Origin of the sequence: Marinobacter sp. S6332 (assembly GCF_023016045.1) — a bacterium.
Taxonomy (GTDB): domain Bacteria; phylum Pseudomonadota; class Gammaproteobacteria; order Pseudomonadales; family Oleiphilaceae; genus Marinobacter.
This window is the reverse complement of sequence record NZ_JALKAP010000001.1, coordinates 300,893-358,158: the sequence shown is the minus strand read 5'-3', so window position 1 is coordinate 358,158 and position 57,266 is coordinate 300,893. Positions and strand designations below refer to the sequence as shown.

The window sequence follows — 57,266 nt, the reverse complement described above, 5'->3', positions numbered from 1 at the left end:
CGGTAAAAAGACAACGGTAGAGGTCGAATGCCAACCTCCAAGTCCGCCTCGATCAGCGTGTGTGGCTCGCCGTCTTTGGATATTCCCAAACCCGCATCTGGCCCCAAATAAAGAACCGCGTGAGACCAGGTGGATTGGGTTAGGTACTTTATTGCCACGCTGATGCGTGTATCACCTTCTACGAGTAAAACATCCCCGGGCCTGAGTGCCTTTTCCAGAGCCTCATAGGTTGAGGTGGGCACAGAATGTTGCGCCACCTGTTTGGAAAGATAAGCGGCGAGATGTTTCGCCAGCCAGTTCAGGAACATGGTTTACTCCGGTTGTTTCTATTTATTTTTCCCTTCAGGGGTAAGTTTCGCAAATTCATTTCCTGTCCGCTGTAACATTTGGGCCGTGATCCTGTCACAGCGATACACGTATTGATGTATACATTTCTAACAGGCTTAAACATGAATCGAAGTAAGCTGATACTGATTTTGGTCATTGTGGCCGTGATTGCCATTTTTATTGGTCTGGACGGCCATAAACTGCTGACGCTGACAAACTTGCAGTCTCATCAAGCGGGTTTGTCCCAATGGATCGAAGCCAATTTACTGCTCGCGGTTGCAAGTTATACGGCAATTTATGTGGTGGTGACTGCGTTGTCCCTACCCGGCGCGGTGATAATGACTCTCGCAGGTGGTGCGTTTTTTGGCAATATATACGGGCTGCTGGCGGTTTCCTTGGCGTCTACTGTGGGTGCTTCCCTTGCCTTTCTCGTTGCACGATTCTTGATGCGCGATACCTTGCGTTCCCGCTATCGGGAAACTGTGGCAAAGATGGACAGAGGCGTGGAAAAAGACGGCGCCTTCTATCTGGCAACGCTGAGACTGGTTCCGGTTTTTCCTTTCTTCTTAATTAACTTGGCCATGGGCCTAACGTCCATGAAGCTGCGCACATACGCATTAGTGAGCTGGGTGGCCATGCTGCCGGGCACATTCATCTATGTGAACGCGGGCACTCAGTTGGGCCAGATACAATCCACCTCTGATATTGTTTCTGCAGATCTCCTGCTCTCCTTTGCTCTGCTGGGTATTTTCCCGCTGATTGCCAAGTTTGTGGTGGGCTTTATTCGCCGCCGTCGTGTCTATGCGAACTGGCAAAAGCCGGAATCCTTTGATTACAACTTGCTAGTGATTGGTGGTGGTTCGGCTGGTCTGGTGTCGGCCTATATCGCCGCTGCTGTAAAAGCCAAGGTGGCACTGATTGAGAAGCACAAGCTGGGTGGCGATTGCCTGAACACTGGCTGTGTTCCCTCCAAGGCGCTGATTCGTAGTGCCAAAGCCGCAGACACCATGCGCCATGCTAATCGTTACGGGCTGGAATCTGTACCGGTGAAAGGTTCTTTCAAGAACATCATGAACCGGGTGAAGGATGTGGTGGCAAAAATAGAGCCCCACGATTCCCCTGAGCGTTACCAAAAACTGGGCGTGGACTGCATCTTTGGCGAAGCCAGCTTTGTTTCCCCATGGGAGCTGGAGATAAAACACAACGATGGCCGCACTGAGCGCCTCACCGCCCGCAGCATTGTAGTCGCAACTGGCGGCAAACCGGCTATGCCCCCGATACCGGGGCTGGCGGACATGAACCCGCTCACGTCAGATAACCTATGGGATCTGGAGGAACAACCGGAGCGATTGCTGGTGCTGGGCGGCGGCCCCATAGGCTCGGAACTGGCCCACGCCTTTGCGCGTCTGGGCACTCAGGTGACTCAAGTAGAGCGTGATGATCGCTTGCTTGCAAAAGAAGACCTTGATGTGTCCGAGGTGGTAAAGAAACAGTTTGAGGCAGATGGTATTGATCTGCGCTTGAACCATGCTGCTACAAAGTTTTGCATGGAAGACGGCGAGAAAGTGGTCTACTGCGATCACAAGGGCCAGCAGGTGCGTATTCCCTTTGATCAGGTACTGGTGGCCGTGGGCCGCTCAGCAAACACGGCGGGGCTGAACCTCAACCGGATTGGTATTGAGCCCTTACCGAACGGCACAGTGCAGGTTGAAGACGACATGAGCCTGCGCTACCCCAACGTATTTGCCTGTGGCGATGTGGCAGGGCCTTACCAGTTTACCCATGCGGCTTCACATCAGGCGTGGTATGCGGCGGTAAACGGCCTGTTCGGCCAGTTCAAGCGCTTCAAGGTGGATTACCGGGTGATGCCCTGGGTAACCTTCACCTCGCCGGAAGTGGCCCGTGTGGGCCTGAGCGAGGCGGAAGCCAAGGAACAAGGCGTTGCCTACGAACTCACGCGCTACGGTTTGGATGATCTTGACCGGGCGATTGCCGACAGCGATGACTATGGTTTTATCAAGGTTCTCACGCCGCCGGGCAAGGATAAAATCCTTGGCGCCGTGGTAGTGGGTGCGCACGCTGCTGAAATCTTGGCGGAATTTACCCTGGCTATGAAGCACGGTCTGGGGCTCAACAAGATCTTGGGAACCATTCACCCGTATCCTACCTGGAACGAATCCGCAAAATACGCGGCCGGTGAATGGAAGCGAGCCAATGCGCCTGAAACCATTCTTAGGTTGCTGCAAAAACTGCACGGCTGGCGACGGGGCAAAAACCAGCGCCGTCAGCCCGACACAACAAACGTGACACCCTGATGTCACCAAACCAAGGAGCATCCATGCCCCTGACGGAAACCCGACCTTCACGAAAACGTATCCCGGCTGTGGACGTGCTGGAGCCCAGAGCTAACGACAGCTGGACTCACACCCGTAGTGGCGACCCGCGAGGCTACATTGACGCGGATAAGCTCAAAGAGTTGTGGATACACACGGGCACAGCTTGCAATCTGGCCTGCCCCTTTTGTCTGGAGGGCAGCCACCCTGGCGATGGCCGCATCCCCGGCATGAAGTTGAGCGATGTGAAACCGTTTATTCACGAAGCCATTGATATGGGTGTGGAGCAGTTTTCGTTCACTGGCGGCGAGCCGTTCGTGATTCGCGATTTCGTGAACATTCTGGATTATGCCAGTCAGAACCGGCCTTGTTTTGTGCTGACCAACGCCACCGAGCCGCTATTGAAGCGCCGGCATCAGGTGTTGCCGTTGTTGGATAACCCCTACCCGATTCACTTCCGCGTGAGTCTGGACTTCCCCGACCGCGCCCGCCACGACAAAGACCGCGGAGAAGGGAGTTTTGATCAGGCGCTGGAAGGTATTCGCTGGCTGGTTGAGCAGGGTTTCAAGGTTTCAATCGCCCGCCAGACGGACGCGAATGAGATACCTGCTGATGTAGAGGCGGCGTTTAGAGAGATATTTCGCGAGTGGCATATTCCAGAGAACCTGGCGTTTACGGCGTTTCCCGATCTGGGCACGCCGGGTTCGGAGGACGGCAGCCCGGAGATTACCGAGAGCTGTATGGAGAAGTACCCGACGGTGGATAGCCGTGCGCATTTCATGTGTACCTATACGCGGATGCTGGTGAAGAAAGGCGATTCGGTGCGGGTTTATGCCTGCACGCTGGTGGATGATGATCCGCAATACGATCTGGGTGGGTCGCTGGCCGAGAGCATGAGTGAGCGCATTATGTTGCGGCACCATCGGTGTTTTTCCTGTTACCGCTATGGGGCTAGTTGTTCGGCGCCTGTTTAGTTTTTTCAGGATTGGTTGATTGGAGTCACCCCCCCCATGCCGCGGCGGAATCTTGCAGGCCTCCCGATCAAACAAAACGTAGGCGTGTCAGGCGCCTGTTTGTCGGGGAACGAATGAGCAATGCTTGGCCAAGGTGCTGGTGGGGTTGGGGGTCAAAAAATGTGGAGCGCCATGGACGGCGCGACCAAGCCCCCCATGGATGGGTTCACGGGCGTTTTTTTGACCCCCAACCCCACCAGCACCGATACCTCCAAAGCTGGAAAACGAATAACAATCCCGGAATACAACGAGGAAGTAAGCAACAGTGAACATCACAGAAGCCACCTTGTTTTGGGGGTTCTTGCTGGTTTATGGCGTGCTTATGTATGTGCAGTCGGCCAGTCACTTGGGTTGGCGGCGCTGTTTTTTATGAGTGTGGTGATGATGACTTCTGCAGGCTCTACTCTGGATTCAACCTTTACCTCTCTCGCTAAATCTCTGGCGGTGGATCTGCCACGTCTGGCGAAGCGCGCGTCAGACCGGCTGCCCAGTATGCGGGTGGGTGCGGCTGTGCCTACCCTGAGTTTGTAGGCCAAGATGTGGTTGAGCGTTCCAATCAGATTATGTTGAGGCTACAAAAAACAGCCGGAACGCACCCGGATATTCAGCAGCAGTTGGCTACACTTCCAAGATATCAATGCTTGATGTTTGGAGGACTAAAGGTTTTGGTCTTGCATGGTGATCCGGAGTCTTTGGCTGGTTGGGGATTGGCCCATGAATCTGTTGCTGCTGGCAATGAACGCCGCCTAGAAGATTGGTTTCGGGAATCCGGCGCAGATGTGATGGTCTCTACCCATACATGCCTTCCTGTGCTTTGGTCTGGATGTGTTCAGGGAAGGCCTTGTGTGCTGGCTAATAACGGCTCATCTGGAATGGGCAATTTGAATGAAGACACAAGAGGGTTGATTGCTCGCATAAGCCGCACCGCATCCACTTTTGAGCCTGTGGCAGGACTGGTTTCGGCAGCTGGGTTGCACCTGGATCTGATGCCTGTAGATTATGATGTCAGTGCGTGGCTGGAGCAGTTCGACCAACTCTGGCCTGCGGGTTCGTCGGCCGCAATCTCATATAGGCAACGTCTCCTTGAAGGTACTTCATTAAGCCCCTGCGATCTTATTTTCCCCTCGTCGCCACAATCTTTCCTGCACTGGCGAAAGCGGTAATTTAGGCTATCCTACGGGTAGGTATAAGGGTTTTCCGGGGTGTAACTCCCCGGCTCGACTTGAAATATATTTTGTGGTCTATATAATTTAACGCTTAATTTTAAGAGCGAACCACTTAAGTTATGACTTCTGAAGGATCGAATACCACCGCCATCACCCTTCGTAAACCAACAAAGGATGATGGCTTCAGGCTCCACCAGTTGGTAGCAGAGTGCCCTCCACTGGACGCCAATTCCATTTACTGCAACCTCCTGCAGTGCAGCGATTTTGCCGACACCGGCGTAGCTGCTGAGAAAGACGGCGATTTGGTTGGCTTTATCTCCGGTTACATTCCCCCCAAAAAGCCCGAAACAGTATTTGTGTGGCAGGTGGCCGTTCACGAAAAAGGTCGTGGGCAAGGCTTGGCCAAGCGTATGTTGAAAGAGATTGTGGCTCGGGATGCGTGTAAAAACGTGACCCACATGGAAACCACGATAACCGCTGATAACGAAGCCTCCTGGGCGCTGTTCCGCTCGTTTGCGCGGGATATGGGCGCCGAGATTGTCGACCACGAGCACTTTGAGAAAGAAGCTCATTTTGGTGGCAATGCTGATTCTGAATTTCTGCTGCGTATTGGGCCGTTTACCAATAAGACCTGAGGCCGTGAAATCCTGATGTCTGCCGCCGGGGTTTGGCGGTAGCGTTCGGTCAGGCGGGTCATTCAGGGATACGCGGTGAATACGTCCCTGTACGCTCGTCAAAAACATCCCTGTTTTTGACGAGCCCTGAATGCCCCGCCTGACCAAACGCCTCAGACACCGTTGCGGGCCGCGCAGAACCTTTACCAAAGAATTCAATTGATATGGCCAGAAGGCCAAGAGGAAACACCATGGAAATTTTCAAGTCTACTGAATCCGAAGTACGTGTATACAGCCGTGCCTTTCCAGTGATTTTTAACCGCGCCAAGAATGCGCATCTTTACACTGAAGACGGTAAGCAGTATCTGGATTTTCTGGCCGGTGCCGGTTCACTGAACTACGGCCATAACAACGACACGCTGAAAAAAGCTCTGCTTGAGTACATCGAGTCCGACGGCGTGAGCCAAGGTCTGGATATGTTCACCACCGCCAAGCAGGGCTTCATGGAATCGTACAAAAAGTACATTCTTGATCCCCGCGGGTTGGATTACAAAATGCAGTTCACCGGCCCCACAGGTACTAACTGTGTGGAAGCCGCTCTGAAGCTGGCCCGCAAGGTAAAAGGCCGAACTGGCATTATTTCGTTCACCAATGGCTTCCACGGTGTAACCATGGGTGCCGTTGCGGCAACCGGTAACAAGCACCACCGTGGTGGTGTGGGCGCACCGCTGAGCAATGTGGACTTCATGTTCTATGATGGCTACTTGGGTGAAGACGTAGACAGCTTGGCTATTATGGACAAGCTGCTGTCGGATGGTTCTTCGGGTGTTGAGGTTCCGGCTGCTGTTATTGTTGAAGCAGTGCAGGGTGAAGGTGGCTTGAACGCCGCACGTGCCGAGTGGCTGAAAGGTCTGGAAGCTCTGTGTAAGAAGCATGACATGCTGCTGATTCTTGACGACATTCAGGCGGGCAATGGCCGCACCGGTGAGTTCTTCAGCTTTGAATTTGCTGGCATCAAGCCGGATATCGTTACCGTATCCAAGTCCCTGAGTGGCTATGGCCTGCCTATGGCACTGGTCCTGTTTAAACCGGAGTTGGATATTTGGAGTTCCGGTGAGCACAACGGTACCTTCCGTGGCAACAACATGGCGTTTGTTACAGCCCGCGCTGCCATTGAGACCTATTGGAAGGACGACAGCTTTACGAATGAAGTTAAAGAGAAAACTCAGGTTCTCGGTGATGCGCTGAAGGCTATTTGCGATAAGTACCCGGGTCAGTTCAAAATGAAGGGACGCGGTTTGATGCGGGGCATTGAAGCCACTCATGCTGATGTCACCGGCCCGATCACCAAACGTGCCTTTGAGCATGGGTTGATTATCGAGACCAGTGGTCCGAATGATGAAGTTATTAAATGCCTGATGCCGCTTACAACCAGCAAGGAAGACCTGAAACTGGGTGCAGAGCTGCTGGCAAAGAGTGTGGATGAAATTATGCAGGAAGGAATCAGCGAGGCGTCGTAAGACGCCGCAATATTCAGGACATTCATTCTGCAGGGTAGCCAAGGTAGAACTATGACGAGTCAATTACATACCGTCGAGAAAATCGGCGGTACTTCAATGAGTAACTACGAAGCCGTGCGCGACAACATTATTGTTGCGGATCGTAGTAAGGAAGATCTCTACCAGCGAATTTTCGTGGTTTCCGCTTACGGTGGCGTAACGAACGAGTTGCTGGAGCACAAAAAAACCGGTGAACCCGGTGTATACGCGCTGTTCGCCGATGCGGAATCTGACTGGGCATGGGGTGACGACCTCACGCAGCTGATCAAATTTATCACGGATATCAACGGTGAACTGTTTGAAGACCCTATGCTGAAGCAGCAGGCGGATCAGTTCATTACCGACCGTATTGAAGGCGTTCGCGGTTGCCTGATTGATCTTCAGCGTCTGTGCTCTTACGGCCAGTTCCAGCTTGAAGAACACTTGCTGACGGTTCGTGAAATGCTTGCCGGTATTGGGGAGGCGCACAGTGCGTTCAATACCACCCTGAAGCTTCAGCAGGAAGGTATTAATGCACGTTTTGTGGACCTTACCGGTTGGCGCGATACAGAGCTGCTGCCTTTGGATGAAAAGCTTAAGCAGGCATTCGATGCTGTGGATTTAAGCCGTGAATTGCCCATCGTGACCGGCTACGCCCAGTGCAAAGAAGGCTTGATGCGCACCTTCGACCGTGGCTACAGCGAGATGACGTTCAGCCGTGTAGCGGTTATGACCGACGCCCGCGAAGCGATTATTCACAAGGAGTATCACCTGAGTTCGGCTGATCCCAACATTGTGGGTGCCGATAAAGTGGTTCCGCTGGGTCGCACCAATTACGACGTGGCAGACCAACTGGCAAACTTGGGTATGGAAGCCATCCATCCCCGTGCTGGTAAAGGCTTGCGTCAGGCTGAGATTCCTCTGCGCGTAATGAACACGTTCGAGCCGGAACACACCGGAACCCTGATTACTGGCGATTATGTGAGTGAAAAACCACAGGTCGAGATTATTGCCGGTTCTAAGGGCGTGTTTGCTATTGAGGTGTTTGATCAGGACATGCAGGGAGAGCCTGGCTCTGACCGTCGTATTCTGGATATTCTGAGCCGTTTTAAAGTACGTTTTATGGCAAAGGATACCAACGCCAATACCATTACTCATTATGTGGACAGCACTCTCAAACACGTTAAGCGTGTGGTGAATGCGTTAAAAGATGAGTTTCCCAATGGCGAAATCAGTACCCGTAAAGTGGCCGTGGTTTCAGCCATTGGCAGCGATATAAAAATGCCGGGTATTCTTGCGCGCTCTGTGAAAGTTCTGGCGGATGAGAAAATCAACGTTCTGGCCCTGCATCAGTGTATGCGTCAGGTTGATATCCAATTCGTGGTTGATGAAGATAACTACGAGAAAGCGATTATTGCTTTGCACGGTGTTCTTGTTGAGCCTCACAACCATGGCTATGCGATTGTTGCAGCCTAAGTGAAAGAGTGACTGAGAGACGCAATCCCGAGCAGATTCACTCGCCAGCTAGGGCGGCTGGCGATGAATCCATCCATGGTATGAGGACGTATCCTTTGTAAATTCCAACGGGTACCGAGCCATGGTAAATACTGACAGGCTGGGGCCGTCTCCTAAAATGCCCAATGATGGTGAAAGAGATTCTCTGGTTGGGCTGTATTTCAGGGATGCGTCCCGGTACGAAATGCTTACTGAGGCGTCTGAACGTCGCCTTTCCCGCAAACTGACGCGATGCTTCCGTGTGATCAGTGCAGAGCTAGCATTGCCTGTTCACACATCCCAAACCTTCCGCGTTGTTATTGGCAGCCTTGGCGACGCTTGCGCCTTTTCTCCCAAATGCCGCCGCGCCTTTCATCTTGCCAATGCGTGCCGTCGCAAGCTCATTCAGAGCAACTTGCGTCTGGCCGTGCACATTGCCCGCCGCTACAACCAGCAGGGCATCCCCATGTCGGATTTGATTCAGGATGCCAATGTAGGCCTCATCAAAGCGGTTGAGCGATTCGACCCGACAAAGGGGTTCCGCTTTTCTACCTATGCTTATTGGTGGATCAGTGAAGAAGTAAAACGCTGCTTGCAGCGCGGCATGCGTCTGGTTCACACGCCTGAGAACGTGGTGGAAGAAATTCGCACTCTTCACAAAGTGTCTTTGCGAATGCATCAGGAACTCGGGCGCACACCGTCCCAAACCGAGCTGGCGCGGGCTATGGAAGCGTCACCTTCGCGAATAGGCGAGCTGAGAGCGCTGGCGTGGCGTGAAGTTTCAACGGATGTCCCCATGGTTGCGGATGGGGCTATCACTCTGGGTGACAGCCTTGATGCCGGTGATCAGGCTATCCCGGAAAACAGGATGTCTAGCCGGGATCATCATCGGGCTCTGAAATCCATGTTCAGTGAACTCACGGACAGGGAGCAGGCAATTTTGTCCCGTCGCTACGGGCTTGGATTACCGGAGCCGGAAACCTTGCAGGTTATCTCTGACGATATGGGCATTAGCCGAGAGCGAGTGCGGCAAATCGAGAAGTTGGCGTTACGCAAATTGCAGGCATTGGTCGACGGGCCGGAAGACGCATTCCGGCCTTAATGCTGCAGGAAGAACCAAGCGCCAACGGTGAGTTGGCAAGTTACCGCTACCACTGTTAAAACCAAGCGCAGGCGTAGATACCAAGCAGGCCAATACACCCGCATCCAGCGTGCATCGGTAATATAAAGGGCAAGGTAGGCTAGGGTATAGAGCACTATCTGCGCTGGTGTACTCAACAGCAGTCCAACGCCAGCGGTGACGAAAAACACTTGGCTGAGCAACATAGTTACCAGCGGCGATAGAGGGTAGCACCGGTTGTCCAACTGCATTGCGATGGGCCAGTAAACACCTGCCATAAACGCCAGAATGCCTGCACTATAGAGATAGAAATAACCCAACATGGCGACGCTGTACTGCGGCATCGCGATAAGAACAACCACGCAGGTAATAAAGGGAATCAACCCTGCTATGCCTACAAAAATGGCAAGTCTCGCTACGGAGATCATGGCTTTTGTACCTGAACACGTTGAGTTTGAACGCGGATCCGCAAGGGCTCTATGGCTGCAGGCTCCATACCAATCATTTCGTGGTAAGCAGATGGGTGAACGACTTGAGATTCCTTGATGCTGAGGTCGCTGAGGGCCTCTTGAAGCTGCCAAGCGCTTCGGAAAAGGCAGGTAACGCCCTTTTGGTCAGACAGCAAAAACTGCTGATTTCCGACGCTTAGCCGAGCCATATACTGCTGGCCTTCAATGGAAATAATTTCAAGCAGATCTATGACCTGCTTTGGCTGGCTAGTCAGTTGTTCTAGCGTAATTCTCACGGCTAAACTCCGGGAAACCTGATTCTCCAGAACTTACGAGCCGGTGGGCATTTAAGATCATTGGGCGAGTGAGCGGCATTGTGCGTGCTGTGGGCAGTAAACCATGTGATCGTTAACCATGCCGGTTGCCTGCATAAACGCATAAACAATGGTGGGGCCAACAAAGGTAAAGCCAGCGCGTTTGAGCGCCTTGGACATGGCCTCGGATTCCGGTGTCGTCACTGGTACTTCATCAAAACTGCGCCAACTGTTTTGGATAGGACTGCTTCCAACAAACGACCACAGAAACTGGGAGAATTCTATGCCTTTTTCCTGAAGGTCCAAAAACCCCCTCGCGTTTTTAATGATCGATTGCACTTTGAGTTTGTTACGCACAATGCCGGGGTTTGCTAAAAGTTCAGCGACTTTGGCATCGCTGTACTGAACGATTTTCTCCGGATTGAAGTGATCATAAGCGGCACGATAAGTCTCTTGCTTGCGCAGTATGGTAATCCAGCTCAGGCCCGCCTGTTGGCCATCCAAACATAGCTTTTCGAACAGGGCTAGGCTGTTGCACTCGGGGCGGCCCCAAACAGTATCGTGGTAGTGCACATACAGTGGATCATCGCCGCACCAAGGGCAACGTTCAGCGGTATCCACCGCAGAGGACATTTCGTTCGTGGTGGAAGAAGCGGGCATGCGTGGCTCCCAGCCGTGGGGTTAGCGCTTAGCGCGGATTCGGTGGCGAAACATGGGCTCCCAGTGTGTGTCCAGTGCTTGTGCCGCACAAAGACTGTAGTTCTCAGGGGGCGGTTCCAGCAGAGAAATAGCCGGCCATGTGGTGTCCTGGACGGCGCTGGTTTGTCGGTAAACCAGTGTGCACATAAAACCTTCTGTGTAAAAGGCACACGCCTGCCAGTGATCGTCTGGCTGATCACCGTAAAGCTCGAAGTTTCTGCGCACTTCCAAAGTTTGCAGGTTGCCTGCAATGCCCCGCCCGGTGGCCTTCAGCCACGCTTCTTTCAACGTCCAAGCCTGTAGGAATGCATGGGGGTCGTCCTCCTGAAACAGCCATTCCTGCTCAATGGGGGAGAACCAGCGTTTAACCACTTTCTGCCATTGCGGGTGGCGTTTGCTGGGCTCAATATCTATGCCCAGTGCTGAGCCATATTGCGCACTGCAGGCTGCTAACCCATGGCTATGGCTGAGCGAGAGATGCCAGCCTACCGGGCTGGCTGAAGCTATTGCGCGCCCTTCTACTGGCCAGCAGTGTTCAGGATTAGCCGAGCAGGCTTTGCTTAACGTTTGGCGTATCAACCAACGGCTAGTGAGAAACTCCGCCGCACGGTCGCCCCCCAGCTCGGCAAACCTCTCGTTCTCATGGGCAGTTAGCCAGTCCGGAGCGAGCTTGGGCGCTTGCCCGGTTTGGTGGCACAGTTTAATAATCGGGTTGTGTAGCACGCCGCCGGAATCAGGGTTGGAGTCGTTGAATAAGCCAGCCATCGCCTTCCCTCACGTACTCAAACCGGTCGTGAAGGCGGCTGGGTCGGCCCTGCCAGAATTCAATACGCTCAGGCACAACGCGGTAACCACCCCAAAAACCTGGTAGTGGCACCTCACCTTCGCTGAATTTGCGCTTCATTTCTGCCACTTTCTGCTCCAGCAGTCCTCTAGACGTGATGGCTTTACTCTGCTCTGAAACCCAGGCGCCTATCTGGCTACCCCTAGGCCGCGAGGCGAAATACTTGAGCGATTCGGTTTTACTCACCTTCTCAACCTGGCCTTGAATACGAACTTGACGGTTCAGGCCAATCCAAGGGAACAGCAATGCTGCCCGTGGGTTTTCGGAAATTTCGTGGGCCTTGCGGCTTTCATAATTGGTATAGAACACAAACCCGCGATCGTCGAAGTACTTCAGCAGAACCGTGCGCAAATCGGGCATGCTGTCGGCACCCGAGGTGGCTAGTGACATGGCATTGGGCTCAAGAATACCGGCCTCTCGGGCGTCCCCGAACCAAATTTCGAACTGCTGAACCGGGTCGTTGCTCAAAGCATCGCGATCCAGCCCTTCACTTTCAAAGTCGCGACGCATATCGCCAATGTCCATAAACGCCTATCCTCGTGTGCTGACAATTAAAAAGCCGTGGAAGAAAGAGATTATTAATCGCATTTGATACGAGCACTCAGGATATAGGGTTCAGTTTCCCGTGTCAGCGGTTGCTACACAGTGGCTGACAAACCCGTACCGCCCCGACTATCCTTGTGGGAGTGTTTTGCTTAGATTTCACTATCCGAAAGGAGAAAACAGTGGCTGAAAGCCGTCAGCGTAGTCGTCTTCCCAGAAATCTGGCTATCGGCATGCTCGTACTCATCCTGTTTTACAGTCTGGCGGGTTTTCTGTTGCTGCCTTGGTGGTTAAAGCGTGCCTTGCCCGACCAACTGGAGCAGCAGATGGGGTGGCAGGCCAATGTTGACTCCATTCGCAGCAATCCATTTGCGCTCAGTATCGAAGCACTGAACCTGTCGGCACAAGATAGCGGCAATGAACGAGTTGTAGGTTTTGATCGTTTGTACCTAAACCTGAATTTCTTCGACCTGATTCGCGGCGTTGTCGGGTTTGAGGCTATCGAGTTAGATGAACCGTTCATTCGGCTGGATTTACTCGAAGACTACAGCGTGAATTTTGCGCGAGACGTTCAAGCAGCCAGCACAGGACAAACTGACCAAACGGCCGAGCTTGAGGAGGCTCAGACACCGCCGCCTTTGTACCTTCAGCGGTTCACCATAAACGGTGGCGAACTGTTGTTTCGGGATTTCACGCAGCCAAACATGGCTGAGTTCGAGATTACGCCGCTGGATCTAACCCTGACCGATTTGGCCACCTGGCAACGCGAGGGTCGCAGTAGTGACTACCATCTGCTGGCGGCTATGGGTGATCAAACCATTGAATGGCAGGGCAATCTCAGCATTACACCGTTTTATTCCAGCGGAAATCTCGCTATATCCGGCGTCGATCACGAAACACTTGGTCACTTTCTTGCCCCCTACCTACCCTACGGTTTGCTGGGAGGTCAGGTATCCGTAAGCTCCAACTATGAACTTCAGGCAAGCGATACACTCCACCTCACCACTAACAGCGGCAGGCTTTTGGTTGAGGACCTGGCCGTTGCGCTAGATAAACAAAGCGAACAGGCCAGATTGAACACAGCCTCGATAGCCATCGAGGATATAGGGTTTGATCTCCGCGCCCGTGAAGCCACCGTTGGCCCGATTACCCTGAAACAACCTGATATCGCCCTTGCCCGCAGCAAATCTGGAGAGATTGACTGGATCGCTGCCTTGGCCGACGTTGCCAAAAATCAGGAGACGAACAGCGAGGACAATGGCGCGAGCTCCGAGGTGCCGGTACAGGCAGAAGCTCAACAGCCTTTTCGTTGGTCTTTTGCGAGCATCGATATGTCTGATGGCCGTGTGGTTTGGCAGGATCAGCAGCCGAGCTCGCCAGCAGAGCTGGTGCTGGAGCAGCTATCATTTTCGGTCGGCAGTGTTAATAGTGAAATGGAAGATCAGGTGCCCTACCAGATGCAGGCAGTTCTGGCCCGCGGTGGCAGGCTTTCAGTCAACGGCCAGCTAACACCCCAGCCATTTGCCTTGGAAGCCGCGATCTCCGGCTCAGACATACTTTTGGCAACGTTTGAACCCTATTTGCAGGAGTCTGCCAACCTCGCAATTGCAGGCGGCACGCTGGGGTTGGATGGGAATCTGGACTTGGATGGCCAGCAGGAACCCTTAACCGGAACGTTTAGCGGGACGGCGGAGGTTTCCGGGTTGAACCTGCAACTACCGGGCAGTAACGAGCGCTTGGTATCATGGCAAACGTTGCGACTTTCCCCCATCGAGTACAATGTGCACCCGGCTAGGTTGGAGATAGGCACGGTTACGCTGGCTCAGCCGGGTATCAATTTGGTGCGCAACACAAAGGGTGTGCACAACTTGGAGCAGGTTGTGTTGCCGCCTTCGGGTGATGGGGCTAATACCGCGACGCAAGAAAGCTCTGATGAGGAGGCTCAGTTCATCCTGCGCATCGGCCAGTTAATGATTGAGCAAGGCGAGCTCGATTATACAGACAGGACACTAGAACCAGCCTTCACAACCTCGCTCGATCAGCTCAATGGCTCGGTGATAGGCTTGAGTAACGTATCGCCGCAACAAGGCAAAGTCTCCCTGAACGGACGTATCGGTGGCAGTGCCAGCGTTGAGTTTGACGGCACAATCGGAGCTCTGGGCACGGACGAAACCAGCAACCTCAAGTTGACGATGAAAGACCTCTCATTACCCGCGCTCTCGCCCTATTTGGGTCGCTATCTGGGGTATGGCATCGACAGCGGCAAGCTGGGTTTGGATCTTGATTATGAGATTACCGGCAGCCAGATAAACGCATCAAACCGAGTAGTTATGGATCGCCTCGGCTTAGGGCAAGCCATTGCAAGCGAAGAAGCCGTTGATGCACCTGTAAAGCTCGGGTTGGCATTGCTCAGGGATGGTAATGGCGTGATTGAAGTAAACCTACCCGTCAGCGGCGACATGGCCAGCCCGGAATTCAACGTTGGCCAAGTGGTTATGCGAACGTTTGTTAACCTGTTGGCCAAGGCGGCCACCTCCCCGTTCAGTATGCTTGGCTCCATTGCCGACCTTGCGGGCTTAAGTGGCGAAGAACTCGGGCAGATGCGTTTTGAGCCGGGCACCACTAAGCTTGCTCCGGGCGAAGCGGAGAAGTTGACGGCTTTGGCTAAAGCGCTGCTTGATCGCCCCGACCTGTTGCTTAACATTCGCGGTGGCGTCTCACCGTCCGCAGACGGGCTGGTACTTTTGCGTGATGAGTTGGCAGCGAGCCAAGATACAGAGCTAACCGATGCGACCTGGCAAGAGGCCAAGGAAGCCTATTTGGCTGGAGAACGAGCATTGGCGCCGGAGTTGCTGAACAACCTAGCCAATGCCCGGGCCTCGGCGCTTGAGGCACTGCTGCGAGATACCCACGGAGTGCCAGCGAACCAGCTATTTCTGCTCGACCCCTCCCGAAATGCGGCGGTGTCGGATACTGGCACTATAATCGTCGTATTTACATTGGACGCCCGTTAAGGCGTCCAAAACTCATCCATTGCTATGCAAAAGGAACAAGGCGTGTCCAAGGCCAGTAGTCACTTTTTTGCTTACGTATCTCGCCTGCGCTGGATCAAGCGTTGGGGGTTGATGCGCAACGCCATTGAAGAAAACGTAGCTACTCACTCCTGGGAAGTGGCCACGCTGGCCCACGCGCTAGCGCTCATCCGAAATCGCCACTTCGGTGGAAAGGTGAATGCCGACAGGATTGCCGCCGCCGCGCTCTACCACGACGCAACGGAAGTGATAACGGGCGATATGCCTACCCCTGTGAAGTACCACTCCAAGGTTATGCGCGAGGCATTTGGCGATATTGAACACAAAGCGGAGGCTGAACTACTGGCACTGCTACCGGGCGACCTGCGCGAGGATTTTGCGCCTTACCTTCAGGAATCCCAACTGCCTGCAGAGGATCGAGAACTGATCAAAGCAGCGGACCGCTTATCGGCCTGGTTAAAATGCCAAGCAGAAGTACGCGCGGGAAACCGGGAGTTTGAGCCAGCTGAGAAACAGATCCGGCAAAGGCTTACACAAGAAGGTTTACCTGAGGTGACTTACTTTATGAAGGTGTTTGCACCGAGTTATGAAGAACCGCTGGATAATCTGTTGGGTTGATGTCCATTGAAGGAATAAGTCAGCAGGCCAAACGTGATGCAAAAGAACGCCTATTTCGCGCCCGGTATGGCGATCGCCTACGGTCACTCGATTGATACCGAACCGCATAAGCATGCCTTATGGCAGGTCTGCCTACCGAGTGCGGACAGTGTGGTGAATGGGGAGCCGCTAAAAGGTGGGGCTGTAATCAAGCCCAATGAAATACATCAACTGAGCATGCCAAATGGATGGGTAATACTGGCCGAACCAGAAAGCCTGTTGGGTGAGGCTATAAGTGAGTTACCCATGCGGCTGCCGTTTGTAAACGCAGATGCCCGACTAGAGATACTTTTCGAGCAACTTGGGGAATTTCCCGAACTAGTTCGCGCAATGAAGAATAACCCATACCGTTGCCGAGATGAGCGGCTCGCTAGATTGCTTGAGCGTCTGGATCGGTGTTTTGGTGTTGATTGTATGAAGCCTGAGGCATGGCGAGCAAAAGAGGTCGCTGAATGGTTGGCAATGTCTGAGAGCCGGTTTTTACACGTGGTGAAAGCGGAGTTGGGCATGGCGTGGCGGCCTTACCTGTTGTGGCGGCGGCTGATATGCGCCATTGAGACGATCAAACGTGGCAAAAGCGCTACTGAAGCGGCACATATCGCGGGCTTTAGTGACAGTGCTCACCTAAGCAGAACGATAAAAAGTACGTTTGGTATGACAGGGACGCAGTTGTTGAGCAGCTTTCAAGATTTAAATTAGCCAGTTTATTCAATTTCAATACTCGATTGATCGCTATGGTGCTCCTAACCCATAGGAGGTCAGTATGAATGTTCGATATACAGCTGAAACAGCGATTCTCAATTACAGCCACGCCAGTATTCAACACTTGATCGATAGACAGGGCTGGCGAAGCTTGTCCCGTAAGCAAGCTGTGAAAAGCATCTATTATTTTGTGCGGGATGAAATAAAGTTTGGATATAACCGAGATGATTCCATTTCTGCGAGTGACGTTTTAGCCAACGGCTATGGGCAGTGCAATACTAAAGGTACGCTGTTTATGGCTTTGTTGCGTGCTCTGGACATCCCATGTCGCTTCCATGGGTTTACCATTTTCAATGCATTACAGAGAGGGGCGATCCCAACATATCTTATGCCCTTCGCCCCCAATCGCATCTTGCACAGCTGGGTAGAGGTTCTGCTGGACGGCGAATGGTTGAACGTCGAAGGTTTCATCATAGATCAGGTTTTTTTAACTAAGGTTCAACAAGCTTTTCCCAACCGGACGAGTTTTAGCGGCTACGGTATTTCTGTGCCGTGCCTGCAAAAACCCAGCAATGAGTTTGATGGTAACGACACCTATATTCAGGCAGAGGGTATTGCCGACGACTTTGGGGTTTTTGACAACCCCGATGAGTTCTACAGCAAGCATGGCAGCAATTTGCGCGGGCTAAAAAAGGTCCTCTACCGCTATGTGCTAAGACATTTGATGAACCTGAATGTGCAGCGGATACGGCAGAATGGCTTGACGATAAAGCGCTGAAGCACTTGATTGCTTGTCTGTATTTATCTGGATACTGGCGTTGATATACCTGCCAGACGTAAGTCAGGCAGGTATATCATGGACATGCGTGGTTGGGTTAAGCGTTGCCCGCTCCGCCAACCAAACCACCACGCAAGCCATCCCGCTGCAGTGACTGGCGAACCGCGTCTTCCGGGCTGCCAGCCAGTTCCCGGAACATGCCCATGGAACCTAGTAGAGCAGAAGACTCGTAGGGCACAAACACCCGCTCGCCGTCTTTTGCCATGTTTGGCAGTACCTTGATGTAGCTTTGCCCCAGCAAATAGCCGATAACTGTTTGCTTGTTGTCTTCAGAATCACCCATGGCGCTCAGTACCAAACGGATAGATTCTTGCTCACCCTGAGCGCGCAGAATGGCAGATTCCTTGTCGCCTTGCGCGTTGAGAATGGCAGATTCGCGCTGGCCTTGTGCCATGGCGATGGCTGCCGACTTTTCACCTTCCGCTTCAGTAACTGTGGCACGACGCTTACGTTCTGCTGCCATTTGCAGGCGCATTGCCTCTTCCACTTCTTCCGGCATGCTGATGTCTTGAACTTCGACCCGAGTCAGCTTTACGCCCCATTTGGACGCAGGCTCTTCCATCTCGGCCTGAATGGCATTGTTCACTTCAGAGCGAGATTCAAACAGCTTGTCCAGCTCCATCTTGCCTACCACCGAGCGCAAGGTGGTTTTGGCTAATACTTCAACGGCCTGGCTCATGTTCGCCACTTCGTAAACAGCGCGGCGGGGATCAATGATCTGGTAGTAGAGAGCACCATTGATTTTTACAGTTACGTTATCGGTGGTTACAACAGGCTGACCAGGGAAGTCCATTACCGTTTCTCGGCGGTCGATGCGGACTTCATCGGTGGTCATCGGGTGGTATTCCTCGCCCATGCGCACGTAGCGAATCATGGTGATTGGGCGGGGCCGTTCGACGAAGGGAATGATGATGTTCACGCCGCTTTCCAGAACGCGGTTAAACGACCCCAAACGTTCAATAACCATAACTTCCGACTGCCGAACGATCACCAAGCCTTTGGCGACAACAAAAATGCCGATGGCGACAACAATCAGGCTGATGATCAGCCCCGGTGTGATATAGGATTCCATGCTTACTGTTCCTTGTGTGTAGCGGTTTGGACAATGGCTGTTGTGCCATCAAACTTTTTGAAAATAACGTCGGTTCCCTCGGGAAAGTCAGTGGCGCCTGTCTTTTCGTCTTTTAAGCGATAAAAGTCGCCGTTGACCTTAATACCCGTGGCACCATCAAAATCCCTTTTCAGGGTGCGGTAGCGCAGGCCCTGCTCTACGCCTGTGCCGGTGGTTCCGTAGGCCACTCCCTTGGGGGAGAAGCGTGGGCGAATCCAACGGATGGCGATGGGAACCAACAGGCCTGAGAACACACCCATGCCAACCAGCTGCCATTCGAACGACATGCCAACGAACGCCAGAGCGGCGGTTAAAGCAGCTGCAACAGCCAGCGCCAGTAGCAGAAATATGCCATAGGCCAGCTCAGCCAAACCCAGCGCTAGGGCTAGAATTAGCCAAAAATGTGTAAGACTCCATTCCATACAGAAAATCCGCAGGTTCAGGGTTTAAGAAATCCGGAAGACTGAACTCCCGTTTGATGAATTGTACCCAAAAGCGAGAGCTGAGTCCGAGTGGCCCGGGCGTCGTGCACGTCATTAATTCAGAGCCATATGCTGATCAGCGGCAGTTGTTAGAGTATCTTCTTTAACCAGAACAACACACAACAAGAGATCAATGCCCATGAAAGATCTGAAAAACAAAGTCGCAGTCGTCACCGGAGCAGGTTCCGGTATCGGGCGAGCACTCGCCAAAGCGTTGGCGGCGCGGGGCTGCCGGCTGGCGTTATCGGATGTTAACGAGGACGGGCTGGCGGAAACGGCTGCAGGAATTACTGGCACGCCAGTTAGAACCTATTCTTTGGATGTAAGCGACAGGGACGCTATTTACGCCCATGCTGCAGAGGTAGCAAAAGATTTTGGTCAGGTTAACCTGATCATCAATAACGCAGGCGTCGCGCTTTCAGCAACGGTGAGAGAGATGAGCGACGAGGACTTCGCCTGGATCATGGATATTGATTTTTGGGGAGTTGCTCACGGCACCCGTGCCTTTCTGCCGCACCTGATTGCATCTGGTGATGGCCATGTGGTGAACATATCCAGTGTATTTGGCTTAATCGGTGTGCCTACGCAAAGCGCCTATAATGCGGCCAAGTTCGCGGTTCGCGGATTCACAGAATCCCTGCGCCAAGAAATGAAGCTGGAAAAGCAGCCTGTTGCTGTCAGTTGTGTCCACCCGGGCGGTATCCGCACCAACATTGCCAACTCGGCGCGCATGAGTAAGCCCAAGAGTGCGGAAGAGCTGCGCACTAGTTTTGATAAACTGGCGATGACCACGCCGGAAAAAGCTGCTGAAACGATTGTGAAGGGTATTCTCAAAAACGAATCCCGCATTCTTGTAGGGTCCGACGCTTGGGGAATCGATGCTATTAACCGCTTGCTGGGCTCGGCCTATCAGCCGTTGGTAGAGCGCTTCGCCGGTAAGAGTTTGTATCGTTAACCCGCTAAAATAACGCAAGGAACCGCCTCGCTCTATGTGTGAACTGCTGGCTATGAGTGCCAATACATCCACCGACCTCTGCTTCAGCTTCACCGGGCTGACTCGCAGAGGCGGCGACACTGGCCCCCACAAGGATGGCTGGGGCGTGGCTTTTTATGAGGGCAAGGGCGTGCGGGCGTTCCACGATGTGGATGCCAGCGCCAACTCCCGGCTTGCTGAAGTGGTTCAGACCCACCCGATCAAAAGCGAAGTGGCTATTTGCCATATTCGTCAGGCCAATGTAGGCGAAATTTGTCTGGCGAATACCCACCCGTTTATGCGCGAACTCTGGGGCCGTTACTGGGTGTTTGCCCACAACGGCCAGCTTTCCGACTTTCAGTCTTCACCGGGGTTTTACGAGCCGGTTGGTGGCACCGATAGTGAGGCGTTGTTCTGCGAAATCCTCAATCATCTACGCAGCCATAGCGACAGGAATGATTCGGTCGAGGCGATCACACAGCATTTGGTGGAACTTTCGAAGGCGTTTGCAGAGCAGGGTGTTTTCAATCTTTTGCTGAGCAACGGCGACTGGTTGTTCACCTACTGCACCACCAAAATGGCCAGCATTACCCGCCGTGCGCCTTTTGGTCCGGCAAGGCTGAAAGATGCAGATGTGATTGTGGATTTTGAATCTGAAACCACGCCGAACGATATTGTCAGCGTTGTAGTAACCGAGCCACTGACCAGCGATGAGGAATGGGATATCTATCAGCCCGGCGAGTGGAGGTTGTGGCGCAAGGGCATTGTCGAAGCCAAAGGTATTGCGATAAGTAAACGGAAGGATTCGACTGAAAGCTAAGCAGGCCAGCGTTGTCTTGCTGGCCTGTTCCGTTGTGTAGCGTAATCACTGTAGGGTTTTGCGATTCCCGTTCTGGTACTCCGGTGCGATGTATGCCTGAATCTCAGCCTTGAACCGCGCAATCAACTCGCTGTTGTCATTGTCCCAAGGGTGGTAGCCCGGTTTGAAGTAACCAAACCAGGTAGGTATTAGGCTTGAGAAAGTACCGTTCTTGCCCCACATGCGCCACAAGCTCTTGCCGGTATCGGTTATCGAGAAGCGTTTGGCGTCGTTCAGCATCATGCGTCCGGTGAAATACGAGGCCATCACTCCAAGTGCGGCGGTACTGAAAATGAGATAAAAGGTTCGCTCGGCATAAGTACCACCCACCTGCTGGAACACATCGTAAGCCACGGCCTTGTGCTCGGTCTCCTCGATAGCATGCCACGCCCAGAGCGGGCGCATGGTCTCATGCATGCCCTCGCGCACATCGTCGCGTTCCAGAAGCATATCCGCCATCATGGCGGTTATGTGCTCAAGGGCGCAGGTAATGGCCAGTTGATGGCGCTTTGGTAGCAGTTTGGCGACATCCAGAACGACGTTCAGTTGTTTTTCCATTTCGTCTACCGGCATGCCGCGATCCCGCACATGCTGGTTCATGGCCATATGTTCCAGTGAGTGCATGGCTTCTTGGCCAATAAAGCCCCGCACTTCCGCTTTCAATTTCGGATCGTCAATTTGATCCCGGAAGGCACGGACAGAATCCACAAAAAACTGTTCTCCCTGCGGAAAGAGCACCGAAAGTGCATTCATGAGATGGCTAAAAAAAGGGCTCTCTTCCATCCAATATTGCGGCACCTGCTCATCAAACTCAAAACCCATGCGTTGGGCTTTGATGTCGACGTTATCTGGCGTTTTTGACCCTCTGTTGTCTAAGGTAATCGGGTTTGGGGCGGTTTTAGTACTCAGCATGGGTTTACTCCTCACATTGGCTGATGTCATGTAGCCAGTGTGTTGGAGTCGACGATTGAGGTGAATGCGAAAGCGGGCCGCTCACCATTCAAAATAGGACACAGTGACATGAAGTTGGCCAGCGCGACGCTGCCTGGTGTGCAATCTCTCCCACTGTGATGGTTGCAGGCTTCTGCTAGAGTCTTTAGGAAACAGCACTCAAGCAGCACTCACGCAAAGACAGGGCACTCTATGGCGATTTCCGGGTCGGAAAAAGAACGGCAAATGCTGGGACTCTTCCTAGTGCCTGGCGTGTACATGCGGGTGTTGGCCAAAACCGTACAGCAGCTTGGCCATAACGATCGTCAGCTATATGAAGGCCTTAACGTTAATGCTCAAGAACTGAAAGCCAACGATAGCCGTGTGTTTGTTACCGATGCCATGGTTATGGCCGAGCGCGCACTGAAACTCGCTGGCAAAGGCGGACTGAGCTTCATGCTGGCCAGAGAGCTGCGGGTAACCATTCACGGCACGCTTGGGTTTGCTGCATTAACCAGCCCTACGTTTGCCGGAGCGCTGGATTCCGTTCGTCGCTACCTGCAGCTACGAGCGCCGTTTTTGAGCATGAGCCAGTCAGAAACTGATGAGCACGTACTGGTGAAGCTCTGCACCGAGTTCGACGTGCCAAGCCTCTATCCGTTTCTGGCAGAAACCGTCAGCGCCACACTGGTGATGCTCACTGAACAGCTATTGGACCGTAGCGATGCTGAAAAACGCGGATTTGCCCTCGATCACGGCAAGCTTCCCGGCGTAACCGTTCGCCTCAGCGGCGCAGAGCCTGCCTATTACCACCAGTTTGCCGACCAGTTGCCGGTCAAGTTTCAGTATGACCAGCCTGATGAGATGCTGGTGCTCCCGAAAACACTGCTGGATGTGCGCATGCGCTTGGCCGACGCAGACGCTTCCCGTCTGGCCAGAGATGAGTGTGAATTTGAATTACAGAAGGCCCTCAAGGACCAAGGCGACCTTGCCATGGCCGTGCGCAACATGCTGCGAATGATGCCCGGCCCGCTGCCTTCGCTTGAAGCCATGGCGGAACGCTTTTGCGTCTCCTCCAGAACACTAAAGCGACGGTTGGCGGAACGAGAAACCAGTTACCGTGAAATTGTAGAATCCGTGCTCAAAGACCGCGCCATTCAGCTATTACGCTACACCAACCAATCCGTGAGTGAAATCGCTTACGAACTGGGCTACGCCGACCTCTCCAACTTCAGTCGCGCATTCAAAAAGTGGACCGGGAAATCCGCCAGCGAATTCCGAGAAGGCGGTCCCGACCCAGCTCCGGAGTTAGGGCCTTAATAGTGCCAAAATCCGTTTGCATCTGGATTTATTGCAAGAGTTAAAAGGACGGAGGGTGGCGTATATTCTCCGCCAGAAAAAAGATGTCTGAGCGCAGCGAGTTATTTTTTCCAAGGAGAATATACGCCACCCTCCGGCCCGGCACTCAGGTTTCAGACCTTGTGGAATGACATAAATAACCCCATATACGGCTATAGCCAACCCTTATCACCGGAGCAACCATGATCACCCGACCAGACACCCACAGCAAACTACTAGGATACCTGCTCTGGATCTTCGGCTTTTTAGGCTCTCACCGTTTCTACTACGGCAAACCCATTACCGGAACCATCTGGTTCTTCACGTTCGGATTCTTCCTAATCGGCTGGATAATCGACTTCTTTCTGATCCCCTCCATGGACGAACAAGCCGACCACCGCTTCCACGAGGGCGAGATAAATTACAGCGTCGGCTGGCTACTACTCACCTTCACTGGCGTATTTGGCTTGCACCGCATGTACATGGGTAAGTGGATCACAGGGGTTATCTACCTGCTGACCGGCGGCCTCTTCCTGATTGGGCTGCTATACGACTTCTGGACACTGAACGACCAGATTTCAGAGCGAAACCGGGACGTGAAATTTAACTGACAAGAGCCCGCTCAAGCTCCACCAGACCGTCCTCCAGATAGTCCAGCATCCTCTGGAGGCTAGGTAGCGTGCGGCGGCAGCCGATCAAGCCAAACTCCACCTGATCGTTATAGCTGGTCAGAGTCATATTCAGGGCCAAACGGTCCATGGCGATGGAGACGGGATACATACCCTCAAGCTTGGCGCCGTTCCAGTAACAGGCTTCTTTTGGCCCGGGCACGTTGGAAATTACCACATTGAACGTTTGCCACTTCGGAGCCATGCCGGTTAGCAGATTAAAGGCCGCTGGCGCCAAAGTCAGTGCGGTGTAGTTGAGGATCTCTTCGGGTGACATATGGGCGTAGCGATCTTTCCCTTCTTGCATGCCTTGGTGGATTTTCCGTAGCCGCGTAACAGCGTTGCCTTCGTCTGTATGCAGGTTAGCCAGAATAACGCCCACCTGATTGCCTTCGGCTTGCCGACCTTCGGATTCGCTGCCGTCAGACTTTTGGTACTTGCGCAAGGAGACCGGCACCATAGCGATCAAGGGCTTATCGGGCAGAGCGTCCAGATTCATAAGATAGGTGCGCAACGCACTGGCGCACATGGCCGTGACCACATCGTTTACGGTGGTGTCATGAGCATGGCACACCGCTTTGATGCGCTTCAAGCAGTAGGATTGAGCCGCAAACCGGCGGGAACCGGTAATTTTCCGGTTCAGAATACTGCGTGGTGCGTGGAAAATGGAGTTGTAGGCAGGGTCCTTGCGTGCCGCCTTCACAGTGCGCAGTAGTTCCCGTGCTACGGTCGGCACCGTGCTTAACTGTTTTCCCGAAGCGCCCAGCAAGTGGCCAATGCTGTGCCAGAGAGACGGTTCGCTTCTATCCTCTTTTCGCCCCGCCCTCACGGATAGATCCCACACTGGCGGCATGTTGCGTTTTGAAGGGTCTGTGGACAGCATTCGCTGAGTCATTCGCATGGCCGAAACGCCATCTACCAAGGAATGGTGCACCTTGATGTAAACCGCAAACTGCCTGTCGCTCAACCCCTCGATCAGATGAAACTCCCACAACGGACGTTCCCGATCCATTAAGTGGGAATGTTCGGCAGAAACAAACGCAAGCAGCTCCCGAATACGACCCGGGGTAGGCAGAGCTTCAAACCGGAAGTGGTGCTCCAGATCGAGATGATCATCATGAACCCACACAGGTTGCGCCAAGCGGCTGTCCAACCGCTGATTGAACGGCGCGGTTACTTCCGTATCGCTTCGAAGCTGCTCCGCAAGTTTGGATACGTAGTCGTCGGGCGCATCTTCTGGAAATGAAAAAATCTGCAGCCCGCCTACGTGCATGGGTTGCTGGCGCTTTTCAAGCCAGAGAAAAAGCTGGTCGGTCGGGCTCAGAGGCTTCACGGGGCGTCCTTTTTTATTCGTGTTATTGGTCTTGCTTCAGTTAGAGAGTAGCAGCACCCTGCTGTGTTGCACGCTGCAACATCTGCATTGGCACCCGGTAACGCTTGCCCAGGAATCTACCCGTGCCGTCAACAGTGCAGGTTTTTCGGTTCACTCTTGTAATCTCGCCCTGAAACTCATGCAGGCCGTGGGCGAAGAGGACCGTATCGCCAACACTCCATTCTGCTCGCTGCAGGCGCGTATCAGGCAGTTCAAAAGACCGCTCAGACAAAGCCATTCCCAGCTGCTGTGAATGCTCTGCAAGAGCCTGTCGCACCGCGCCAGCGCCGCCACTCTCATGCAACTCATCAAGAATGTTGTAAAAGTACCGGTTGTGCACCGAACCACGATATCTATGGCCAGCACTGTGTTGCAGCAAGTGTGCGAACTCGTGACAACAGGTGTGTGCGAGTAAGTTAAGCGTGCTCAGCTCACCCTCAAAATAACCTCGTTTGTGTATTTCCCGGGCTGAGAGCCAGCCAGTGGCCGTATCAGGTTGTTGCTTGGCCTGAATCATTCGTAGGCCGTAGGTAATTTGGTGCTGTTTGCGCTGTGGATCAAAACGATGGTAGGTGGCTTGGCCCGAACCTACTCGGCATGCGAGTGTGCTGCCATGGGCCCTTTCTTGAACCCAGCTGGCGGCGGGTTGCCAGAGAATCAGTTCGGTAACAGTGCACATTAATTCGCCGAGCTTGCGGGCTTGAAATTTCGGGTCGGTCATATCTGTTGAAGGGCTACACGCCTCATGGTCTGGGTAAAAGATTTCAACCAGAATAACGGTCAAACTGTGGGTTTGCTATGACCTGCCTGAAATACAAATCGGACGGCCTGTTCCCAGATATTGATAAGTTGCGACGATTTGTCTCAATCTGATTTCAGCGTTCTTGGCCGTCAGTCTTCGACGAAGGACATCGGCAACCAGCCCGCCTCAGAATTTAACTCGCCAAACTGTCGGTTTTTTGTACATTCTGCTATACCTTTTTAGACCTGATGGCCAACAGAATGTTAGCGGGGTTGTGTGAAAAAAGACTTTTGGAAGCAGGCCGACAACATCATCAGTTCACTTTACGGCGCGGCAGCGGATGAATCGAGATGGCAGGAGATTATGACAGAGCTCGCTGCAGGAACGCGCCCGGAGGGAGCGAATGTTCTTGAAAAGAAGTTAAGTGAACAACTGCCAAGGGAAGTTGTCAGTTTTTGGTCGAATACAGATGCCAACAAGCGTCATTTGGAATATAGCTTTATCGTAAATTCGCTCATACACCGGTTGATAACTGAAAGCTCTGGTGTTTGCAGGAAGCGCAGCGTGTCGCTATCTGGCGCAGACTTGCGAAGAAGTGAATACGTCCGGTTTATTTTGGGCTCCCCCCAGCATCAGATCATGAACAATGACATTTTGGTGCTTTTGCAACGTATTTTGCATCATCTGCCACATATACTCCGCCTTCGTGACGTATTCCGAAAACGCCAAGAGGATACAGCATGGCTTTATTCTGCTATCGACCACATGCCTCAACCCGCCGCAGTGGCCGATGCCTCTGGCCATATCTGGTACATGAACTCTGCATGTGATTCCTATCGCGACCAGCAATGCTCTTTAGTTATACGAAACGGAAATATAGGTTTGACTGACTCCACCGCCCATTCAAGGCTGCTTAGCCTTATAAAGCTGGCTTGCCAAGCACCCGCAAGTCTCCCCCTAGCTTTCCTGCCGATTATTGGAGAGCATGGTCGAACGAGCCTCGAAATAACCATAACACCACTTCGGCCGGAGCAGAATATCGTTGCCAGCGAGGGCGGCGCGTTGGCCTTGTTGATACTGCGAACACCTTTCTCTGCGCCTGACGCCAAAGGCCTTTCCGAGAAGCCCTATGGTCTTTCCCCTACCGAATTGGCGGTTGCAAAAGCATTGGTTGAAGGTGTTTCGCCGGAGGCATACGCCGCCAGTCGTGATATTAAAATTTCGACCGTAAGAACCCAAATTAGAAGTATTCTTGATAAAACAGGCACGCGTAATACCGTAGAAATGGTGTCCTTACTGGCCGGCATGCAAATACCGCAAGGAAAATCATAGAGCTCTAGTTTGTAAGCGTTTTTCTTGTCATTTCCTGATTATCCCGGTCACTGATCATCCTTTGATCTATTGCTTTTACTAAAGAATAAACATGCAAACATCATCAAAATTGATGATGTTTGCATGTTTATTCTTTGAGAAATTGAATGTGTCGGCAGACAACGTCTTCAGGGGATGAAGTAACCCCCCCAACTCACAGGCGAGAGAATCAACGCACACAAAACAAACATTGTCAGGGGTTCAATTATGCGAAAGTTCAGGAAATGGCCACTTTTAGCCGCCATCGTCTCCAGCTTTTTGATAGCGGGTTGCGGTGGAAGTGATGATGACAATAATACCGGAACTCCATCGGAAGACGCTGGCGGAGGAAATGTTGAAGCGTCTCCACTGGAAGGCACATGGGGCGGGACGCTCGAGCGCGCTCCGGCGGACGCTAGCGGGACATTTGAGACAATCGAAGTCACTTTCGACAGTGACGGCAACGCCACCGGGGTTGTTATTGCCGGGAGCACAGATACTCTCATCACCAACCTGGAAAACAGCGTCGTGACGGATCAAGGCCGCACTCTCTATGCCTTTTCTACCAGTGATGGTAATCGGGCTGTTTTCTTCGTGGACGCGGCAAACGAACACGGTGCCATCGCGACTGCGGGCGGCGCTGTGGCGGTGCTTCAGAAAGGCACGACCAGTGGGAGCTTCGCCAATAATGACGCAGTTGGCAGTTGGGCGGGCAGGTCCGTGTTTCTTGCCAATAACCTCGACTTCAATACTCTGATTCAGGATGATGTCAGCGGCACTTTCACTGCCATGGGTGCGGCGGTGCAAAGCAATGACCTGAGCTTCAAAAATGGGGACGAGGCCGACGACTGTTCCGACCTCAGTATAAACCTGAACGCCCCGGAACCCAGCTTCGGCGTATACGAAGGTACGGTAACCGGCGGCATTGGCACTAGCTGTCCCGGCACTGACACATTAAACTTTGATATCTATGCCAGCTATGACGGCGACTTTCTGGTAGTAGGCTTCGCCGATGGGGAGGCCAATTCGAGCTGCTTCGTGGACGATGATTGCGGTTTGGTCGTACTTGAGCGCCAGTAATTGGCGAGCCCCGTGAAATGTTGGGAAAATTCATATCAATCAGCAGTCTTTAGCGTAGGCTGAACCTGACGGGTAGAGCGTAGCTGAAGGTTCTACCCGTCATCTCCTCTGGCACTGGCGGTAGTGGAGCAGCTTGCTCAAGCATGGCAAGAGCTGCTTCGTCCAGCAGGGAGTGGCCAGATCCTGTGCGTAAGCTGTGGCCCATGAGGGTTCCGTCTCTACGGAACTCGAAGGTTATTACCGGCGCACCTTCCTGCCCTAACCTGCGGGCGCGGCGGGGGTATTCGTAAAATCGTGAAAGATGCCTGCTGAGCTTTGTAAGGTAATCATCAACGGCAGACGGATTACCCGCGTTCTGCAGAGGTACAGATGATTGCGATTGAGAGTCCCCGTTTTCGGGCGCTGGCTCTGCGGTATCGCTTGCTGTTTTCTCTGGCGAGGACTGCTCTGCCTGAGTTGCAACTGGCTCATCCATTTTTTCGACTATTTCTGGCTCTGGCTCTGGCTCTGGCTCTGGCTCTGGCTCTGGCTCTGGCTCTGGCTCTGGTGTCGGTTTTGGTTCAGGCTTTGGCTTTGGCTTTGGCTTTGGCTTTGGCTTTGGCTTTGGCTTTGGCTCGGGTTGGGTTTCTTGAGCTGGCTGAGGTTTTGCTTTCTCAATGGGTTCTGGCGCGGACTTGCCTGCAAGCGAGATCTTAATGGCGGGCGCGGTATTTATAGCTGCGTTGCCAAGCAGGTTTAGCTCTATGGTCTTCTTGGGCGCAGCGGCCATTAGAATGCCCGCGCTCAGAACGATGGCGACGGCCAGCAGGCCAAGGCGGATGGCCTTTCCTGGTTCCCTCACGCTTCAGGCTCCGTCAACAGCAGGATTTCTTTATAACCGCCATTTTCCAGAGTGCGCAAAAGGCTTTCCAGATCTGCCATGGTAAGACTGCTGGCTGCGGCAATTTTCAGCGGGGTTTGTGCATCGGGTTCTGGTAGCCGTTGCAGCAGAGCTTGCGCATCCAGATTTTCACCATTTATTCGCCAGTTCCCTTTATTGTCCACCATAAGGTCAGCATGAGGCGATTGTTGCTCGCTGCTTGTGGGTGTAGCGGGCAGATCAGGTAAAGGGTCATCAGCAAGCTGGCCAGCCACGATAAAAAACATCAGTAACAGGAAAACCAGATTGATGAGTGGCAGAAGAGCATCCTCTACCCGCTCCATCAAAGACTTGCCGGAGGTAGAGGGAGGTGGAAACAATTCAGTCATGGGGATTCTTTTGTTGCGCGTTGCCAGTGGGCCTGAATGCCGCTCTGCGATAATTCACCCAAGGTGGCTGTGAATAGGCTTAGTTGGGTATCTGGTGCGGTTGTAAGATTTACTTCAGTAATGCCTGCGTTGCGAAGTGCGGGCAAGAGGTCGCTAACGGGTAGATTGCGCTCTTGCCACATAACGTCTCCGCCTTTGGTAACCGTAAGCAAGGGAAGTGGCTCACCGGTCACGGTGCTGCGGCCGTCTGTATTATTGGCGAGTTCCAGATGATCCACAGGCAGTAACCTGCTGGTCAGCATAAAAAACACCAGCAGGATAAAGACCACATCAATCAGTGGAGTGATACGGATTGGAATGGGTCGGCTGGGCCTGAGTTCAACCAGTTGCATGGGCGAACCGCTGACTACTGTGAGATGCTGATTCCGGCTCGTCTTGTGTCTTTGGCCGGGATTGGCTTGGGGCAGGCTCGACCGCTTTAGTGGTCGCTTCGCTTGCGGCTTCGGTTGCCTTTACAAAGGGTAGTGGCGAAGCGGTGAGCACAGTAACCAAACTACTGTTTACAAGCTTATGGATACGCCGTAACCGGAACTCAATCCAAGCCGCCAGTGCAGCAAATGGAATGGCAACGACAAGGCCAGCTGCGGTGGTGGTCAAGGCTTCATAAATGCCGCCACTTAACTGAGAGGCATTGGCTCGGCCTTCAGCAGCCGCCATGGCGCTGAATGCTTCCATCATTCCCAGCACGGTTCCTAGCAAACCGAGCAATGGCGCCAGCGCAGCGATTACTTCAATGATTTTAAGGGGAGCTTCAAAGGGCTCAAGAGCTTGCTGGGCGTCCCGTGCCACTGTTTCGCGAATTTGCCCGTCGTCTTGCTGGTTTTGTCGAGCTTCAATGGTATTGGTTATTAAGCCATGGAGAGGGTTCAGTTTTGCCCAGCGGCTGGCCTGTTGGCGAATGGCTTGCGGATTTACGTCGGCAGGGCTGTGTTGCCAAAGTGTAATCAGATTTTTAAGTTTTCTGGACAATCTCGGAGCATACACCGCGCCCACGAGTATCAGGTAAATAAACGTGATGAGGCCCAGAACTGCCATAACAAGCAATACCATCATGACAGGGCCGCCCATGGCGAGGAGCTGGTTAATAGGGCCGTCTGTTAGTGCGGAATCGAGAGGTGTTAGGGAGTTGCTCATGCCAGTTATCGCTCTTTCTGAAACATCATGCGAATAATAAAGATTATCATTCGGATTGCAAGGACTGTAATCCTTTAGGCCTCAAGCCTCTGTTAGAATTTGTGTCGCCGTTGAGCCCAGTCTTCACGCATGATCTGATTCGAAACCGGAGGCCGTACCATTAACACTCAATCCCTGCAGAAAGGAGTAGCTCTGCTGTGCTGATGAGTCGTTGGCTGGGCAGCTTGGTGAATCGAGCCGTGCTCCTTGTCGTGGGTGTCGTAATTCTAACGGCGCTGCTGGTGGCGCTTGCAGGCTCGTTCCTTAGTCGGTCGGAACTTGAGCAACAGGCTGCAAATCAGGTAGAAACAATTGCGCGGTTGGTTTCTGGCGAATTGGATGACAAGTTGTCACAGCGCTTGGAGGCGTTAAACCACGTCGCTCAGGGTTTCACTATGAGTGAAGCGGCCTTTGAGGTGCGCGCAAGAATTTTGATGCGCCGCCAAACCGCGTTGCAGCACCTGTTTGATGGCATTTACCTGATTGACGCGCAAGGTAAAGTTATTGCTGAGCACCCAAAGGAATTGAAGATGGTTGGGAAGGACATCAGCAGTCGCACCTACTTCCGCCGAATCTCAGGGCAGCTTACTCCACAGATTAGCGAACCCTATCGCTCGCATTATCAAGGCAGGCCCGCGGTTATGGTGGCTGCTCCAGTGTTTGATCATCATCAGCGCTTTATTGGCATGCTCGGGGGTGCGATTTCACTAGCGGGTGAGCACCTCATAGAAGAACTCTCGAATATTCGCATAGGCAAAACCGGTTACCTAACTATCATAGCCCGCAATGGGGTTGTACTGGCCAACGGCCGCACCGGAGAGGTTATGCAGCCGGTAAGTGATAGCAACCCAGTGCTAAGCCAAGCTATGAGCGGGTTTGAGGGAACAGCCAGAACACGCAACGCCAAGGGTGAAAGTATTATTCTCTCGGTTCAGCAAATGTCTGAGGTGCCTTGGTTTGTAGCCGCTGTTTGGCCAGCCCGCGAAGCTTATGCTCCCGCTACTCGCCTTAAAGATGCGTTTCTCTGGATATTGTTGGTTGTGATCTTGCTCGTTGTTCCGATGGCTATGTGGCGTTTCCGTCGTTTGATGGCGCCTTTAGGCGAACTTGGGCTGCAAGTGCATGAGCGCCACCTTGGTGTGCGCAATAAACCGGTGGGGGTTTCCGGGGGTTCGGAAATCAGTCAGGTGGCTGAAATATTCAATCTGGTCATGGATGAGCGTGAGGACGTTCTTAGTTCTTTGGCCGAGCGGGAAGCGTTTTTCCGATCACTCACCCGGGGTGCCCCTATTGGCATTGTGCAGGCAGATGTACTTGGCCGTATCGAGTTTGTAAATCCTGTATTCGAGAGCATTATCGGCCTGAAATTGGCCGCACTTAGCGGTACTCATTTGTTTGATTGCATCGCAGATGATGACCGTGTTGCAGTGGTCGAAGGTTGGCAAAAGGCGCTTGAGGGGCAGGAGGTATTTCGTGATCGCTTCCGTTTGCAGGGAACGAATACACGCGTGCCCATTTGGTGTCAGGTAATCACGGCAATTCTTGAGACGCCTGAAAAGGTCATGGGTACCGTTACGATTGTGCGGGATATTTCGCATGAATTGGAAGTTGAGGATGCACTGCGAGACGAGCAGCAGAGGGCGGAAAACATACTGGGAGTAATGCAAGACGGTGTGTTGATGGCCGATACCGGCGGAGCCATACGTTATGCAAACCAAGCAGCGGGCCGTTTTTTGGGCACTAGCGAGGACTGCATTGGCTCAAATGTATTTGAGTTGGTGGGAATTGACCACGAAGATCAGTCTCTCACTCATGACTGGTTTCTTGCCCATGATGATCTCGACAGCCTGTACGTTACTCTTCGCAATCGCAGCGGCAACGCATTCGATGTGGATCTCAGTATGATCCATATCCGACAGGGGCGAGAGAACGAGCGGCTGGTGTTCGTGTTCAGGGACGATGCTGAGCGTCGGCGTGAGGAAGAGAGGCTTTCCTGGGAAGCGACCCACGATAGCCTAACGCAGTTGGTGAACCGTCGTGCATTCAATGCTTCGTTGAGCAAAGTGCTCGGTGAGTCGTCGCGACAGGAAGCAAGCTCGGTGTTGATGCTGATCGACCTTGACCACTTCAAGCCTGTTAATGATGAAGGTGGACACCTGCTCGGTGATGAAATGCTTCGTCGTTTGTCCGATCTATTCAAAGAATCGGTGCGCCAGTCGGATACCGTGGCTCGCTTAGGGGGTGATGAGTTTGGCATTATTCTGCCCGCTTGTGGGCTAAGCAGGGCCAAAACCCTTGCCGAACGCATTCGTGCAGGCGTTGAAGCGCTCGAAATTGAGCACGAAGGCCGTATGTTTTCAGTGACCGCCAGTATTGGCATGACCGAGTTGCTACCCGCAGACCGTGAACCCAAAGACGTGGTCGCGCGCGCTGATGAAGGCGCTTATCTTGCCAAGTCACAAGGCCGAAACCGAGTTGTGGTTACACCTCTGGCGGAGCCGAAAGACTACTCCTAGGCGTTTATGCCCACCAATGTGCTGCCAAGCTGGCCTGCCACATTAAACGTAAAGCCAAGAGAGTAAGAACCAGATTAAGCGCTATTCTGAACCAGCGATTATTGAGAGAGCGGAGAAGGTGCAGACCTATCCAGGTGCCCGCAAAGCCACAGGCAATCATAGCCAAAATAAACGGCAACCAGTTCGCAAACACGAACCCCGCCACACCAAATACCAGAGCTTTGGGAGCATGCTGCAGGACCATTGCCGTAGCAAAGGTTGCAACGGTGCGGAACCGGTCCGCATGAATCTGTTTTATAAACGCCGCCACGAGTGGGCCGGTAGCGCCCACGAAAAGACTAACAAAACTGGTTACTGTGGCGGCGATAAAAACCCCCACCGGGCCGAATGCGCTTTTTGGCAGAGCTGGGCCCCAGCACAAATACAGTACGAATACCGCAATGGTCAGCTGCCATAAATAAGCTGGCAGGCTTACCAGCAACCATGCGCCCGCCGCAGCGCCTGCAACCACCCCAGGTGTAAAAGCGGCAATCGTCCGCCAGTCGATATGTTTCCACGTCAGTATTGCCCGGCCGCCGTTGGAGCCGAGCTGAATCATGCCGTGCACGGGAATAATGGCGGCTGCGGGCATCCAAGTGGCCATCAGAATCAGCAAAAGAACACCCCCGCCTGCTCCCAAACTTGCGGTAATCATGGATGTAACAACGGAACTTGCCAGCAGAAAAAGCGCCACTGATACACTTAGGCTCTCTGGGAGCAAGGTTATTTCCATGCGCAAAACTCCTCGGATTTCAGCGTTGCCATTCTGCATAGCGCCTCAGTTGCCAGCTGTACATCGGCAACGTAATACAGTGACGCCAGCCCCAGCCTATCTCGACCTAAGTTGTGAAACACCATGCCAAACGCTATGTCTCCTGCGGTAAAACGCTTGTGGTTAGCGGCAAAGTATTCTGCAGGCTTGGCCAGTGTCTCGCCATCAAGGAGCGCCTGCACACGGCTTGCGCCACCGTGGTAGGCTTGCACCAACAAGAGCACAAAGAGTTCGTTGCGTTTGGCCTCTGGTAGATGGCCAAAGCGCTCTTCAAACGCGGGCTGTAGGTTGCGGGCATTCTGGTGCATTAGGCGTAGTGCGCAATCAATCTGAGCCAGCCGGTGCCAATAGTTCTGAGGTTTGATCTGGCAGTCTTTCAGGGCGGAGGGTGAAAGCTGGAGAATGCCCTTAGCATTTGCGCGGGAATGGGCTCTTGCCTGCCCACCACTTTCAATTAGGATTTGCCCGGCCAGATACCTGGATAAAACCTCCGGTAACGCGAAGCGGTTTTGTTCGCTTCGACGTTGCACGATGTAAATCAGAGCATCGTGGAGTGCGCCGGGCTGCTCGCGAGTTGCGAAAGAAAGATCATCCCAAGCACCCCAAACTCTATCTTTTCTCTGGGCCCCTAGATAGCGACCAACGGCCATGTCCAGATTGACGTGGGGCTGATCACAGGCCAGCGCGAATGGATAGCCTTTCGTGCTGGCATCACCGGCAACCCACTCCTCGGTAAGGCCTTTAGCATGCAGTTCCTGCCGGGTATCGTTCAAGCGCTTTTGCGTTGCGGAACGATTGCTGCCGTTGCTTATCCAGCCTAAAAACTGCCCGCGCATATCGAACAGAATGTGGCGTTCTGGGCTTGAGCAGTAACCGGCTTCTTTCAATACCCAGCGGCGTATGGTGAGAATATTTGTGTAGACGCCCTGACTAACCCAGTAAGGCGAATTCCTTACAACGGCTGTCCAATCCGGAGTGTCCGTACTGACATTCTCGGCTTGGCTATCTTCTGCCCACAGGGTCCCTTGTCCCAATGCGGTCAGGATGAAAATCAGTGCAAGCTGACGTAAGCTTGCGAATCTTAAGTTCATAAACGATGTATCCGTGGCATTCCGGTCATCACAATAACAAGTGGACGCTTTTATGAAGCAATCTGAATATTTGCGTTACGACGCCACTGCGCTGGCTGATATCATCCGCCGTGGCGATGTAACCTCCCGGGAAGTATGCGAGGCTGCGGTGGAACGAGCAACCGTTGTGAACGGCTCCCTCAACGCGATCTGCTTTCCCCAGTTTTCTGAAGCTCTGGCGCAGGAGTGCCCAAAGCACGGATCTTTTGCCGGTGTGCCTTTGCTTTTAAAAGATCTGTCTCAGGAACAGGCTGGAAAGCCCTGTACCTATGGCAGTCGTGGCTATAAAAATTATATTGCGCCACAGGATTCCGAATTTGTACGCCGTGCCCGCGAGGGTGGGCTGGTGTTTTTGGGGCGCACAACAACACCGGAGTTTGGCCTAAAGGCCGTCACAGAATCCGAATTATGGGGGCCTTCACGGAACCCCTGGGACACTCGGCTCACTCCCGGCGGCTCAAGTGGCGGCTCTGGTGCCGCAACGGCGGCTGGTGTTGTGCCTATGGCTGGCGCAAACGATGGTGGCGGCTCCATCCGGATACCCGCAGCCTATAACGGGCTTTTCGGGCTCAAACCATCTCGTGGGCGTATCTCTAATGGGCCTTCGATGGGTGAAGCTTGGACGGGTGCCTCTTCGGATCATGTGGTTACCCGAACAGTGCGTGATAGCGCCACTATGTTAGACGTATTAAGTGGTGCTGCTCCGGGTGATCCGTTTGTGATTCCTAAACCCGATGTCGCTTATGCGGACTTGATGCAGCAATCGCCGGGTAGCCTGAAAATAGGTGTGTTCACTGCGTCGCCCTACGACACAGAAGTGGCTCCCGAATGTGTTGCGGCTGTTGAGGAAACTGCGCGGATTTTAGAAAATCTTGGGCACAAAGTTGAGTATGCTCGCCCGGAGTTTGATGGTATGGCGTTGGCCCGCTGTTATCTTGCCCTGTATTTTGGTGAGGTGTCGGCAATGATGGCGAAAGCCAAAGAGCAGCTTGGTGCCACTGACAGCGATTTTGAACTGGATACTCGCCTACTGGGTATGCTGGGCAATACCATGCCGTTGTCTGATTACGTGCTTCGGCGCCAACAATGGAATGAGTTTGCCCGAGCGCTGGGCGCATTTTTTAGTGGTTATGACCTTTACCTCTGCCCTACCACCGGCCAACTGCCCGCCCGGATCGGTGAATTGGAGACACCTGCGCATTTAAAAATGGCGGCAAAGCTGATGCTGGCCCTCAAGGCCGGAAAAATGGTGCACCGCAGCGGGCAGGTGGACCAGATAGCGATAGAAAATTTGGCCCACACGCCGTTCACTCAACTTGCCAACTTAACGGGAACGCCTGCCATGTCGGTACCAGTACATTGGACCGCGGAGGGTATGCCGGTTGGTGTGCAACTGGGTGCACCCCATGGTGATGAAGGTGTACTGTTGCAGCTGGCAGCCCAGCTTGAGGAGGCTGCCCCGTGGTTTGGCTATTATGAGAAACTTGAAAATGCCTTTCCAAAAGCGGGTTTGTGATCCGTTGCCTGAAACCCCACGTTTATCTTTAGGCGCGTAACAGGCTATGCTGTGTGTCAGGGAGATCATCTTCCTGATACACCCTGATGGCATCGAGGAGGCGAGCGCATTATGAACCAACCGATGGCAATCGATGAACTGGTATCCGTTGCACAGGCTGAAGCCATGGGAGAGCTCGACGCTCCGATGATGGCGATCGTACTGGCCAACGAACAAAGCTATGACTTGCCCATCAACTCACTTGAAACCGATGCCGACAAGGCGCGCTGGGGATTGATTCTTCGCGCTGCCCGCGAGCATGTTGAGGCGGATGCTGTGGCGGTTTTATATCCGGCATGGACAACTATTCGTCAGAAAGCCAAAGAAGCAGCAGACGATGATGGAGCCGAAGCCTTGGCTGAAGCGTCGACAGATAATCTTGACGCCTCATCGAAAGGCGGCGCGGAGGACGAAACAAACGAGCCGATAGACACTCTGTTTGTGCAACTCCACACACGCGATCACGTGTACTGGCGTGGATTTGAACAAATCCGGGATCCCAAGCATCAGCGCATCATCGGCTTCCGCCGCATAAAAGCGCTGTCGACGGATTATAGGCGTGACGAAGAGCCTTCGATTGCGTCCTGGTTGAGCACGCTGTTCGAGCCGCTACCTGAACATGGCGAGGCGTCAGACGTCGATCTTGAGCTGGCGGATCTTTTGGAGGAGCCAGAAGTCAGTGCCGCTTTGTATCCGCGACAGTTGCGGGCGTTGCATTAAGAGGATAGTTGTGAAAACTTGAATTGAAGAGCCGGGTAAGTGCCCGGCTTTTTTTTGAGTGCTTCTTTATATGGAACCTGCCATGTTTAATCACGCCCAGTGGCTGTCCGATGCCATCGCCCGAATTGATGCGGACTTCAATCGATCTTCAGACACCCACCTGATCAAACTGGATCTGCCCGGGCTGCAGAACATCGATATTTATCTCAAAGATGAATCAACTCATCCCACGGGCAGCCTCAAGCATCGGTTGGCACGTTCGCTATTTCTATTCGGGCTATGTAACGGTTGGATTACGCAGAGCACTCCCGTCATTGAAGCGTCTAGCGGTTCCACGGCGGTGTCTGAGGCGTATTTTGCCAAGCTTCTGGGGTTAAGGTTTATAGCGGTTATGCCCAGAACAACATCAGCCCAAAAAATTGCCAAGATTGAATTTTATGGCGGTGAATGCCATCTGGTTGATAACGGTAGCGAAATCTATACCGAATCGCAGCGACTGGCTCGTGAGCTGGGCGGTCACTATATGGACCAGTTTACTTACGCTGAGCGAGCGACGGACTGGCGTGGAAACAACAATATTGCCGAAAGCATTTTCCAGCAGTTGCAGCGGGAACCACACCCAACACCCCGCTGGATTGTTGTAAGCGCAGGCACGGGAGGCACTTCTTCGACCATAGGGCGCTATATCCGCTATGGCGGGCACCTCGCCCGAGGCTGTGAGCTCTGCGTGGCCGATCCTGAAAACTCCGTGTTTTATGAGGCTTTTGCCAGCGGCCGGTCTGATATTACCGGCCAGTGTGGCTCTCGTATTGAGGGTATTGGCCGCCCAAGGGTGGAGCCGTCCTTCAACCCTGCGGTGATTGACCGCATGGTGCGTGTGCCGGATGCAGCCAGTTTTGCTGCTTTGCGTTATCTCGAACGTCATCTAGGTCGGCGTTGCGGCGGGTCTACCGGTACCAATCTGATCGCGACACTGCATTTGGCCAGCCAGATGCAAAAGGCTGGCGAGAAAGGTTCGGTTGTTACGCTTCTGTGTGACGGCGGTGATCGTTACATAGACACCTATTTTAACCCCGATTGGATTGCCCATCAGGGTCTGGATTTAACCGATTGGGAAAACGCACTGGATGACTTCGATCGTACCGGAGTGTTTGAGCCGGATCTGCAGGTTGCGCAGTTGGGCAAGTTGTAGTGGTAATTTGCGGGTTCGGGTTTGGCCGGTGAATACGCTATAATCGCCCGCTTTATTCCTGCACCCACAAGGCGCTGATCGTGATTGTATTTGACCAGGTACAGAAGTCGTATCAGGTGGACGGCCGGGCGATCCCCGCTCTGCACCCGACTGATATGACCATTGAAACCGGCGAGGTGTTCGGTATTGTTGGACATTCCGGGGCGGGAAAATCCACTCTGGTGCGTCTGATCAATTTGCTGGAACCGCCGACCGGTGGCGATATTCTAATTGATGGCGAGAATATTACCCGCTACAACGCGGCTGAATTGCGCGCCTTTCGCCGCAAAGTCGGTATGATCTTCCAGCACTTCAACCTGCTCTCCTCAAAAACGGTTTCGGATAACATCGCCTTCCCGATGAAGTTGGCAGGTATCTATTCCAAAGCAGAAATCCGAGATCGAGTGCAGGAACTGTTGGCTCGCGTAAGCCTTACTGACCATGCCACCAAATATCCTTCCCAACTATCCGGTGGCCAGAAGCAGCGAGTGGGCATTGCCCGGGCGCTGGCTTGTAGACCAACAATATTGCTGTGCGACGAAGCCACTAGCGCCCTCGACCCGCAAACCACCCAGTCGGTGCTGCGCCTGCTGGCGGAAATCAACAAAGAACTCGGGCTTACTATCGTACTCATCACTCATGAAATGGACGTGGTGCGCCGTGTGTGCGACCGGGTTGCCGTTATGGACGCCGGGCGTGTTGTGGAAATGGGTGCTGTAAGCGATGTGTTCCTGCATCCGAAACACCCCACTACCCGAGATTTCGTGTTTGAGAGCGAAAGCATCGACAGTGAGGAAATGCAGGAAGACCTGCAAAAGGCCAACGGACGCATTCTACGCCTCACCTTCAAGGGAGAAGCCACTTACCAGCCGCTGCTGGGCAGCGTGGCCCGGGCATCAGGCGTGGATTTCAGCATTCTTTCCGGCCGGATCGATCATATCAAGGACACGCCATACGGCCAGTTGACCCTTTCGCTAATAGGCGGCGATCTTGAACTTGCCATGAGTGCGTTGGAAGGGGCCGATGTTCACGTGGAGGTGGTGCGCTGATGGAAGCTTTACTGAGTAACGTGGACTGGCCAGAAATCGGCATAGCCAGTTGGGACACCCTAGTAATGGTAGGCATGTCGCTGCTGTTCAGCGTACTGGCAGGCCTGCCCATTGGTGTTTTGCTATTCCTAACCGGTAAACGGCAGTTATTGGAACAGCCTGTGGCCTACGCAGTGTTGTCATTCGTAGTAAACGTACTGCGGTCTGTGCCGTTCATCATCCTGCTGATTGTAATGATCCCCTTCACCGTGATGCTCATCGGCACCTCGTTGGGTGTAGCTGGTGCCATACCACCCTTGGTGGCAGGCGGTGCGCCTTTCTTCGCGCGGCTGGTGGAAACCTCCCTGCGAGAAGTTGACCGAGGCATTATCGAAGCCACTCAGGCCATGGGTGCCAACGTGCGCCAGATCATCTTCGGCGCCTTGCTGCCAGAAGCCCTTCCGGGCATCATCGCTGGCATTACGGTCACAGCGATCACCCTAGTGTCTTACGCGGCCATGTCTGGCGTTATTGGCGGTGGTGGTCTTGGTGACTTGGCCATTCGATTTGGCTACCAGCGCTTCCAAACCGATGTGATGGTGATTACCGTGGCGCTGCTGGTGATCTTTGTGCAAGTGCTGCAAATGGCCGGTGATCGTCTGGTTCTGTATTTCAGCCGTAAGTAGTTTTTGAATTTGCCTGCGATGGTCTAGCCCTCAGAAGACACGTCAGAAATAAGCCCGGCCGGTGAGATACCTCCCGAAAACGTGGAGCGCCAAGGATGGCGCGACCGAGCCCTACATGGATGTATTAACGGGCGTTTTTCGGGAGGTATCTCACCGGCCGAGCGGGCGGTCACGCATAATTCTGCTTTGAACGATGTAAAAACCAAAAACAGGAGAATATTAATGAACCTCAAAAAAGCTCTGGTAGCACTGGCTGCCGCATCCGTTTTCTCTGCTGCGGTTTCAGCCGAGAAGCTGTCCGTTGCCGCAACCCCAGTGCCCCACGCTGAACTGCTGGAATTTGTAAAACCACAGCTGGCGGAACAGGGTGTAGAGCTGGATGTGAAAGTGTTCACCGACTACATCCAGCCCAATATCCAGGTGGACCAGAAGCGAATGGACGCCAACTTTTTCCAACACCAGCCTTACTTGGATGAGTTCAACGACGGTCGTGGTACTAGCTTAATCACTGTTGCGGGCATCCACGTTGAGCCGTTTGGCGCCTACTCCAACAAAATCAAATCTTTGGACGATCTGAAAAAAGGGGCAGTTGTTGCTATCCCCAACGACCCCACCAACGGCGGCCGTGCACTGTTGCTGCTGCAAAAAGCCGGGCTCATTACCCTAAAAGAAGGCAGCAAGATCACTGCCACCCCGCGTGACATTGCCGATAACCCGAAAGATCTTGATTTCAAAGAGTTGGAAGCAGCAACTCTGCCGCGTATTCTGGGCCAAGTAGATGTAGCGCTGATCAACACAAACTACGCTTTAGAAGCTGGCCTTAATCCTTCTGAAGATGCGCTGGTTATTGAAGGCTCCGAATCGCCGTATGTAAACATTCTGGTAGCGCGCCCAGATAACAAAGACAGCGAAGCCATGCAGAAGCTGGCGAAGGCATTGAAGTCCGATGCGGTTCGCGACTTCATCAAAGAAAAGTACGAAGGTGCTGTTGTTCCCGCATTTTAATCAGTGCCCGGCGAATGCCGGGCGTTGTTTTCCCGCCCTCGGTTTCATTGTTTTCGTAAAAATGCGTTGCCGCTGAGTTGTATGTAAAGATTTTAATGTTTATCTTTGGCGTCAGGTGGATTAAGAAAATCTCAGCCTGAGCTTTGCTGGCAGACATAGCTGGCGTATTTTTTGGTCATTTGTTTAGGGATAGAATTATGACGAACATTAGATTTGCAATTGTACTGCTTGCAGCGGTTGTTATGGCCTCGGGCTGTACAGCTGTTTCCAGGCAGCTAGGCAGTATTACTGCCAATAAATATGCGGATGCGCGAAGCGGTACCTTGTGGGTTGTACCACCTCCTCAGTTAGAGCCGCCCGCTGCCTCTGACCGAAATGTTTATATTTCTTACCGGAATATTTCAGACAGTGACATTGATCTGCGTGGCCTTCTTCGCGAATCTGCGAGAGAGCAAGGTTGGAACGTTGTAAACGATCCCAGTTCAGCGAAATATCGCCTGCGCGCATCTACCCGATTCTTTGGTGAGGTTGAGCCCGAGTCCGGTGGCGCTGGTGCTGCAAGGACAATGGGTCTTATTTCTGGTGCTGCAGTAGGTGTAGGTGCTGGTTACGGAATAGCTCGAGCGACTGATAGTGGTGTTGCTGGCGCTGTTGGCGGCGTGGCTGCTGGCGGTCTTGTAGGCATCGGTATCAGCAATGCATCCCGTCCACGTGAGTGGGCATTGATTATTGATGTGGTGCTGGAAGTGCGTCAAAACCAGCAAGTGACGTTTGAGCTGGCTACCGATTCTGGCAGTGGAACGTCAGACAGTGCCGGCTCCGGAAACGCCAGAATGGTCTCTGGTGGTGGAACCTCTCAGGGCAACACCAGCTCTGCAACCGCCACGCGTAAGAGCAATTACTTCCCTCACGGCATTCGCTTGTCGGTCTGGGCTAACCAGATGAACATGACGGAAGAAGAAGCTCTACCTGAGATTGAGAAGCGCACTGAGCGAGTTGTTACTCAGATGCTGCCGATGTAATTGTAATGTAAGAGTTTTAAGCAATAAAAAAGGCCGGGGAGCTATGCTCCCCGGCCTTTTTTATTCAGTGCTTCCTAACATCCAGTAATTGGGGTTGGTGATTGATTAATTAATCACCGCTCCAGTTAGCGGTAGGGTCTGGCGTCATCCGCAGGTAGGATTTCACCTTCTTGTAGCCTTTCGGGAAGCGTTGCTTGATTTCGTCTTCATCCTGAAGCGATGGCACGATCACTACATCACCGCCGCGTACCCAGTTACCGGGGGTGGCGACTTTGTGGTCGTCAGTCAGCTGCAGGGAGTCGATTACCCGGAGAACCTCGTTAAAGTTGCGGCCGGTGCTGGCTGGGTAGGTGATGATCAAGCGAACTTTTTTGTTCGGATCAATCACAAACAGCGAGCGCACGGTAAGGGTGCTGTCGGCGTTAGGGTGAATCATGTCGTACAGCTCGGCAACTTTACCGTCATGGTCTGCAATAATCGGGAAGTTCACCGAGCAGCCTTGGGTTTCGTTGATGTCTTTGATCCACTCATGATGGGAATCGACAGGGTCAACGCTCAGTGCAATAGCTTTTACATTGCGCTTTGCAAACTCTTCTTTCAGTTTTGCGGTTAGGCCAAGCTCCGTTGTGCACACTGGAGTGAAGTCTGCAGGGTGAGAGAAAAGAACACCCCAACCATCACCCAGCCATTCGTGAAACGAAATCTTGCCTTCACTGGAATCCTGTTCGAAATCCGGTGCGGTATCTCCTAAACGTAAGCTCATATTCGCTCTCCTTTTGATACGACATCTCTTGGTTTTGTTTGCTATCCCGGCAGGCGGGCTACCGGAGTTGATTCACTGAGTGTATACGACAATCATTGGTGCCGAGTAACAGGATTGCAAGGGGCTGTTGACCCAGCTCATTCGGCAGGGTCAACAGCCAAGCCTCGGCTATCTGTTATAAGCCTACAGCATTTTCCCGCTCGAAATGCTCTTTGGTCAGCCTAAATACTACTGGGCTAAGCAACAGAAGGGCGATCAGGTTGGGCAGAGCCATCATGGCGTTGAGCGTATCTGCTATCAGCCATATCAAGCCAAGATTAACAGTCGCACCCAGCGGTATAGCAATGATCCAGGCTATCCGGTAAGGCACTATGGCCTTTACACCAAATAGAAACTCTACGCTGCGCTCACCGTAGAAAGACCAGCCAAGCAGGGTAGTAAAGGCAAAAATCGCTAGGGCGATGGCCACCACATAGTCGCCAACTCCCGGCAATGCCTGAGCAAAGGCCATAGATGTGAGCTCTGCCCCGGACTCGCCGGATGTCCAAGCGCCGGAGGTAATGATAACCAGACCGGTGATCGTACAAATAATGATGGTGTCGATGAACGTGCCCAGCATGGCTACCATGCCCTGATTGATCGGGTTCTTGGTTTGCGCAGCTGCGTGGGCAATGGGTGCTGAACCCAAACCGGCCTCGTTGGAGAAAACACCGCGGGCAACACCAAAACGGATGGCGGCCCAGACTGCAGCACCCGCAAAGCCACCCTCTGCAGCAATGGGGCTGAAGGCATGTTCGAAGATCAAGCCAAACGCGGCAGGGATTTCTGCGTAATTAATGGCCAGAACAATCAGACCAGCAACCAGATAGGACAATGCCATCAAGGGAACCAGAGCGCTGGCTACCTGACCAATGCGGCGAATACCGCCAATCAGTACCAGACCTACCAGCACCATTAAGATAACGCCCGAGATCCAGTGGGGAAGGCCAAATGTGGCTTCCATAACATCTGCAACCGAGTTGGCCTGTACCGTGTTACCAATGCCAAAACCCGCTATGGCGGCGAAAATAGCGAAGAGAACGCCCAGCCAAGCCCATTTTTTGCCAAGGCCGTTGCGGATGTAATACATGGGCCCGCCAACGTGGACGCCGCGCTCATCAACTTCACGAAAGCGCACGGCTAGAACAGCTTCGGAGTACTTGGTTGCCATACCCACCAAGGCGGTTAGCCACATCCAGAATAAGGCGCCAGGGCCGCCAAGGAAAATAGCCGTTGCCACGCCAGCAATGTTCCCTGTGCCGACAGTGGCTGCAAGGGCGGTCATCAAGGCCTGAAAAGGAGGTATCTCGCCGTCTGACTCGGCACCTGAAGAACTGCGGCCTTTCCACATTAGGCGAAGGCCTGCGCCAATCTGGAGTACAGGCATGAGTTTCAGGCCAAGGCTCAAAAATAGCCCAACACCCAGAATCAACACCAGCATGGGCGGCCCCCAGACCAACCCGTTAATTGCACCAACAACGTTTTCAATGGCTTCCATGGGGCCTCCTTGTGAATGCCATGGCTTGATATTGTAGTTTTACCCGCAAGGGTTATAACTGATTGAGTTTAGTCAGTTATTGGCGCGTGTAAACTGACAGATGAGGAAAATTGAGGATTAGGCGCCTATTGCCTATGTTTACAGTTAGAGTAGAGGGACAAGAACAGTTTATGCTGCTGGAATATCCAACGATGCGAGGAGTTAGCCATGTGTGCCCTTAGAGTTTCCAATGTTATGTCCAACCATATTGAGCCCATCCGCTGTGGAACACCCTTGACTGAGGTTGTTAAAGCGTTGTTGGAGAACCATATTTCCGGGCTGCCAGTCGTTGATGCAGAGCGGCGCTTGCTAGGTTTTGTGTCAGAGCAGGATTGTATTCACGCACTGTTGGTAAGCAACTACCACTGTGAGGGAGATCCGATTGTTGATGATGTTATGTTCCACGAGCCCTTGTCGATTTCCCCTGGTTTGGCGATTGTCGACTTGGCCCAGCAGCTCGGCTCCGGCAAGCCGAAGGTGTACCCTGTGGTTGAGCACGGCAAACTCATCGGCATAGTTACGCGCACGGCAGTGCTTGCGGAGCTTGCCCGTATCGGTTGCGGGCTCGAGCTTTCGAAGCATACAAGCGCCGACGATTAATCAACACGCTATTTCTTTGTCGCTTCGTTTATTGATGAGCACCTGCGTCATCATGCCAAGGCTTTGGGTTTGAGCTGAAGTTAACCAACTTCGGGGCGTTTTCGGTTAGTCCGAAAAGCCCCAAATTTGGCTGAAGTTCATGGAGGGCATCATGTCTGGCTCTTCCACTGCATGAATGTTGAAATCGGGCACACTTGTGTCGCGCTGTTGGGGAACTTCATACCGCTCGCCCACAGAGTCGAAAACCACATGTACAAAGGGGCCACTGGCGCGTACTGGCCTGCCGGTTATGACACCTACTTCGTTATTTTCAAGACGCACGAGAGTGCCCGGAGGATATTCCCCTAGAACCTGAAGCAAGGCTTTAGGGATAGCGGGCCGGAGGCCGCCGTCTGCCAGATTGGTGATTAGTTTGCGTGCTGCTGTTACGTTCATTCGCTTGCGGTAAGCACGTTTCGTGATCATGGCAACGTAGCGTTCAGCCAGCGCGAGAATCTCGGCCTCTGGGCGAATATCGGCTCCACTCAGCCCCAGCGGATAACCACTGCCGTCTGCCTGTTCATGGTGTTGCGCGATGATGGTTAGTAATAACTTGTTTTCAACACCTACTGCTTTCAGGGCACGGATACTTCGCTGTGGGTGTTTGCGAATAACACTTCGTTGCTCATCGCTGAGCACTTTGTTGAAGGCGTTGAGCTTATCTGCAACTGGCACCAGCGCAAGATTTGCGCTGAGGGCCGCTTCGGTCAGTATTGAAGTGCGCTGTTCATTGAGACCAAACTGCCGTGCGATGAGCTGGCAGAGAATGGCGTAAAAAACTATCTGCTCGTGGATGGTTGGTCCAATGGAATAGAGGTGTACAAGGGCAAGGCTAGAATCTGGCGCGAGTTCGCACGCTTGCTCTAGAGCCTGAGCCAAATCTTGTAGTTGTTTACGGGCTTCGGGGTCACCAGCAGCGATACTGGCCAGCGCCTTTTCTAAAGCGTGAAGATAGTCCGGGTATCGGGCAAACGGATTGCCGTCGGCCTCGTTACTGGCCGCGCATTCATCCTCTGGCGGCAATTCAATAACCCGTGGTTTGAAGTACCCGCGCTCAAACAACTGTTCAAGCTGCGATTCGGTTTGGATCACATAGCCCTGACACAACAACACCTTGCCATCGGTATCGTGTACGTCCCACGGTAACGGTCGGCCTACAGTGAGTGCACCTGGCGCTATTCGAACGAATTCACTCAAAATCCAATTGATTCCTATAGAGCATGTCGGGCTTTAAATCACTCATGGGTATAGTAAAGGTAATTGATTTGTAAGAGCTACCTGAACAAGCTCGGATTAGCCGAAAAACAGCATCTTTTATGACACTTTAAGGCCATTTTGTTAAAAAACGTAGGTTCTAGCGCTAATTACGCGACACTAGATTATGCTTATGGAGACAACTCTGCCTGACAGGACGGCGTCAAGCATGCTGAAGCGTTTAAAAACCGACTTTCGATTGTCGATTATTACTATTCTGGGTGCCAGCGCGTTACTAGGCATCACCCCTTTTGCCTTTATGCGTTTTTTTCAGGGCAATTATGTTGCGGGATTTGTAGATACCACAATCCTGCTGATCGTGTCGGGTGGTATGGCTTATGCTTGGGTAACCGGGGATACGCGACGCAGTGGAATGGTTCTCGCTGTTGTAGCCTGCTCTGGTGCCGTTGCAGTAGCGGCGGTAGTTGGTGAGGTTGGGCTGTTCTGGCTATACCCCTGTTTGGTGACCGCTTTTTTCCTTGTGAGCCCCCGGGTTGCAACCCTTCTGAATGTCAGCTCAATTGCCGCCATGATCGTTCAAGGTGATGCTTTTAGAAGTGATGTTCAAATGTGGACTTTTGTAGCAACCGCTTTGGTTGTAAGCGCCACGGCTTACGCTTTTGCCCTTCGTAGTGATAATCAGCGTGAGCGTTTAGAGCATTTGGCGACCATTGACCCTCTAACTGGTGTCAAAAACCGGCGCTCTATGGATGAAGAGCTTAACGAGGCAGCGGCCCACGCAGAGCGCACTGGCTTGCCCTATGCATTGGTTATGCTGGATATAGATCACTTCAAGAAGGTGAACGACGAGTTTGGGCATGCAGCCGGAGATCTCATTCTTGTTGATCTGGTAGCGCTGGTGCAACAGCACACCCGCAAATACGATCAGTTGTTCCGTTTTGGTGGTGAAGAGTTTGTTCTACTGCTACCGGGCGTGGATGGCGAGGGGCTGTTATCGGTAATGAATAACCTTCAGCATGTCTTGCGTAAAAAAATGAAACATCCGGGCGGTGCAATTACGGCCTCGTTTGGAGTCGCGTTGCTCAAACACGGCGAGAGTGTGGAGAGCTGGCTTGAGCGAGCGGATGCCGCTCTTTACGAGGCCAAGGAGGCAGGCCGGGACCGGGTTATATTCTCGGACACCATTCCAGCTTATGACTCCGGCCAACCTTCTGACAGCCCTGAGCTAGTCACCTAGCGTTTTGTCGGCTGATGTTGGTTGATAACGAAACAATCTCCAGCCCAGAAGTAAGCTTGCAGACGCCAGACCGCCCGTCAGCCCCACCCAAAACCCTGCAGCTCCCATGGCTGGTGCTAACACGTCGGTAAACGTCAGAACATACCCCAGCGGCAATCCCACGCCCCAAAAAGAGAACAGCATGATCAGCATGGGAATGCCCGTATCTTTGTAGCCCCGTAGAGCGCTGATGCAAGTGACTTGAATAACATCCGCCACCTGAAAAAATGCCGCAAACATCAGCAGCCTTATAGTAACCGCTTGAACCTCTGCATCACTGGTATACAAAGCAGAAATTCCTTGCGCGAAAACAAACAAAAGAATAGCGAACACCAGCGCGGTCGCAGAAGCCAGAATCAGTGAACTGCGGGAAATAAGGCGGGCGGTATCTGGTACGCCAGCGCCAATAAGAAAGCTGACCCGTAAGGTAAGCGCCATGCCAATGCTTAAGGGCAGCATGAACAGCAGAGAGACCACGTTCAGTGCAATTTGGTGCCCGGCTACAACAATAGGCCCAAGCGGCGCCAGAAACAGTGCAATCACCGAGAACATGCTGGCTTCTACAAAAATAGTGAAGCCAATGGGAATGCCAATGCTCAGGATGTAGCGAATCAGGGGTATATTGGGCTTTGCCCAGTCCGCAATAAGGTGGAACTTTTTGTAAAGTTGGCTGCGGCTTAGGTAGGTCAGCAGGGCAATGGCAGCAACCCCGTTGGAAATCGACGTTGCCCAGCCACAGCCGATGCCGCCCATGGCGGGCAGCCCGAGCTTGCCGTATATGAAGATATAATTCATCGGCAGGTTAATCAGCGTACTCAGCACAGAAAATGCCATAATCACACGAGTGTGCCCTAGCCCGTCTGTTAGCCCGCGAAGGGCCGTCATTAGCAACAACGCTGGAATACCCCATGCGAAGGCGCTCAGATAGCCTTGGGTGATGCGCGCGGTGTCGGCTTCGAGGTTCAAGCCTTCAAGAACCGGGTGCACGTTGGTGAGCAGTAAAATCATGATGATGGCGCCCACACCGGCAATGTATAAACCCTGCCAAGTAGCGGGCATTATTTTTGAGGGTGTGCGGGCGCCGTTGTAGCCTGAAATAATTGGCTGAAGAACGCCCAGCATGCCCATGAAAAATAAAAATAACGGCATCCAAAGGCTGCTACCTATCCCGACACCCGCCAAATCCTCTGCGCTGGCATGGCCAGCCATCACCGTATCGATAACCCCGTTGGCCATCTGAGCAATCTGGGCAATCAGGATTGGCCCGCCGAGTATGGCCAGAGTTTTCCACTCCGCCAGGGTCCGCGAGATGAGCGGCTTGCGAACTTCCGGCAATGGTTGGTCGGCTTCATCCATAGGGTGTCGGTCCGAGGTGCTAGAGCGTGCTGGAGCCATTCGGTATTCATGGCTAATTTGGGGCGAAATATCCTACGCGATTGCGCCAGCGCCCGTCATAGGCAGTTGCCACGAAAACACGCTGAAACCCGCTTCAAAACCCGTTAAAGTACGTGTCCAATTCATACGGGTAGTAGTCAATATGGGTCTTCTGGTTTTTGTAACGGTACTCTGGGCCTTCTCTTTCAGCTTGATTGGTGAATTTCTCGCCGGGCAAGTAGATAGCGATTTCGCGGTACTCAGCCGGGTGTTACTGGCAACGTTGATTTTTCTGCCTTTTACTCGTTGGCGCGGCGTGCCTGGCGGGCTCCGACTCGGTGTTCTGGTAACCGGAATGCTGCAATTCGGTATTACGTACCTGTGCCTGTACCGCTCTTTCAGTTATTTAACCGTGCCAGAAGTCTTGCTGTTCACCATATTTACGCCTCTCTACGTAACCCTGATAGACGATGCGTTGTTCCGGCGGTTCTCTCCCGTGGCTTTGGTCGCCGCCGCCATTGCGACATTCGGTGCGGGTATCATTCGCTATGATGGCCTCAGTGAAGATTTTATTACCGGTTTCTTATTGCTACAGGTTGCCAATTTTACCTTTGCCGCTGGCCAAGTGGGCTACAAGCACGTTATGCAGCGCTACCCAGTGGACATCCCTGCGTATCGCACCTTCGGTTACTTTTTTATAGGGGCGCTGATAATCGCCTTGCCGTCTTTTATGGTATTCGGCAATGCCGAACGCTTGCCCACAACCGCGCTGCAGTGGGGAATACTCTCATGGTTGGGGCTTGCTGCATCGGGGCTTGGCCTGTTTCTTTGGAATCGTGGCGCCTGCAAAGTGGATGCTGGCACGCTAGCCATCATGAATAACGTGCTGGTCCCTGCTGGCCTAGTGGTCAATCTATTGATTTGGAATCGTGATGCCGACCTTCTCAAGCTCGCCATCGGCGGAGGCATTATTGCGTTCTCGCTCTGGGTGAACGCTCGCCTCCACCCCCGTGCGCGCCTTGCCGGGGCAACGTAATGCGAGGCAGCGTGCCTTATTGAATAAGATAGTTCAGATAAATCCTGTTACTCAGTTTTACTTTTGATGAATATCAATCGAATGGCTGAATCTATATTGTGTGGGGCAAATTTATAGCTTCCTACCCGTAACGAGTAACAGGCCAATTCATGCGCAAAAACCTCCCCGTAACCCAGCGTGAAGTAAACATGCGCAAGGGGGCTCGGCTGATTACCACGACTGACCTCAAAGGTGTTATTACCTACTGCAACGATGAGTTCGTGGAGATAAGCGGCTTTAACAAGGCTGAATTGTTTGGCCAAGCCCACAATATTATCCGCCATCCAGACATGCCGCAGGCGGTTTTTGAGGGCATGTGGCAGTATTTGAAGGCGGGTAAAGCTTGGATGGGGTTGGTCAAAAACCGAGCGAAAAATGGAGACCACTATTGGGTTAGTGCCTACGTAACCCCAATCCGGGAAAAGGGTCAGGTGGTTGGCTATGAGTCGGTTCGGGTAGAGCCAGCCCGTGAAGATATAGCACGGGCCGAGAAGCTCTATAGCCGTATTTCCGCGGGTAAGCCGACTCTGGGTACAGGAAAGCGCATGCTATCGGTTGCGAGCGCCGGGTGGCCCTTGTTTCTATCTTTGGCGCTCAGCCTCACTGCACTTGGAATAGAGCAAAGCGGGCTGGCTGTCGGGCTGATTGTAGTGGGCCACCTACTGGGTGTTGTCCTATTACAGAAAACCTTGACCCACCGGTTACAGCGCCTTCTGACACTGCGCCTTGGAGCTTTTCACGACCCGGTTGTAGCACGAACATACAGTGACGAGACGGGTCTTTTTTCACAACTTTCGTTGCTGTTGATCAGTGAAGATGCCCGGATACGCACAGCTCTCGCCCGCATAGACGACCAAGCAGAACTTCTCTATGAGCAGGCTCGTGCTTCCCACGGATTCATAAGCGAGGGCGCGGACGCTATTGGTCGCCAGCGTACCGAAACCGACCAAACCGCTTCGGCGATCACCGAGATGACCGCGTCCATTCAGGAAGTGACTGAGTCCATGCTGGGCAACGCTCGGGAAGCCGAGTCTGCGGATCGCTTGGCGGTTATAGGCAGCGAGCGCAGCTCGGAAGCACTGGTTGCAATCCAACAGCTGGTTACGCGTGTCCACGGCATTCGTGAGGTGATCAGCAGGTTGGGTGAGTCCACCAAAAGCATAGGTGAAGCGGCCAGTTTAATCTCTGATATTGCCGATCAAACCAACCTGTTGGCTTTGAATGCCGCTATTGAGGCCGCCCGCGCAGGTGAGCAAGGGCGCGGCTTTGCGGTCGTTGCAGACGAAGTGCGTTCGCTGGCGCAGCGCACCCGCGAATCCACGGTGCGTATTCAAGATGTCATTGATGATTTTCGCTTACAGGTGGATTCAGCCGTTCAGGCAACCGAGGATGGCGAGGTGGTGGCCGGCCAAGGGCTGGAGAAAGTGCGCGAAGCGGAGAGCTCTCTGCGAGATATAGTGACCTCTATACGAACAATCTCAGACAGCTTCATCAGCATGTCTGCGGCGTTTGAAGAGCAGAATCAGGTGTCTGAAGAGATCAACCGGCAGATTGTCAGCATTGCCGAGCTTGCGGATCACAGTGACGAGCGGGCCACCTCTGCCAAACAGAGCAGTGACAGCCTGAGTGTTATGTCTCGCGGGTTGAAAGATTTAGTTTCGCGCTTTCTCGGTAAAAGCGACTGACGCAGGAGTGCCATAATTCCGGCGTCAATCTGTTGCCAGCACTGGCATCCCCCGGCTAGTGCTGGCAGAATCCTCCCCCAACCGCCCGGGGCTACCCGCGGCACTCTTATTTGCTTGCGATTCCTTAGCCAAAAGCACAGGAACTTAACATGTCTCAGTCAAACCCGGCTTCGGGTATCGATTCGGGGGCCTCTCGCGGCCTATGGTCTTCTCGTTTTGCGTTCATTCTTGCTGCAACCGGCTCCGCCGTTGGTCTTGGCAACGTGTGGAAGTTTCCTTATATAACCGGTGAGAACGGAGGCGGTGCATTCGTACTGGTCTACCTACTGTGTATCGCGGTTATTGGTGTTCCGATTATGATGGCGGAGATCTACATAGGTCGCAGTGGCCGCCATAACCCGATTGGCAGTATGCGCTTGGTTGCCGAACGCAACTTGAGTTCACCGGCGTGGCGAATTTCTGCGGTTATCGGCATGATTGCTGCGTTTGCCATTCTCTCTTTCTATTCCGTTATTGGTGGTTGGGCCGCTTCGTACATTGGCCATGCGGCTGTGGGCGATTTCACCGGAGGCACGGCAGAGTCCATAGGCAGTTTGTTTAGCGACCTGCTCGCAAGCCCCAAACAACTGCTAGCTTGGCACACCTTGTTCATGGCCTTGGTTATTCTGGTTGTCTCTCGGGGGCTGAAGAGTGGCTTGGAGCGTGCGGTCACCATTCTGATGCCAGCATTGTTCGTGTTGCTGCTTATTGCGGTTGGCTATGCCACAACAACAGGTCATTTTAGTGAGGCAGTTAGCTTTCTATTTACGCCCAACTTTAAAGCGTTAACCATAGATGGTGTGTTGATAGCCCTAGGCCATGCGTTTTTTACCCTCAGTTTGGGTATGGCCATTATGATCGCCTATGGCTCGTATCTAGGGCGTGACATACCCGTTGGGCGTACCGCCGTTACCATAGCGCTTATGGACACCGTTGTTGCTTTGCTTGCAGGACTGGCGATTTTCCCGGTGGTGTTTGCCAATGGCCTTGAGGCTGGTGCAGGTCCCGGCTTGATTTTCCAAACCCTACCACTGGCGTTTGGCAATATGCCCATGGGTGGTTTGTTCGGCACCCTGTTCTTTATATTGCTACTGTTCGCCGCCTGGACATCAGGTATTTCATTGTTGGAGCCAGTAGTGGAGTGGGTTGAGGAAAACACCAATATGGAGCGCTCAGGCAGTGCCATAGTTGTTGGCGTACTCTGCTGGCTTCTGGGTATCGCATCTATTTTGTCGTTGAACGTATGGGCCGATGTGGCGCCCCTAGATATGTTTGCGCGCTTTGAAGGTAAAACGATTTTCGATCTGTTGGATTTCTTTACGGCTAACATTCTGCTGCCCTTGTCAGGGCTATTAACGGCTATCTTTGTGGGCTGGTTTGTTGCCAAAGAGTCGTTGAAAGCCGATCTGGATATGGGCGACGGCATCTTTGCCATATGGTTGAGCTTTCTGCGCTTTGTTACACCTGTGGCGGTTGTGATCGTTTTTGCCTACAACCTTCTGACGTAAGTGCGCTGACAATAAAAAAGCCCGGAAAGCAGCAATGTGCCCCGGGCTTTTTCGTAGGAAAACAATCAGTACTCGTCGTCATCCCATTCTTCATCGTCACCCATTACGGCCTCTAGATCCTTCAAGTGAGGTCGGATGGCTTCGATGTCAGCAGCGGGAACGTCATCAGCCATTTTTGTAATGCTAAGTGCTGCCCCCATCATTGCTCGCATTTGGGCTTTTTGCTGCTCGCTCATATTAGGGTTGTTCTCGATTTCTGCCATGGCTTTTGCCATCTCCTGCCCAGCGCCAGAGTCTGCGCCTTCCTTTTTCATATTAATGGCCATCATTGCAGCGAAAACACGGTCCCCGACAGACGCCCATGATTCGAGGTTATCAAAGCCTCGCTTTTCAACCACGGCTTCGAACTCGTCATAGGCGGGTGTGCCCTCCATTTGCTCAACACCGTTGGAAAAAAGCCGGGTCATATCTGGCATTGACGCCATATCTTCACTTTCAGGGTCGGGCCATCCCTCGGTGTCTTCGTACTTATCCTGCAGTTCTTGAGCATCGTTCAACGATGCAATAAATGCTTGGATTGTTGAATCAGATAAATCCTTTGCTTGAGCAGCAAAGGCCATTAGAGATACCACAAGCGCCAGTGACCACCGAGTTATTGATTTGCTGCAGAACATAGAATACTCCTTGTTCAAATTGGTAAACGGCATGCCTCCACCGTACGTATTCGATGGACACTCAGCCTGAATTCGAGCCTCAATTTAGCGTAGACCGTTGGTTTTATCATAGCGAAGCTCGGCAAGCGCACCAAGCCTTCCTAATAAGTTAAAACACGTCCATTGTTGCCGCCGTGACGAATTTGTGAACTTTTAGCGCTAGACTATACCTTCTATAGAAGTGAATAAACTGTACGAGCACCCATATAAAACAAACGCTTATGACACGAACTGTATTGATCATTGAAGACAACCCCGGCATCGGCGAACTAGTGAGCATGCAGATCAAAGATCTGGGTATGGAGCCAGTTTTGGAAGATCGCGGCGATACTGGTCTTGAGCGGTTTAAGCAGGGTGGCATTGATCTGGTTGTGCTTGATTTGATGCTGCCGGGGCTGGATGGGCTTTCTATATGTCGGGAGATTAGAGGGATACCCGGATATGTTCCAGTGCTAATGCTGACGGCCAAAAGTACGGAATTGGACCGGGTGCTCGGCCTTGAAATGGGTGCAGATGATTATCTAACAAAGCCATTCAGCGTTGCGGAGCTTGCGGCCCGTATTAAAGCGCTGTTTCGCCGCGTGGATGCGTTTTCCACGCGGGCGGTGGAGCAGGAGAAGGCCGAAGAAGTGGAAGTGAATGGGCTCAGGATAGACCCTCTGCGACGTCGGGTGTCTATACAGGGTGCCGAAGTGGAGCTTACAGCGCGAGAGTTCGATTTGCTCTGGCATTTTACCTGCCACCGCGGGCGCGTATTCAGCCGGGCACAGTTGCTGGACGCGGTTTGGGGCTATAACCATGAGGGCTACGAACACACGGTAAACACTCACATCAACCGGTTGCGTAATAAGATTGAAGCCAATCCGGCCGAGCCTGTCTATGTTCAGACGGTCTGGGGTGTCGGCTACCGGTTTCTGGATTAACCCATGACCCGATCCCTGTTTCAAACGCTTTACGCGCGACTGGCCCTTGGCCTGTTTGTGCTGTTGGTGGTTGTTGGCGGGCTGTTTACTGCGCTGAGCCTTTACTCCGTTCGTGAATACAGCGCGGCCGTGGGCCATGAACTCAACCGCGATCTCGCCAGCCATCTGGTCGCAGATCGCAATCTGGTAACCGATGGTCAGATCAATCACAGTGAGCTGAAGCGCTTGTTTGATTTGTACATGAGCATCAACCCCAGCATCGAGATCTATTTGCTCGACCTGGATGGGCGCATTCTTTCCTACTCCGCCAACCCGGCCAGCATCAAGCGTAAGCATGTCTCCTTGGAGCCGATTCATAGGCTATTGGAAAACCCGGATGCCTACCCTTTACAAGGCGATGACCCGCGCAGCCACGATCGTCGGAAAGTCTTTTCGGTGACCCCAGTACCCAGCGCTCAAAACCCAACGGGTTATCTTTACGTTGTATTGCGTGGTGAGGAATACGATTTTGCCGAGAGCATGGTGCACAGCGATCGCCTTTTGCAAATGGGCGGCGGTGCTCTGGCAATCAGCCTCTTTGTGGGGCTGCTGGCCGGTTTGCTGTTTTTCCGATTACTAACACGGCGGCTTTCCCGGCTGACCGCGCGGGTGGAGGCGTTTGAGCCGGATACCGAGAATACAGGTAAGGCGGGTGAACCTGATGTTCCCGGAGATGACGTTGATTACTTGGCCGCCCGTTTTGATCAGATGGCGGCCCGCATTGTTGGCCAGTTGGAGCTATTGAAAGACAAAGATCATCAGCGTCGCCAACTGGTAGCACAGGTATCTCACGACTTACGCACACCTTTGGCTTCGATACAGGGCTACCTGGAAGCTCTGGGCGCGAAGCATCAAGAGTTAAGCCCGGAAGAGCTCCAGCGCTTTCTAAGTGTGGCACTGGCTGAAACGCTTCGACTAAGCAAGCTGGTTGACGAGCTGTTTGAACTAGCGGCACTGGATGCCCGCGAGCGGCAACCGTTTTTGGAGCCGTTCATGCCAGCGGAGTTATTGCACGATGTGGTACAAAAACACAAGCCGAGGGCCGAGCAGGCGAGTGTTGCCCTGAATATTACCCATGTTCAGCCGGCAATGGTGCTTGCGGATATTGCCATGACCGAGCGGGTTCTGGACAACCTGATCGGAAACGCCGTTGACCACTCACCGATGGGCGGCGAGGTGAAGTTGAAGGTCGCATTAGACGTTAACGGTGTTGCTGTGACCGTTGAAGACATGGGTAAAGGAATCGCCGCACAAGATCTGAAACACGTATTCGACCCGTTTTATCAGGCATCGGATGTGAGCCGTAGCGGCCATGCGGGGTTGGGCCTTGCCATAGCGCGCAGAATGGCAGAACTGCAGCACGGCAGTGTTTCGGTAGAAAGCCCACTGGGAGCGGGGGCAAGGTTCTGTCTCTGGTTGCCGCTGGCGGATTCGGCAAAAAAAGAATCCACAGTGTTATAGATTCGTAAGAACTAAGGAACATTTTAGTGAAGTTACGGCGATACGATGGCGACTGAACACGTTTATTAACTGAGCCCGGTACATTTACTCAACTTGTGCCTTAACCCGTCTCTCAACCCGTCACTTAATCCATCTCTCAACATTGATCCAAGGAGAGTTGTTATGAACCGAAATATGCTCGCAATGGTCGCCGCACTGCTGATCGCG

Annotated in this window: 54 protein-coding genes and 1 pseudogene (1 of these 55 cut by a window edge); 33 read left to right on the top strand and 22 right to left on the bottom strand. The window is 53.0% G+C overall.

Annotated features, from left to right (window positions below; all coding sequences use genetic code 11):
* A protein-coding gene (locus MWU62_RS01635; RefSeq protein ID WP_247113111.1) for a lipo-like protein crosses the window boundary here: on the bottom strand, nt 1-308 show its 5' portion. It extends 448 nt beyond the left edge of the window; the window shows 308 of its 756 coding nt (coding positions 1-308); it begins with the start codon at nt 306-308; its stop codon lies beyond the left edge, outside the window.
* Nucleotides 309-449: 141 nt separating this feature from the next.
* Here MWU62_RS01635 and MWU62_RS01630 point away from each other — a divergent pair, with 141 nt between their 5' ends.
* The 8 genes and pseudogenes from MWU62_RS01630 (at nt 450) to MWU62_RS01595 (ending at nt 9,587) form a co-directional block, all read left to right on the top strand.
* Nucleotides 450-2,642 carry a bifunctional TVP38/TMEM64 family protein/FAD-dependent oxidoreductase gene (locus MWU62_RS01630; RefSeq protein ID WP_247113110.1) on the top strand — a complete coding sequence of 731 codons (2,193 nt, stop codon included), beginning with the start codon at nt 450-452 and terminating at the stop codon, nt 2,640-2,642.
* Nucleotides 2,643-2,665: 23 nt separating this feature from the next.
* Complete coding sequence (locus MWU62_RS01625) at nt 2,666-3,634, top strand: radical SAM protein (RefSeq protein WP_247113109.1); 969 nt, start codon at nt 2,666-2,668, stop codon at nt 3,632-3,634.
* Between the two features lie 369 nt (nt 3,635-4,003).
* Nucleotides 4,004-4,201 (top strand): annotated as a pseudogene (locus MWU62_RS01620) (sodium:solute symporter); the annotation flags it as partial.
* A gap of 116 nt (nt 4,202-4,317) precedes the next feature.
* A complete protein-coding gene (locus MWU62_RS01615; protein WP_247113108.1) occupies nt 4,318-4,836 on the top strand; it encodes a hypothetical protein in 519 nt (172 codons plus the stop codon).
* 122 nt (nt 4,837-4,958) lie between these two features.
* Nucleotides 4,959-5,474, top strand: a complete 516-nt coding sequence (gene ectA, locus MWU62_RS01610; protein ID WP_247113107.1) for a diaminobutyrate acetyltransferase — start codon at nt 4,959-4,961, stop codon at nt 5,472-5,474.
* 230 nt (nt 5,475-5,704) lie between these two features.
* The gene (gene ectB / locus MWU62_RS01605; RefSeq protein WP_247113106.1) at nt 5,705-6,973 is read left to right on the top strand and encodes a diaminobutyrate--2-oxoglutarate transaminase; all 1,269 of its coding nucleotides are present in this window, start codon (nt 5,705-5,707) and stop codon (nt 6,971-6,973) included.
* Between the two features lie 51 nt (nt 6,974-7,024).
* A complete protein-coding gene (locus MWU62_RS01600) occupies nt 7,025-8,467 on the top strand; it encodes an aspartate kinase (RefSeq protein ID WP_200363484.1) in 1,443 nt (480 codons plus the stop codon).
* Nucleotides 8,468-8,588: 121 nt separating this feature from the next.
* A complete protein-coding gene (locus MWU62_RS01595) occupies nt 8,589-9,587 on the top strand; it encodes a sigma-70 family RNA polymerase sigma factor (protein WP_200363482.1) in 999 nt (332 codons plus the stop codon).
* On the opposite strand, the gene MWU62_RS01590 is transcribed toward MWU62_RS01595, so the two are convergent.
* The 5 genes from MWU62_RS01590 to pdxH are packed head-to-tail and all read right to left on the bottom strand — an operon-like array spanning nt 9,584 to nt 12,436.
* Nucleotides 9,584-10,033 carry a DUF3429 domain-containing protein gene (locus MWU62_RS01590; RefSeq protein ID WP_247113105.1) on the bottom strand — a complete coding sequence of 150 codons (450 nt, stop codon included), beginning with the start codon at nt 10,031-10,033 and terminating at the stop codon, nt 9,584-9,586. The two genes, MWU62_RS01595 and MWU62_RS01590, sit on opposite strands and share 4 nt — an antisense overlap.
* Nucleotides 10,030-10,350, bottom strand: coding sequence for a DUF6482 family protein (locus MWU62_RS01585; protein ID WP_247113104.1), 321 nt, complete (start codon nt 10,348-10,350; stop codon nt 10,030-10,032). Before MWU62_RS01585 ends, MWU62_RS01590 begins: the two co-directional genes overlap by 4 nt.
* 57 nt (nt 10,351-10,407) lie before the next feature.
* Complete coding sequence (locus MWU62_RS01580; RefSeq protein ID WP_247113103.1) at nt 10,408-11,028, bottom strand: DNA-3-methyladenine glycosylase I; 621 nt, start codon at nt 11,026-11,028, stop codon at nt 10,408-10,410.
* 21 nt (nt 11,029-11,049) lie between these two features.
* Entirely contained in the window at nt 11,050-11,832 is a 783-nt protein-coding gene (locus MWU62_RS01575) for a 4'-phosphopantetheinyl transferase superfamily protein (protein WP_247113102.1), read from the bottom strand.
* Nucleotides 11,801-12,436 (bottom strand): pyridoxamine 5'-phosphate oxidase, encoded by a 636-nt coding sequence (gene pdxH / locus MWU62_RS01570; RefSeq protein WP_247113101.1) that lies wholly within the window; start codon nt 12,434-12,436, stop codon nt 11,801-11,803. The genes MWU62_RS01575 and pdxH overlap by 32 nt, the downstream gene beginning before the upstream one ends.
* 200 nt (nt 12,437-12,636) lie before the next feature.
* On the opposite strand from pdxH, the gene MWU62_RS01565 reads away from it, so the two are divergent.
* The 4 genes from MWU62_RS01565 (at nt 12,637) to MWU62_RS01550 (ending at nt 17,623) form a co-directional block, all read left to right on the top strand.
* Nucleotides 12,637-15,468 carry a DUF748 domain-containing protein gene (locus MWU62_RS01565; protein ID WP_247113100.1) on the top strand — a complete coding sequence of 944 codons (2,832 nt, stop codon included), beginning with the start codon at nt 12,637-12,639 and terminating at the stop codon, nt 15,466-15,468.
* Nucleotides 15,469-15,510: 42 nt separating this feature from the next.
* Entirely contained in the window at nt 15,511-16,104 is a 594-nt protein-coding gene (gene yfbR, locus MWU62_RS01560; RefSeq protein WP_247113099.1) for a 5'-deoxynucleotidase, read from the top strand.
* A 36-nt stretch (nt 16,105-16,140) separates the two neighbouring features.
* Nucleotides 16,141-16,842 carry an AraC family transcriptional regulator gene (locus MWU62_RS01555; protein ID WP_247113098.1) on the top strand — a complete coding sequence of 234 codons (702 nt, stop codon included), beginning with the start codon at nt 16,141-16,143 and terminating at the stop codon, nt 16,840-16,842.
* 64 nt (nt 16,843-16,906) lie between these two features.
* Complete coding sequence (locus MWU62_RS01550) at nt 16,907-17,623, top strand: transglutaminase-like domain-containing protein (RefSeq protein WP_247113097.1); 717 nt, start codon at nt 16,907-16,909, stop codon at nt 17,621-17,623.
* Nucleotides 17,624-17,720: 97 nt separating this feature from the next.
* On the opposite strand, the gene MWU62_RS01545 is transcribed toward MWU62_RS01550, so the two are convergent.
* Nucleotides 17,721-18,755, bottom strand: a complete 1,035-nt coding sequence (locus tag MWU62_RS01545) for an SPFH domain-containing protein (protein WP_247113096.1) — start codon at nt 18,753-18,755, stop codon at nt 17,721-17,723.
* 2 nt (nt 18,756-18,757) lie between these two features.
* Nucleotides 18,758-19,216 (bottom strand): NfeD family protein, encoded by a 459-nt coding sequence (locus MWU62_RS01540; RefSeq protein WP_200363463.1) that lies wholly within the window; start codon nt 19,214-19,216, stop codon nt 18,758-18,760.
* A gap of 199 nt (nt 19,217-19,415) precedes the next feature.
* Between MWU62_RS01540 and MWU62_RS01535 the strand changes: the two genes are divergently transcribed.
* Both MWU62_RS01535 and MWU62_RS01530 read left to right on the top strand, forming a co-directional pair.
* Complete coding sequence (locus tag MWU62_RS01535) at nt 19,416-20,231, top strand: SDR family NAD(P)-dependent oxidoreductase (protein WP_200363461.1); 816 nt, start codon at nt 19,416-19,418, stop codon at nt 20,229-20,231.
* Between the two features lie 34 nt (nt 20,232-20,265).
* The gene (locus tag MWU62_RS01530) at nt 20,266-21,069 is read left to right on the top strand and encodes a class II glutamine amidotransferase (RefSeq protein WP_247113095.1); all 804 of its coding nucleotides are present in this window, start codon (nt 20,266-20,268) and stop codon (nt 21,067-21,069) included.
* A gap of 45 nt (nt 21,070-21,114) precedes the next feature.
* Here MWU62_RS01530 and MWU62_RS01525 read toward each other — a convergent pair whose 3' ends face one another.
* Nucleotides 21,115-22,020: a metal-dependent hydrolase gene (locus MWU62_RS01525; protein ID WP_247113094.1), complete on the bottom strand. Its 906-nt coding sequence runs from the start codon at nt 22,018-22,020 to the stop codon at nt 21,115-21,117.
* A gap of 231 nt (nt 22,021-22,251) precedes the next feature.
* On the opposite strand from MWU62_RS01525, the gene MWU62_RS01520 reads away from it, so the two are divergent.
* Complete coding sequence (locus MWU62_RS01520; protein ID WP_247113093.1) at nt 22,252-23,358, top strand: AraC family transcriptional regulator; 1,107 nt, start codon at nt 22,252-22,254, stop codon at nt 23,356-23,358.
* Between the two features lie 221 nt (nt 23,359-23,579).
* Nucleotides 23,580-23,987 carry an NINE protein gene (locus tag MWU62_RS01515; RefSeq protein ID WP_247113092.1) on the top strand — a complete coding sequence of 136 codons (408 nt, stop codon included), beginning with the start codon at nt 23,580-23,582 and terminating at the stop codon, nt 23,985-23,987.
* On the opposite strand, the gene MWU62_RS01510 is transcribed toward MWU62_RS01515, so the two are convergent.
* The gene (locus MWU62_RS01510) at nt 23,980-25,377 is read right to left on the bottom strand and encodes a wax ester/triacylglycerol synthase family O-acyltransferase (protein ID WP_247113091.1); all 1,398 of its coding nucleotides are present in this window, start codon (nt 25,375-25,377) and stop codon (nt 23,980-23,982) included. The genes MWU62_RS01515 and MWU62_RS01510 overlap by 8 nt on opposite strands.
* A gap of 40 nt (nt 25,378-25,417) precedes the next feature.
* Entirely contained in the window at nt 25,418-26,200 is a 783-nt protein-coding gene (locus tag MWU62_RS01505) for a hypothetical protein (RefSeq protein ID WP_348645617.1), read from the bottom strand.
* Nucleotides 26,201-26,434: 234 nt separating this feature from the next.
* On the opposite strand from MWU62_RS01505, the gene MWU62_RS01500 reads away from it, so the two are divergent.
* Both MWU62_RS01500 and MWU62_RS01495 read left to right on the top strand, forming a co-directional pair.
* Nucleotides 26,435-27,490 carry a helix-turn-helix transcriptional regulator gene (locus MWU62_RS01500; protein WP_247113090.1) on the top strand — a complete coding sequence of 352 codons (1,056 nt, stop codon included), beginning with the start codon at nt 26,435-26,437 and terminating at the stop codon, nt 27,488-27,490.
* Between the two features lie 246 nt (nt 27,491-27,736).
* Entirely contained in the window at nt 27,737-28,588 is an 852-nt protein-coding gene (locus tag MWU62_RS01495; RefSeq protein WP_247113089.1) for a hypothetical protein, read from the top strand.
* A gap of 49 nt (nt 28,589-28,637) precedes the next feature.
* Here the strand turns inward: MWU62_RS01495 and MWU62_RS01490 are convergent, their stop codons facing one another.
* The 4 genes from MWU62_RS01490 to MWU62_RS01475 are packed head-to-tail and all read right to left on the bottom strand — an operon-like array spanning nt 28,638 to nt 31,030.
* Nucleotides 28,638-29,429 carry an energy transducer TonB gene (locus MWU62_RS01490; protein ID WP_247113088.1) on the bottom strand — a complete coding sequence of 264 codons (792 nt, stop codon included), beginning with the start codon at nt 29,427-29,429 and terminating at the stop codon, nt 28,638-28,640.
* A complete protein-coding gene (locus tag MWU62_RS01485; RefSeq protein WP_247113087.1) occupies nt 29,426-29,836 on the bottom strand; it encodes a biopolymer transporter ExbD in 411 nt (136 codons plus the stop codon). The genes MWU62_RS01490 and MWU62_RS01485 overlap by 4 nt, the downstream gene beginning before the upstream one ends.
* Nucleotides 29,833-30,228, bottom strand: a complete 396-nt coding sequence (locus MWU62_RS01480; protein WP_216006639.1) for a biopolymer transporter ExbD — start codon at nt 30,226-30,228, stop codon at nt 29,833-29,835. Before MWU62_RS01480 ends, MWU62_RS01485 begins: the two co-directional genes overlap by 4 nt.
* Complete coding sequence (locus MWU62_RS01475) at nt 30,215-31,030, bottom strand: MotA/TolQ/ExbB proton channel family protein (protein ID WP_247113086.1); 816 nt, start codon at nt 31,028-31,030, stop codon at nt 30,215-30,217. Before MWU62_RS01475 ends, MWU62_RS01480 begins: the two co-directional genes overlap by 14 nt.
* A gap of 203 nt (nt 31,031-31,233) precedes the next feature.
* Between MWU62_RS01475 and MWU62_RS01470 the strand changes: the two genes are divergently transcribed.
* Complete coding sequence (locus MWU62_RS01470; protein ID WP_247113298.1) at nt 31,234-33,585, top strand: diguanylate cyclase; 2,352 nt, start codon at nt 31,234-31,236, stop codon at nt 33,583-33,585.
* A 4-nt stretch (nt 33,586-33,589) separates the two neighbouring features.
* Here MWU62_RS01470 and MWU62_RS01465 read toward each other — a convergent pair whose 3' ends face one another.
* Both MWU62_RS01465 and MWU62_RS01460 read right to left on the bottom strand, forming a co-directional pair.
* Nucleotides 33,590-34,357: a TSUP family transporter gene (locus tag MWU62_RS01465; protein WP_247113085.1), complete on the bottom strand. Its 768-nt coding sequence runs from the start codon at nt 34,355-34,357 to the stop codon at nt 33,590-33,592.
* Nucleotides 34,348-35,487 (bottom strand): transglycosylase SLT domain-containing protein, encoded by a 1,140-nt coding sequence (locus MWU62_RS01460; RefSeq protein ID WP_247113084.1) that lies wholly within the window; start codon nt 35,485-35,487, stop codon nt 34,348-34,350. The genes MWU62_RS01465 and MWU62_RS01460 overlap by 10 nt, the downstream gene beginning before the upstream one ends.
* Nucleotides 35,488-35,539: 52 nt before the next feature.
* On the opposite strand from MWU62_RS01460, the gene MWU62_RS01455 reads away from it, so the two are divergent.
* From MWU62_RS01455 to traT, 7 genes are all read left to right on the top strand, one after another.
* Nucleotides 35,540-37,042, top strand: a complete 1,503-nt coding sequence (locus MWU62_RS01455; protein WP_247113083.1) for an amidase family protein — start codon at nt 35,540-35,542, stop codon at nt 37,040-37,042.
* 111 nt (nt 37,043-37,153) lie between these two features.
* Nucleotides 37,154-37,801, top strand: coding sequence for a hypothetical protein (locus MWU62_RS01450; RefSeq protein ID WP_247113082.1), 648 nt, complete (start codon nt 37,154-37,156; stop codon nt 37,799-37,801).
* An 82-nt stretch (nt 37,802-37,883) separates the two neighbouring features.
* Nucleotides 37,884-38,993 carry a PLP-dependent cysteine synthase family protein gene (locus tag MWU62_RS01445; RefSeq protein WP_247113081.1) on the top strand — a complete coding sequence of 370 codons (1,110 nt, stop codon included), beginning with the start codon at nt 37,884-37,886 and terminating at the stop codon, nt 38,991-38,993.
* A gap of 80 nt (nt 38,994-39,073) precedes the next feature.
* On the top strand, nt 39,074-40,081 hold the full coding sequence (locus tag MWU62_RS01440; protein ID WP_247113080.1) for a methionine ABC transporter ATP-binding protein: 1,008 nt from the start codon (nt 39,074-39,076) through the stop codon (nt 40,079-40,081).
* A complete protein-coding gene (locus MWU62_RS01435; protein WP_200363409.1) occupies nt 40,081-40,746 on the top strand; it encodes a methionine ABC transporter permease in 666 nt (221 codons plus the stop codon). The genes MWU62_RS01440 and MWU62_RS01435 overlap by 1 nt, the downstream gene beginning before the upstream one ends.
* 222 nt (nt 40,747-40,968) lie before the next feature.
* Entirely contained in the window at nt 40,969-41,751 is a 783-nt protein-coding gene (locus MWU62_RS01430) for a MetQ/NlpA family ABC transporter substrate-binding protein (RefSeq protein WP_247113079.1), read from the top strand.
* Nucleotides 41,752-41,948: 197 nt separating this feature from the next.
* Nucleotides 41,949-42,773, top strand: a complete 825-nt coding sequence (traT, locus tag MWU62_RS01425) for a complement resistance protein TraT (RefSeq protein ID WP_247113078.1) — start codon at nt 41,949-41,951, stop codon at nt 42,771-42,773.
* A 109-nt stretch (nt 42,774-42,882) separates the two neighbouring features.
* On the opposite strand, the gene MWU62_RS01420 is transcribed toward traT, so the two are convergent.
* Nucleotides 42,883-43,536 carry a peroxiredoxin gene (locus MWU62_RS01420; protein ID WP_200363402.1) on the bottom strand — a complete coding sequence of 218 codons (654 nt, stop codon included), beginning with the start codon at nt 43,534-43,536 and terminating at the stop codon, nt 42,883-42,885.
* 175 nt (nt 43,537-43,711) lie between these two features.
* Nucleotides 43,712-45,073 (bottom strand): sodium:alanine symporter family protein, encoded by a 1,362-nt coding sequence (locus tag MWU62_RS01415; RefSeq protein ID WP_247113077.1) that lies wholly within the window; start codon nt 45,071-45,073, stop codon nt 43,712-43,714.
* Between the two features lie 207 nt (nt 45,074-45,280).
* Here MWU62_RS01415 and MWU62_RS01410 point away from each other — a divergent pair, with 207 nt between their 5' ends.
* On the top strand, nt 45,281-45,712 hold the full coding sequence (locus MWU62_RS01410) for a CBS domain-containing protein (RefSeq protein WP_247113076.1): 432 nt from the start codon (nt 45,281-45,283) through the stop codon (nt 45,710-45,712).
* Nucleotides 45,713-45,817: 105 nt separating this feature from the next.
* On the opposite strand, the gene MWU62_RS01405 is transcribed toward MWU62_RS01410, so the two are convergent.
* Entirely contained in the window at nt 45,818-46,948 is a 1,131-nt protein-coding gene (locus MWU62_RS01405) for an HD domain-containing phosphohydrolase (protein ID WP_247113075.1), read from the bottom strand.
* Nucleotides 46,949-47,174: 226 nt separating this feature from the next.
* On the opposite strand from MWU62_RS01405, the gene MWU62_RS01400 reads away from it, so the two are divergent.
* Complete coding sequence (locus tag MWU62_RS01400) at nt 47,175-48,203, top strand: GGDEF domain-containing protein (RefSeq protein WP_247113074.1); 1,029 nt, start codon at nt 47,175-47,177, stop codon at nt 48,201-48,203.
* Here the strand turns inward: MWU62_RS01400 and MWU62_RS01395 are convergent.
* Nucleotides 48,192-49,598 (bottom strand): MATE family efflux transporter, encoded by a 1,407-nt coding sequence (locus tag MWU62_RS01395; RefSeq protein ID WP_247113296.1) that lies wholly within the window; start codon nt 49,596-49,598, stop codon nt 48,192-48,194. The genes MWU62_RS01400 and MWU62_RS01395 overlap by 12 nt on opposite strands.
* A 181-nt stretch (nt 49,599-49,779) precedes the next feature.
* On the opposite strand from MWU62_RS01395, the gene MWU62_RS01390 reads away from it, so the two are divergent.
* The 3 genes from MWU62_RS01390 (at nt 49,780) to MWU62_RS01380 (ending at nt 53,923) form a co-directional block, all read left to right on the top strand.
* A complete protein-coding gene (locus MWU62_RS01390; protein ID WP_247113073.1) occupies nt 49,780-50,652 on the top strand; it encodes a carboxylate/amino acid/amine transporter in 873 nt (290 codons plus the stop codon).
* Between the two features lie 149 nt (nt 50,653-50,801).
* Nucleotides 50,802-52,376: a PAS domain-containing methyl-accepting chemotaxis protein gene (locus tag MWU62_RS01385; protein WP_247113072.1), complete on the top strand. Its 1,575-nt coding sequence runs from the start codon at nt 50,802-50,804 to the stop codon at nt 52,374-52,376.
* Nucleotides 52,377-52,525: 149 nt separating this feature from the next.
* Nucleotides 52,526-53,923, top strand: a complete 1,398-nt coding sequence (locus MWU62_RS01380) for a sodium-dependent transporter (protein WP_247113071.1) — start codon at nt 52,526-52,528, stop codon at nt 53,921-53,923.
* Between the two features lie 65 nt (nt 53,924-53,988).
* Here the strand turns inward: MWU62_RS01380 and MWU62_RS01375 are convergent, their stop codons facing one another.
* Entirely contained in the window at nt 53,989-54,597 is a 609-nt protein-coding gene (locus tag MWU62_RS01375) for a hypothetical protein (protein WP_247113070.1), read from the bottom strand.
* Between the two features lie 260 nt (nt 54,598-54,857).
* Between MWU62_RS01375 and MWU62_RS01370 the strand changes: the two genes are divergently transcribed.
* Together MWU62_RS01370 and MWU62_RS01365 are read left to right on the top strand one after the other, a co-directional pair.
* The gene (locus MWU62_RS01370; RefSeq protein WP_247113069.1) at nt 54,858-55,559 is read left to right on the top strand and encodes a response regulator transcription factor; all 702 of its coding nucleotides are present in this window, start codon (nt 54,858-54,860) and stop codon (nt 55,557-55,559) included.
* Nucleotides 55,560-55,562: 3 nt separating this feature from the next.
* Complete coding sequence (locus tag MWU62_RS01365; protein WP_247113068.1) at nt 55,563-57,059, top strand: ATP-binding protein; 1,497 nt, start codon at nt 55,563-55,565, stop codon at nt 57,057-57,059.
* Nucleotides 57,060-57,266: the final 207 nt, after the last annotated feature.

Bases quoted from the DNA above. Each gene is read 5' to 3' on its own strand.
- MWU62_RS01630 (WP_247113110.1), top strand. From the start codon at position 450: ATGAATCGAAGTAAGCTGATACTGATTTTGGTCATTGTGGCCGTGATT.
- MWU62_RS01625 (WP_247113109.1), top strand. From the start codon at position 2,666: ATGCCCCTGACGGAAACCCGACCTTCACGAAAACGTATCCCGGCTGTG.
- MWU62_RS01615 (WP_247113108.1), top strand. From the start codon at position 4,318: ATGTTTGGAGGACTAAAGGTTTTGGTCTTGCATGGTGATCCGGAGTCT.
- ectA (WP_247113107.1), top strand. From the start codon at position 4,959: ATGACTTCTGAAGGATCGAATACCACCGCCATCACCCTTCGTAAACCA.
- ectB (WP_247113106.1), top strand. From the start codon at position 5,705: ATGGAAATTTTCAAGTCTACTGAATCCGAAGTACGTGTATACAGCCGT.
- MWU62_RS01600 (WP_200363484.1), top strand. From the start codon at position 7,025: ATGACGAGTCAATTACATACCGTCGAGAAAATCGGCGGTACTTCAATG.
- MWU62_RS01595 (WP_200363482.1), top strand. From the start codon at position 8,589: ATGGTAAATACTGACAGGCTGGGGCCGTCTCCTAAAATGCCCAATGAT.
- MWU62_RS01590 (WP_247113105.1), bottom strand. From the start codon at position 10,033: ATGATCTCCGTAGCGAGACTTGCCATTTTTGTAGGCATAGCAGGGTTG.
- MWU62_RS01580 (WP_247113103.1), bottom strand. From the start codon at position 11,028: ATGCCCGCTTCTTCCACCACGAACGAAATGTCCTCTGCGGTGGATACC.
- MWU62_RS01575 (WP_247113102.1), bottom strand. From the start codon at position 11,832: ATGGCTGGCTTATTCAACGACTCCAACCCTGATTCCGGCGGCGTGCTA.
- pdxH (WP_247113101.1), bottom strand. From the start codon at position 12,436: ATGGACATTGGCGATATGCGTCGCGACTTTGAAAGTGAAGGGCTGGAT.
- MWU62_RS01555 (WP_247113098.1), top strand. From the start codon at position 16,141: ATGCAAAAGAACGCCTATTTCGCGCCCGGTATGGCGATCGCCTACGGT.
- MWU62_RS01550 (WP_247113097.1), top strand. From the start codon at position 16,907: ATGAATGTTCGATATACAGCTGAAACAGCGATTCTCAATTACAGCCAC.
- MWU62_RS01545 (WP_247113096.1), bottom strand. From the start codon at position 18,755: ATGGAATCCTATATCACACCGGGGCTGATCATCAGCCTGATTGTTGTC.
- MWU62_RS01540 (WP_200363463.1), bottom strand. From the start codon at position 19,216: ATGGAATGGAGTCTTACACATTTTTGGCTAATTCTAGCCCTAGCGCTG.
- MWU62_RS01535 (WP_200363461.1), top strand. From the start codon at position 19,416: ATGAAAGATCTGAAAAACAAAGTCGCAGTCGTCACCGGAGCAGGTTCC.
- MWU62_RS01530 (WP_247113095.1), top strand. From the start codon at position 20,266: ATGTGTGAACTGCTGGCTATGAGTGCCAATACATCCACCGACCTCTGC.
- MWU62_RS01525 (WP_247113094.1), bottom strand. From the start codon at position 22,020: ATGCTGAGTACTAAAACCGCCCCAAACCCGATTACCTTAGACAACAGA.
- MWU62_RS01520 (WP_247113093.1), top strand. From the start codon at position 22,252: ATGGCGATTTCCGGGTCGGAAAAAGAACGGCAAATGCTGGGACTCTTC.
- MWU62_RS01515 (WP_247113092.1), top strand. From the start codon at position 23,580: ATGATCACCCGACCAGACACCCACAGCAAACTACTAGGATACCTGCTC.
- MWU62_RS01495 (WP_247113089.1), top strand. From the start codon at position 27,737: ATGCGAAAGTTCAGGAAATGGCCACTTTTAGCCGCCATCGTCTCCAGC.
- MWU62_RS01485 (WP_247113087.1), bottom strand. From the start codon at position 29,836: ATGACTGAATTGTTTCCACCTCCCTCTACCTCCGGCAAGTCTTTGATG.
- MWU62_RS01480 (WP_216006639.1), bottom strand. From the start codon at position 30,228: ATGCAACTGGTTGAACTCAGGCCCAGCCGACCCATTCCAATCCGTATC.
- MWU62_RS01475 (WP_247113086.1), bottom strand. From the start codon at position 31,030: ATGAGCAACTCCCTAACACCTCTCGATTCCGCACTAACAGACGGCCCT.
- MWU62_RS01470 (WP_247113298.1), top strand. From the start codon at position 31,234: ATGAGTCGTTGGCTGGGCAGCTTGGTGAATCGAGCCGTGCTCCTTGTC.
- MWU62_RS01465 (WP_247113085.1), bottom strand. From the start codon at position 34,357: ATGGAAATAACCTTGCTCCCAGAGAGCCTAAGTGTATCAGTGGCGCTT.
- MWU62_RS01460 (WP_247113084.1), bottom strand. From the start codon at position 35,487: ATGAACTTAAGATTCGCAAGCTTACGTCAGCTTGCACTGATTTTCATC.
- MWU62_RS01455 (WP_247113083.1), top strand. From the start codon at position 35,540: ATGAAGCAATCTGAATATTTGCGTTACGACGCCACTGCGCTGGCTGAT.
- MWU62_RS01450 (WP_247113082.1), top strand. From the start codon at position 37,154: ATGAACCAACCGATGGCAATCGATGAACTGGTATCCGTTGCACAGGCT.
- MWU62_RS01445 (WP_247113081.1), top strand. From the start codon at position 37,884: ATGTTTAATCACGCCCAGTGGCTGTCCGATGCCATCGCCCGAATTGAT.
- MWU62_RS01435 (WP_200363409.1), top strand. From the start codon at position 40,081: ATGGAAGCTTTACTGAGTAACGTGGACTGGCCAGAAATCGGCATAGCC.
- MWU62_RS01430 (WP_247113079.1), top strand. From the start codon at position 40,969: ATGAACCTCAAAAAAGCTCTGGTAGCACTGGCTGCCGCATCCGTTTTC.
- traT (WP_247113078.1), top strand. From the start codon at position 41,949: ATGACGAACATTAGATTTGCAATTGTACTGCTTGCAGCGGTTGTTATG.
- MWU62_RS01420 (WP_200363402.1), bottom strand. From the start codon at position 43,536: ATGAGCTTACGTTTAGGAGATACCGCACCGGATTTCGAACAGGATTCC.
- MWU62_RS01415 (WP_247113077.1), bottom strand. From the start codon at position 45,073: ATGGAAGCCATTGAAAACGTTGTTGGTGCAATTAACGGGTTGGTCTGG.
- MWU62_RS01410 (WP_247113076.1), top strand. From the start codon at position 45,281: ATGTGTGCCCTTAGAGTTTCCAATGTTATGTCCAACCATATTGAGCCC.
- MWU62_RS01400 (WP_247113074.1), top strand. From the start codon at position 47,175: ATGCTGAAGCGTTTAAAAACCGACTTTCGATTGTCGATTATTACTATT.
- MWU62_RS01395 (WP_247113296.1), bottom strand. From the start codon at position 49,598: ATGGATGAAGCCGACCAACCATTGCCGGAAGTTCGCAAGCCGCTCATC.
- MWU62_RS01390 (WP_247113073.1), top strand. From the start codon at position 49,780: ATGGGTCTTCTGGTTTTTGTAACGGTACTCTGGGCCTTCTCTTTCAGC.
- MWU62_RS01385 (WP_247113072.1), top strand. From the start codon at position 50,802: ATGCGCAAAAACCTCCCCGTAACCCAGCGTGAAGTAAACATGCGCAAG.
- MWU62_RS01380 (WP_247113071.1), top strand. From the start codon at position 52,526: ATGTCTCAGTCAAACCCGGCTTCGGGTATCGATTCGGGGGCCTCTCGC.
- MWU62_RS01375 (WP_247113070.1), bottom strand. From the start codon at position 54,597: ATGTTCTGCAGCAAATCAATAACTCGGTGGTCACTGGCGCTTGTGGTA.
- MWU62_RS01370 (WP_247113069.1), top strand. From the start codon at position 54,858: ATGACACGAACTGTATTGATCATTGAAGACAACCCCGGCATCGGCGAA.
- MWU62_RS01365 (WP_247113068.1), top strand. From the start codon at position 55,563: ATGACCCGATCCCTGTTTCAAACGCTTTACGCGCGACTGGCCCTTGGC.